The 48,664-nt window shown below is 71.5% G+C and carries 46 protein-coding genes (1 of these 46 cut by a window edge); 17 read left to right on the forward strand and 29 right to left on the reverse strand.

Annotation, left to right across the window (positions count from 1 at the left end; translation table 11 throughout):
• The 6 genes from ACW9TB_RS09370 to ACW9TB_RS09395 form a co-directional block, all read right to left on the reverse strand.
• A protein-coding gene (locus ACW9TB_RS09370; RefSeq protein WP_472747533.1) for a hypothetical protein crosses the window boundary here: on the reverse strand, positions 1 to 303 show its beginning. Its footprint begins 1,320 nt before the window's first position; 303 of the gene's 1,623 nt are visible here — the first part of the coding sequence; its start codon is at positions 301 to 303; the stop codon falls past the left edge of the window.
• Between the two features lie 305 nt (positions 304 to 608).
• Positions 609 to 1,310 (reverse strand): adenosylcobinamide amidohydrolase, encoded by a 702-nt coding sequence (locus ACW9TB_RS09375; protein WP_472747534.1) that lies wholly within the window; start codon positions 1,308 to 1,310, stop codon positions 609 to 611.
• The gene (locus tag ACW9TB_RS09380; RefSeq protein ID WP_472747535.1) at positions 1,307 to 2,104 is read right to left on the reverse strand and encodes an ABC transporter ATP-binding protein; all 798 of its coding nucleotides are present in this window, start codon (positions 2,102 to 2,104) and stop codon (positions 1,307 to 1,309) included. The genes ACW9TB_RS09375 and ACW9TB_RS09380 overlap by 4 nt, the downstream gene beginning before the upstream one ends.
• 43 nt (positions 2,105 to 2,147) lie before the next feature.
• A complete protein-coding gene (locus ACW9TB_RS09385) occupies positions 2,148 to 3,161 on the reverse strand; it encodes a FecCD family ABC transporter permease (protein ID WP_472747596.1) in 1,014 nt (337 codons plus the stop codon).
• Between the two features lie 74 nt (positions 3,162 to 3,235).
• A complete protein-coding gene (locus tag ACW9TB_RS09390; RefSeq protein ID WP_472747536.1) occupies positions 3,236 to 4,177 on the reverse strand; it encodes an ABC transporter substrate-binding protein in 942 nt (313 codons plus the stop codon).
• Between the two features lie 318 nt (positions 4,178 to 4,495).
• A complete protein-coding gene (locus ACW9TB_RS09395) occupies positions 4,496 to 5,350 on the reverse strand; it encodes a Gfo/Idh/MocA family protein (protein WP_472747537.1) in 855 nt (284 codons plus the stop codon).
• Positions 5,351 to 5,467: 117 nt separating this feature from the next.
• Here ACW9TB_RS09395 and ACW9TB_RS09400 point away from each other — a divergent pair, with 117 nt between their 5' ends.
• Complete coding sequence (locus tag ACW9TB_RS09400; RefSeq protein WP_472747597.1) at positions 5,468 to 6,049, forward strand: histidine phosphatase family protein; 582 nt, start codon at positions 5,468 to 5,470, stop codon at positions 6,047 to 6,049.
• Between the two features lie 156 nt (positions 6,050 to 6,205).
• Here ACW9TB_RS09400 and ACW9TB_RS09405 read toward each other — a convergent pair whose 3' ends face one another.
• From ACW9TB_RS09405 to ACW9TB_RS09415, 3 genes are all read right to left on the reverse strand, one after another.
• Positions 6,206 to 6,448: a hypothetical protein gene (locus tag ACW9TB_RS09405; RefSeq protein ID WP_472747538.1), complete on the reverse strand. Its 243-nt coding sequence runs from the start codon at positions 6,446 to 6,448 to the stop codon at positions 6,206 to 6,208.
• Between the two features lie 138 nt (positions 6,449 to 6,586).
• Positions 6,587 to 6,823 (reverse strand): DUF397 domain-containing protein, encoded by a 237-nt coding sequence (locus ACW9TB_RS09410; RefSeq protein WP_329092568.1) that lies wholly within the window; start codon positions 6,821 to 6,823, stop codon positions 6,587 to 6,589.
• Positions 6,824 to 7,684, reverse strand: a complete 861-nt coding sequence (locus ACW9TB_RS09415; RefSeq protein WP_472747598.1) for a helix-turn-helix domain-containing protein — start codon at positions 7,682 to 7,684, stop codon at positions 6,824 to 6,826.
• A gap of 317 nt (positions 7,685 to 8,001) precedes the next feature.
• On the opposite strand from ACW9TB_RS09415, the gene ACW9TB_RS09420 reads away from it, so the two are divergent.
• The 3 genes from ACW9TB_RS09420 (at position 8,002) to ACW9TB_RS09430 (ending at position 12,306) form a co-directional block, all read left to right on the forward strand.
• Positions 8,002 to 8,433: an ATP-binding protein gene (locus ACW9TB_RS09420; RefSeq protein ID WP_472747539.1), complete on the forward strand. Its 432-nt coding sequence runs from the start codon at positions 8,002 to 8,004 to the stop codon at positions 8,431 to 8,433.
• Between the two features lie 315 nt (positions 8,434 to 8,748).
• Positions 8,749 to 11,145, forward strand: coding sequence for a helicase-associated domain-containing protein (locus tag ACW9TB_RS09425; RefSeq protein ID WP_472747540.1), 2,397 nt, complete (start codon positions 8,749 to 8,751; stop codon positions 11,143 to 11,145).
• A gap of 366 nt (positions 11,146 to 11,511) precedes the next feature.
• Positions 11,512 to 12,306: an ABC transporter ATP-binding protein gene (locus ACW9TB_RS09430; protein WP_472747541.1), complete on the forward strand. Its 795-nt coding sequence runs from the start codon at positions 11,512 to 11,514 to the stop codon at positions 12,304 to 12,306.
• Between the two features lie 127 nt (positions 12,307 to 12,433).
• Here ACW9TB_RS09430 and ACW9TB_RS09435 read toward each other — a convergent pair whose 3' ends face one another.
• Entirely contained in the window at positions 12,434 to 14,050 is a 1,617-nt protein-coding gene (locus ACW9TB_RS09435; RefSeq protein ID WP_472747542.1) for a DUF885 domain-containing protein, read from the reverse strand.
• A gap of 162 nt (positions 14,051 to 14,212) precedes the next feature.
• On the opposite strand from ACW9TB_RS09435, the gene ACW9TB_RS09440 reads away from it, so the two are divergent.
• Complete coding sequence (locus ACW9TB_RS09440) at positions 14,213 to 14,533, forward strand: GroES family chaperonin (RefSeq protein ID WP_329092552.1); 321 nt, start codon at positions 14,213 to 14,215, stop codon at positions 14,531 to 14,533.
• 58 nt (positions 14,534 to 14,591) lie between these two features.
• On the opposite strand, the gene ACW9TB_RS09445 is transcribed toward ACW9TB_RS09440, so the two are convergent.
• Positions 14,592 to 15,569, reverse strand: coding sequence for a hypothetical protein (locus tag ACW9TB_RS09445; protein ID WP_472747543.1), 978 nt, complete (start codon positions 15,567 to 15,569; stop codon positions 14,592 to 14,594).
• Positions 15,570 to 16,107: 538 nt separating this feature from the next.
• Here ACW9TB_RS09445 and ACW9TB_RS09450 point away from each other — a divergent pair.
• Positions 16,108 to 17,841 (forward strand): phosphatidylglycerol lysyltransferase domain-containing protein, encoded by a 1,734-nt coding sequence (locus tag ACW9TB_RS09450; RefSeq protein WP_472747544.1) that lies wholly within the window; start codon positions 16,108 to 16,110, stop codon positions 17,839 to 17,841.
• Here ACW9TB_RS09450 and ACW9TB_RS09455 read toward each other — a convergent pair.
• From ACW9TB_RS09455 to ACW9TB_RS09465, 3 genes are all read right to left on the reverse strand, one after another.
• Positions 17,795 to 18,067 (reverse strand): hypothetical protein, encoded by a 273-nt coding sequence (locus ACW9TB_RS09455; RefSeq protein ID WP_472747545.1) that lies wholly within the window; start codon positions 18,065 to 18,067, stop codon positions 17,795 to 17,797. The genes ACW9TB_RS09450 and ACW9TB_RS09455 overlap by 47 nt on opposite strands.
• Positions 18,068 to 18,209: 142 nt before the next feature.
• Positions 18,210 to 19,040 (reverse strand): ABC transporter permease, encoded by an 831-nt coding sequence (locus ACW9TB_RS09460; protein ID WP_472747546.1) that lies wholly within the window; start codon positions 19,038 to 19,040, stop codon positions 18,210 to 18,212.
• A gap of 58 nt (positions 19,041 to 19,098) precedes the next feature.
• Positions 19,099 to 20,109, reverse strand: a complete 1,011-nt coding sequence (locus ACW9TB_RS09465; protein WP_472747547.1) for an ATP-binding cassette domain-containing protein — start codon at positions 20,107 to 20,109, stop codon at positions 19,099 to 19,101.
• A gap of 137 nt (positions 20,110 to 20,246) precedes the next feature.
• On the opposite strand from ACW9TB_RS09465, the gene ACW9TB_RS09470 reads away from it, so the two are divergent.
• The gene (locus ACW9TB_RS09470; protein ID WP_472747548.1) at positions 20,247 to 21,017 is read left to right on the forward strand and encodes a TetR/AcrR family transcriptional regulator; all 771 of its coding nucleotides are present in this window, start codon (positions 20,247 to 20,249) and stop codon (positions 21,015 to 21,017) included.
• Positions 21,018 to 21,125: 108 nt separating this feature from the next.
• On the opposite strand, the gene ACW9TB_RS09475 is transcribed toward ACW9TB_RS09470, so the two are convergent.
• The 4 genes from ACW9TB_RS09475 to soxR all read right to left on the reverse strand — a co-directional run bounded on the left by ACW9TB_RS09475 (position 21,126) and on the right by soxR (position 26,201).
• A complete protein-coding gene (locus tag ACW9TB_RS09475; protein ID WP_472747549.1) occupies positions 21,126 to 21,500 on the reverse strand; it encodes a hypothetical protein in 375 nt (124 codons plus the stop codon).
• A 254-nt stretch (positions 21,501 to 21,754) separates the two neighbouring features.
• On the reverse strand, positions 21,755 to 22,339 hold the full coding sequence (locus tag ACW9TB_RS09480) for a TIGR02611 family protein (protein WP_472747550.1): 585 nt from the start codon (positions 22,337 to 22,339) through the stop codon (positions 21,755 to 21,757).
• A gap of 252 nt (positions 22,340 to 22,591) precedes the next feature.
• Positions 22,592 to 25,543 (reverse strand): cellulose binding domain-containing protein, encoded by a 2,952-nt coding sequence (locus ACW9TB_RS09485; protein WP_472747551.1) that lies wholly within the window; start codon positions 25,541 to 25,543, stop codon positions 22,592 to 22,594.
• A gap of 187 nt (positions 25,544 to 25,730) precedes the next feature.
• Positions 25,731 to 26,201 carry a redox-sensitive transcriptional activator SoxR gene (soxR, locus tag ACW9TB_RS09490; RefSeq protein WP_472747552.1) on the reverse strand — a complete coding sequence of 157 codons (471 nt, stop codon included), beginning with the start codon at positions 26,199 to 26,201 and terminating at the stop codon, positions 25,731 to 25,733.
• 50 nt (positions 26,202 to 26,251) lie between these two features.
• Here soxR and ACW9TB_RS09495 point away from each other — a divergent pair, with 50 nt between their 5' ends.
• The 3 genes from ACW9TB_RS09495 (at position 26,252) to ACW9TB_RS09505 (ending at position 28,338) form a co-directional block, all read left to right on the forward strand.
• Entirely contained in the window at positions 26,252 to 26,650 is a 399-nt protein-coding gene (locus ACW9TB_RS09495; RefSeq protein ID WP_472747553.1) for a PPOX class F420-dependent oxidoreductase, read from the forward strand.
• 61 nt (positions 26,651 to 26,711) lie between these two features.
• Positions 26,712 to 27,542, forward strand: a complete 831-nt coding sequence (locus ACW9TB_RS09500; RefSeq protein WP_472747554.1) for a patatin-like phospholipase family protein — start codon at positions 26,712 to 26,714, stop codon at positions 27,540 to 27,542.
• A 7-nt stretch (positions 27,543 to 27,549) separates the two neighbouring features.
• Positions 27,550 to 28,338, forward strand: coding sequence for a P-loop nucleotide/nucleoside kinase family protein (locus ACW9TB_RS09505; protein ID WP_472747555.1), 789 nt, complete (start codon positions 27,550 to 27,552; stop codon positions 28,336 to 28,338).
• A 130-nt stretch (positions 28,339 to 28,468) separates the two neighbouring features.
• Here ACW9TB_RS09505 and ACW9TB_RS09510 read toward each other — a convergent pair whose 3' ends face one another.
• Positions 28,469 to 29,251 (reverse strand): putative hydro-lyase, encoded by a 783-nt coding sequence (locus ACW9TB_RS09510; RefSeq protein ID WP_472747556.1) that lies wholly within the window; start codon positions 29,249 to 29,251, stop codon positions 28,469 to 28,471.
• A gap of 327 nt (positions 29,252 to 29,578) precedes the next feature.
• On the opposite strand from ACW9TB_RS09510, the gene ACW9TB_RS09515 reads away from it, so the two are divergent.
• From ACW9TB_RS09515 to ACW9TB_RS09525, 3 genes are all read left to right on the forward strand, one after another.
• Positions 29,579 to 30,538, forward strand: coding sequence for a LysR family transcriptional regulator (locus ACW9TB_RS09515; RefSeq protein WP_329092526.1), 960 nt, complete (start codon positions 29,579 to 29,581; stop codon positions 30,536 to 30,538).
• 86 nt (positions 30,539 to 30,624) lie between these two features.
• Positions 30,625 to 32,118 (forward strand): S1 family peptidase, encoded by a 1,494-nt coding sequence (locus ACW9TB_RS09520; protein ID WP_472747557.1) that lies wholly within the window; start codon positions 30,625 to 30,627, stop codon positions 32,116 to 32,118.
• A 229-nt stretch (positions 32,119 to 32,347) separates the two neighbouring features.
• Entirely contained in the window at positions 32,348 to 33,829 is a 1,482-nt protein-coding gene (locus ACW9TB_RS09525; protein WP_472747558.1) for a hypothetical protein, read from the forward strand.
• Positions 33,830 to 33,897: 68 nt separating this feature from the next.
• Here the strand turns inward: ACW9TB_RS09525 and ACW9TB_RS09530 are convergent, their stop codons facing one another.
• From ACW9TB_RS09530 to ACW9TB_RS09550, 5 genes are all read right to left on the reverse strand, one after another.
• A complete protein-coding gene (locus ACW9TB_RS09530) occupies positions 33,898 to 34,737 on the reverse strand; it encodes a sugar phosphate isomerase/epimerase family protein (RefSeq protein ID WP_472747559.1) in 840 nt (279 codons plus the stop codon).
• 70 nt (positions 34,738 to 34,807) lie between these two features.
• Positions 34,808 to 36,004, reverse strand: a complete 1,197-nt coding sequence (locus ACW9TB_RS09535; protein WP_472747560.1) for a substrate-binding domain-containing protein — start codon at positions 36,002 to 36,004, stop codon at positions 34,808 to 34,810.
• Positions 36,005 to 36,036: 32 nt separating this feature from the next.
• The gene (locus tag ACW9TB_RS09540) at positions 36,037 to 36,975 is read right to left on the reverse strand and encodes an ABC transporter permease (RefSeq protein ID WP_472747561.1); all 939 of its coding nucleotides are present in this window, start codon (positions 36,973 to 36,975) and stop codon (positions 36,037 to 36,039) included.
• A 64-nt stretch (positions 36,976 to 37,039) separates the two neighbouring features.
• A complete protein-coding gene (locus tag ACW9TB_RS09545) occupies positions 37,040 to 38,077 on the reverse strand; it encodes an ABC transporter permease (protein WP_472747562.1) in 1,038 nt (345 codons plus the stop codon).
• The gene (locus ACW9TB_RS09550) at positions 38,074 to 39,546 is read right to left on the reverse strand and encodes a sugar ABC transporter ATP-binding protein (protein WP_472747563.1); all 1,473 of its coding nucleotides are present in this window, start codon (positions 39,544 to 39,546) and stop codon (positions 38,074 to 38,076) included. The genes ACW9TB_RS09545 and ACW9TB_RS09550 overlap by 4 nt, the downstream gene beginning before the upstream one ends.
• 277 nt (positions 39,547 to 39,823) lie before the next feature.
• Between ACW9TB_RS09550 and ACW9TB_RS09555 the strand changes: the two genes are divergently transcribed.
• The 3 genes from ACW9TB_RS09555 to ACW9TB_RS09565 all read left to right on the forward strand — a co-directional run bounded on the left by ACW9TB_RS09555 (position 39,824) and on the right by ACW9TB_RS09565 (position 42,854).
• Positions 39,824 to 41,011, forward strand: coding sequence for an ROK family protein (locus tag ACW9TB_RS09555; RefSeq protein ID WP_472747564.1), 1,188 nt, complete (start codon positions 39,824 to 39,826; stop codon positions 41,009 to 41,011).
• Between the two features lie 285 nt (positions 41,012 to 41,296).
• A complete protein-coding gene (locus tag ACW9TB_RS09560) occupies positions 41,297 to 41,842 on the forward strand; it encodes a GNAT family N-acetyltransferase (protein WP_472747565.1) in 546 nt (181 codons plus the stop codon).
• Between the two features lie 271 nt (positions 41,843 to 42,113).
• Positions 42,114 to 42,854 (forward strand): hypothetical protein, encoded by a 741-nt coding sequence (locus ACW9TB_RS09565; protein ID WP_472747566.1) that lies wholly within the window; start codon positions 42,114 to 42,116, stop codon positions 42,852 to 42,854.
• Positions 42,855 to 42,903: 49 nt separating this feature from the next.
• On the opposite strand, the gene ACW9TB_RS09570 is transcribed toward ACW9TB_RS09565, so the two are convergent.
• From ACW9TB_RS09570 to ACW9TB_RS09590, 5 genes are all read right to left on the reverse strand, one after another.
• Entirely contained in the window at positions 42,904 to 43,869 is a 966-nt protein-coding gene (locus tag ACW9TB_RS09570) for a UDP-glucuronic acid decarboxylase family protein (RefSeq protein ID WP_472747567.1), read from the reverse strand.
• Entirely contained in the window at positions 43,866 to 44,888 is a 1,023-nt protein-coding gene (locus tag ACW9TB_RS09575) for a glycosyltransferase family 9 protein (RefSeq protein ID WP_472747568.1), read from the reverse strand. The genes ACW9TB_RS09570 and ACW9TB_RS09575 overlap by 4 nt, the downstream gene beginning before the upstream one ends.
• A gap of 34 nt (positions 44,889 to 44,922) precedes the next feature.
• Positions 44,923 to 46,146, reverse strand: a complete 1,224-nt coding sequence (locus ACW9TB_RS09580; RefSeq protein WP_472747569.1) for a glycosyltransferase family 9 protein — start codon at positions 46,144 to 46,146, stop codon at positions 44,923 to 44,925.
• A 320-nt stretch (positions 46,147 to 46,466) separates the two neighbouring features.
• Entirely contained in the window at positions 46,467 to 46,910 is a 444-nt protein-coding gene (locus ACW9TB_RS09585) for a cytidine/deoxycytidylate deaminase family protein (protein WP_472747570.1), read from the reverse strand.
• 25 nt (positions 46,911 to 46,935) lie between these two features.
• Complete coding sequence (locus ACW9TB_RS09590; RefSeq protein ID WP_472747571.1) at positions 46,936 to 47,628, reverse strand: RibD family protein; 693 nt, start codon at positions 47,626 to 47,628, stop codon at positions 46,936 to 46,938.
• 224 nt (positions 47,629 to 47,852) lie between these two features.
• On the opposite strand from ACW9TB_RS09590, the gene ACW9TB_RS09595 reads away from it, so the two are divergent.
• Entirely contained in the window at positions 47,853 to 48,518 is a 666-nt protein-coding gene (locus tag ACW9TB_RS09595) for an AIM24 family protein (protein WP_472747572.1), read from the forward strand.
• Positions 48,519 to 48,664 lie beyond the last annotated feature (146 nt).

The raw sequence follows: 48,664 nt of genomic DNA on the forward strand, positions 1-48,664 counted from the left end.
GACCCGGACGTCGCGGTCGGTCTTGACCACCCGGGTGAGGGTGACCATCCCGCCGTCGGGGTTGACCACGGTGCCGGTGCCGCTGCCGATCGGCACCTCGTAGGAACGCTCCACATGCACCAGCTCGCCGATGTGGTCGAGCAAGGTGATGTCGACCCGCGCCGTGGCCTCGATCCTGACCACCGCGGGGGTCACCAGGTCGGTGATCCCACTGGGGTGCTCGTGGGCCAGGGCGGGAGCCACCCCGGCGATCGCTAAAGAGAGCCCGCCTAACACCGCCAGCGCCGAACCGAACCGCCGCATCGCCACTCCCTACCGGGGATAGGACCAGGGTCGCAAACAAGGGTGAACACGTGAACCGTCCAAACCCGCAGGCTTGACTTTCTTCTCGTCGTCACCCGTGAAAGGCCATGGGCGGGGCATCGCCACCCCGCTTCGACCATCCCGTTTTACGGCCTATCGTCACGCCCACGCCCCGTCGCGGACAGTTACGCAAAGTCTAATCCTGACCGGCCCTCCGGCGCGACAACGTATACCGCCCGAGACGGCCCACCTCTGCCCACACGCCATTTCCCGCGCCTTTTATCCCTAAATAGCCATAAATAGCATTAAATAGGCGATATATCACGGTTTGCCCATCGGTGGGCGCCCTGATGGACGGCGGCGCGCACCGCGCGGGCGATGCGGGCACCCCAGGTCGAGCGGGGGCCGCCGAAGAGTTCCCCGGGGTCTCCGGGGGCGGACTCGGGAGCGGCCACGCAGACGGCGTCGGAGGCGGTGCCGGTGCAGGGGAAACCGGCCTCCAGCAGCGCCTGGGTCTTGGCCTCGGTCACCGTCATGACCGCGTTGACGAGGGCGGCGTCGCTCATGGCGACCGGTACGGCGACGGCGATGTTGATCGTTCCCGGCAGGAGCATGGGGGCCAGCTCGGGGTCGGCGGCGCCCTCCGGGGCGGCGGCCCAGGTGGGGACGCGCAGGCCGACGGTCGCCACGGCCTCCGCTCCCCCGTCGTGGGCCCGGGTGAAGTGGTCGACCGACGCCGCGGTGAGCATGCCGACCCCGGGGCCCGGCGGGGCCATCTCCAGCAGGTGGTCCACCGGATCCATCCGCGAGTATCCGGCGACCACCTGCGCGTTGAGTATCCAGGCGGCCGGGCCGATGCCACCGCCGACCATGGCCGAGGAGATCGCCCGCCACCCGGGCCCGAACTCCCACAGCAACGAGGCCAGCCGCGCGCCGTCCTCGTCGCGATGGCTCAACCTCAGCGCGGCCCCGTGTGTGCCCCGGGCCGGACCCGGGGACCCGCTCACGAACGCTCCAAAGGACGCTCCACGGGACGTTCCAGGTGGACCTCCGGCCTGCCGCCGGGACCGGTCGCGACCCGGACGCGGGCGTCGAAGTGCTCGCCGATCAGCTCCCCCGTCAGCACCTCGGCCGGACTGCCCGAGGCGGCCACCCGGCCGCCCGAGAGCAGCATCATCGAGTCGGCGTACTGACCCGCGAGGCTCAGGTCGTGCAGGGTCGTGACGACGGTCAGCCCGTCGGCCAGGCGGAGCCGGTCCACGAGCTCCAGCACCTGCTGCTGGTGTCCCAGGTCGAGGGCCGTGGTGGGCTCGTCCAGCAGGAGCACCGGGGCCTGCTGGGCCAGCGCCCTGGCGAGCACGACGCGCTGGCGCTCGCCGCCGGACAGGCGGGCGAGCGGGCGGGCGGCGAGTGGCGACAGGTCCAGCCGCTCCAGCACCGACGCGGTCACCTCCCGGTCGTGACGGCTCTCGCGGCCCAGGTAGGGGATGTACGGGGTGCGGCCGAGCAGGGCGTAGTCGAACACGGTCATGTCGGCCGGCAGCGCCGGGGACTGCGGGGCGCAGGCCAGCAGCCTGGCCCGTTCCCTGGCGCCGAGCCGCCTGAGCGGCGTGTCGTCGACGAGCACCTCTCCCCCGAAGGGCAGCACCCCGGCCAGGGCCCGCAGCAGCGTGGACTTGCCCGCGCCGTTGGCGCCGATGACGGCCAGCCAGTCGCCGTCCCGTACGTCGAGCTCGACGCCGGACAGCACCGTGCGCCGGTCCAGCACGACCGACAGGTCCCTCACCACGAGGTGACTCACCGCTCTCCCCTCCGCCTCTCCCGCCTGTACGGGCCCCCGCGGCTCACGTCTCCACCCGGCGGGTCACGCGCAGCACGGCCACGAAGAACGGCGCCCCGACGAAGGCGGTGACTACCCCGATGGGCAGCTCGGCGGGGGCGAGCACGGTCCTGGCGATCAGGTCTGCGAGGACCAGGAAGGCGGCCCCGCCGATCAGCGAGATCGGCAGCACGATCCGGTACGACGCCCCGGCCAGGCGGCGGACCACGTGCGGCACGACGATGCCGACGAAGCCGATCAGCCCGCTGACCGCGACGGCCGCCGCGGTGGCCAGGGAGGCGGCGAGCAGCACGACGAGGCGGACGCGGGCGGCGTTCAGGCCGAGGGTGACCGCCTCGTCGTCGCCGACCGAGAGCACGTCGAGGAGCCTGCCGTGAAGCAGCATGACCGTCACCGAGACGACGGCGTACGGGGCGACGAGCGTGACCTGGCCCCAGCCGCCGCCGACGTCGCCGAGGATCCAGGCGTAGATGCGCTGGAGCTCCTCCACCCGCAGCTGCTGCAGGAACGTCTGGATGGCGGTGAGGAAGGACGTGACCGCGACGCCCGCGAGAACCAGCGTGGCGGTGCCGCCGCCCCGGCCCGCCACGCTGCCCAGCGCGTAGGCGAGCAGCACGCCGCCGACGGCCCCGGCGAAGGCCGCGGCGGGGATGCCGATCGCCTCGACGTCGCCACCGGTGAAGACGATCGCCGCCGTGGTCGTCAGACCGGCGCCCGCGGCGGCTCCCAGCAGGTAGGGGTCGGCGAGCGGGTTGCGGAAGACGCCCTGGTAACCGGCTCCGGCGACGGCCAGCAGGCCGCCGACGATCGCGGCGAGCAGGACCCGGGGCAGCCGCAGCTCGGTCAGCAGGCCCAGCTCGACCGGGGCCAGCCCCGAGTCCGCCGAGACGAACGGCAGCCAGTCGAGCAGCTGGAGCATCACGCCGCGCGGCGCGATGCCCGCCGCGCCGGCCAGCAGCCCGGCGAGCATGCTCGCCAGGAGCACCCCCACGGCCGAGAGCGTCACCAGCGGGCTCAGCCTGGCCGCCCGCCTCCCCCGGGCACCGGCCTCCCGGGCCTCGGCGGGATCTTTCACGCCGACGCCGGTGCCGGTCAGCGCGCCGCCTTCTGGACGGCGTCGCCGACCTGCCTGGCGAGGTCGACGACGCGCGGCCCCCAGCGGGAGGCGACGTCGTCGTCGAGGGGGACGACCCGGTCGTTCTTGACGGCGGAGAGCTTGGACCAGCCGGGACGCTTGGCGAGGGTGTCCCTGGACTGGCCGCAGCACTTGGTGTCGGCCAGGAAGACGAGGTCGGGGTCGGCCTGGGCGACGAACTCGGCGGACAGCTTGGGGTAGCCACCGGCCGCGTCGGGCGCCTTGTCGGCGATGTTGGTCATGCCGAACAGCCCGTAGATCTGGCCGATGAAGGTGGTGGAGGTGGCCGAGTAGGGGGTGGTGTCCAGCTCGTGGTAGTAGGTGAGCTTCGCGTCCTTCGGCGCGGCGGCGGTGATCTCGTCGAGCTGCTTTCTCATCCCGGCGACGAGCTCGGCGGCCCCGTCGCCGTTGCCGGTGGCGGCGCCGAGGTCGGTGATCTGGTCGTAGGCCTCGTCGAGTTTGGTCGCGGCGGGCTCCAGCAGCACGGGGACGCCGACCTTGCCCAGCGCGGCCACGACGCTGTCGGCGTCGTTGGCGACCACGACCAGGTCGGGCTTCCTGGCGATGATCGCCTCCACGTTCGGCTTGAAGCCGGACAGGTCGCTCTTCGGCGCCTCGGCGGGATGGTTGGACTGGTCGTCCACCGCCACGACCTGCGGTCCGGCGCCGATCGCGAACAGGCTCTCGGTGGCGCTGGGCGACAGCGAGACGATCCGCTCGGGCTTCTTGGCGACGGCGACGGGGCCGTTGCCCGCCTCGACGGTGACGGGGAACCCCGCCGCCGAGGGCGTGGCCGCCGTGGTCGCGGAGGCGGAAGTGGAGGGGGAACTCTGGCCGCACCCGGCCAGGGTGAGGGCGGCGAGCAGGGCACCGGCGAGGGCGCTGTGTACGGGCCTCACTCGAGGTCCTTTCAGTTGCCGGAACCGAGGGACCCAGCGAAGACGGGTCACCCTTTTCCACGAGGGTCGGCGTCGACACGGCGGAGGCGACCTGGCTCGGCCCTCGGGGGCCATGACAGTTGCGGGACAGCGCCGGGCTCACACCGGACTTCGCTCACGCCGTGCGTCAGAGGAACGGTATCAACCTCCCCGGGCGTCCCCCCAGGGTCCCCGGAGTCATCGATGTCCCCGGTGTCCCCGGTTTCCCGCCGCCGGGGCGCCCGGCGCTCTCCGGCGAAGCCGCTCCCTGGCTGAGCCGCCCCTCAACCGAGCCGCTCCTCAGCCGAGCTGCTCCTCGGCGGCGGCGATGATCTCCTGGAGGCGCAGGCCGTGCGCGGCGTCCAGGGGGTGGCCGCCGCCGCGCCGTACGGTCAGCGCGAACTCGGTGAGCATGAGGGAGAAGACGTTGGAGCCCAGCCGGGTGCCGTCGAGGGACTCCCTGCCGAGACGCCCGTAGATCTCGACGTCGGAGGGCGGGTTCTCGCCCGGCACGCTCATGCACAGCGACGCCTCGCTGACCGCGCCGGTCTCGTGTTCGAGCAGCAGGCCGACCCAGCCCAGCGGGTTGCCGTGCGCCCGGACCCCGACGACCCTGCCGAGCGCCGCGTCCAGCATGTCGATCATGTGCGGGCCGACGTCGAGGACCGCGCCGCGCTCCAGCCGCCAGGAGGTGGCGAAGGCCCCGCCGAGCATCGCCCCGGAGATGTTGGCCGCCCGCCCGCCGAACGGCTCGATGGCCGACACCCTGGCCAGGAAGGCGCGGGTGGCGGGCGAGTAACGCCAGGTGAGGACCATCTGCGAGGCCACCCCCGCCTCGGCGACGGCCTCGGCCAGCCGCCGGGCCCCGTCCAGGTCCGCGGCGAGCGGTTTCTCCAGCAGCAGCGCCTTGCCCGCCTTGGCGGCGCGCACCCCCAGCTCGGCCTGTACGGCGGGCGGCACCGAGAACGCGACCGCCTCGCAGTGGTCGAAGAGCTCTTCGATCCGCTCGAAGACCGGGGCGCCGAACCTGGCCGCGGCCTCGGGGCGGCGGGCCCACACGCCCGCCAGACGCGTGTTCGGACCAGCCGCCAGCATCGGCGCGTGCACCATCTCGGCCCACGGTCCGGCGCCTACCAGACCCACAGATAACGTCACCGATCCAGTTTCGCACGCTCCCCCACCGTGATCGCGTGCTCCGGGCGGTGTGCCATGCCCGCCGCCTATGAGCCGCCGACGACCGGCGACCTCCGTACCGGCATGATGGTGAACACCATGAACCAGATGACTCTGCTGCGGCACGGCGAGACCGAATGGAGCCGGGACGGCCGGCACACCGGGCTCACCGACCTGCCGCTCACCGCCAAGGGCGAGGACCAGGCGCGGGCGCTGGCCCCGCTGGTCGCGGGCCGGACGTTCGACCTGGCCCTGGTGAGCCCGGCCGGTCGCGCGAGGGAGACCGCCGAGCTGGCCGGGATCGGGGACTACGAGACCGAGCCCGACCTGTGGGAGTGGGACTACGGCGGCTACGAGGGCGTCACCACCGCCACGATCCGCGAGAGCCGCCCCGGCTGGTACCTGTGGCGCGACGGCGTCGTCCCCGGCGACGCCGGTCATCCCGGTGAGAGCGCGGAGCAGGTCGGCGCCCGCGCCGACCGGGTGATCGCCCGCGCCGGAGCCGTGGAGGGCGACGTGCTCCTGGTCGCCCACGGTCACTTCCTGCGGGTGCTGTGCGCCCGCTGGCTCGGGCTGTCCCCTCGGGACGGGCGTCTCTTCCGCCTGGACACCGGGACCTACTCCCGGCTCGGCTTCGAGCACGGCGAGCCGGTGGTCCTCGCCTGGAACGCCCCCGTCTGACCCCTGGGGGCTCAGGCCGGAGGGGGACGGGAACCGGAGGGCCTCGCGCCCCGGCCGGGCGTGGTCACGCCGTACGGCGCGAAGGTCTTGCTCAAGCGGAGGTCTCGCTCAAGCGGAGGTCTTACTCAGGAGGTCTTCCTCAAGCGGCGGCCTTGCTCAGGCGGCGGCCGCGGCGGGCTGGGGGCCGCGGCCGGTCAGCCATTCGAGGACCTTGCGATGACCGTGGCAGGCGTCCTCGAAGTGCCCCCAGCGCCAGTAGCGCGGCTGGTCGCGCACTCCGGTGACCCATGTGCGGTAGGACACCGGAGTGGGCGTACCCTCCCCTGTCGCCACCGAGGCGACGCCGTAAGTGCGAATCACGACGCGCCCGCCCGGTGCGAACAGTACGTCGTCGGCCACCGGGTACAAGGTCATCTGGTCGAGCACGGTTTGAGCCCCCAATCACTGTGATCTCAAACTCTTCCGTGCCGATCCACTCCCCCGGTTACATCACCGGCGCGCCACGGTTAACCCGGCGGCCCCGATGTAAAAACGGTGTTACACCGTCAGGCCGTCGAACTCCCCATCCTTCACCCCGAGCACCAGGGCGCGAATCTCGTCCCGGGTGTAGATCAGGGCAGGCCCCTCGGGGAAACGCGAGTTGCGGACCGCGATACTGCCATCCGACAGTTCGGCCAGTTCGACGCAGTTACCCGTTGAGTTGCTGTGGCGGCTCTTGCGCCAGCTGGCCCCGGCAAGGTCAGTGGCTGGCATGCCGTTGTAGGTCTGCTTCATTTACATCTCTCTGAGAAGGTCGCCGAGGATCTCGGCGGTGCCCCCGGGCGTGGTGCTTTCCACGCACAACTGCTCCATGGCCGTGAGGTACGGATCGATATCCTCACGTTTGTCCAGGTAGAGGGCACCCCAGAGCTGCTCGACATAGACGACGTCCGACAGATCGGACTCGGGAAACCGCAAGATGCTGAACGCACCACCCTCGGCCGCGTGCATGCCGAATCGGAAGGGCATCACCTGAAGGGTGATGTTGGGAAGCGTGGACACTTCCAGCAGGTGCTGGAGCTGCTCACGCATGATCTCCTTGCCTCCGATGGGACGCCTCAGGGCCGCCTCGTCGATGACCGCCCACAACCGGGGGCCGTCCTTCTTCGTCAGGCGATCCTGCCGCTGCATGCGCATATGCACACGACGCTCGATCTCCGCCTCCGGCACGTCCGGGTAGCCCAACCGGATCACGGTTCGCGCGTAGGCGGACGTCTGCAGCAGGCCGGGAATGAACTGCACCTCGTAGGTGCGGATCATGTTCGTCGCCTCCTCCAGCCCCACGTAGGTGGTGAACCAGTGCGGCAACAGGTCGCCGTACTTGTGCCACCAGCCCGGGGTGTTCGCCTCGCGGACCATCTCCAGCAGGCCGCGCCGTTCTGCGTCGTCGAGCACGCCGTACAGGGTGAGCAGGTCTTCCACGTCACGCGTCTTGAAGCCGACGCGGCCGAGTTCCATGCGGCTGATCTTGGACTCCGAGGCGCGGATGTGAAATCCCGCCACCTCACGGGCAAGTCCCTTCTCCTCACGCAGCCGGCGCAGACTCGCGCCGAGCATGATTCGCCGAACGGTGGAACCGGTACCGGGCGGATCCATGGACACGTGGTGCTCCTCGCTCGCTTTCCTGATCGACAGTCTGTCACTTCATGGCCTAAGAATCCTTGGCCACGACCAAGATCCCCTTTCGTCCGGAAATCACCCAATCAGGGGTAACGGTAGCGGTTGCACAGGCCTTATGCACGTGCATTCGCTCTTGCACCTGCACGGGAGTTTGCAGCATGATGACGGCTGTGCAGTCCGCCCAAACCGCGCCCCCCCGAGCGTCAACGTCATGGACGGCGCTCGACTGGTGGCCCCCCGCCGGCTGGTGGCCCGATTCCGCGCGCGATCTTCTTCCTGGATCCCCGGCGACCATGGCCAGCGCCACCTTCGTCCTCCCGCCGCACGCCGAGTCCGTCCACTCCGCCCGCAGCTTCGCGACGGGCACCCTCACCGGCTGGAACCTCGGTGAGCTGGGCGAGAACATGGAGCTGGTGGTCTCGGAGCTGGCGACCAACGCCTTCAGGCACGGCCTGAGACTCGCCGAGTCCCGGGCCAGGGAGCCGATCAGGCTCTCCCTGCTCCGGCGGGGCGGGCTCGTCGCCTGCACACTCAACGACCCGGGTGCCGGCTTCCCCGCGCTCCGCGATCCCTGCCCCCTCGACATCGGCGGCCTCGGGCTGCACATCGTCGAGTCGCTGAGCCTCCGCTGGGGCTGGGCACCGCTGGCCCCGTACGGCAAGATCGTGTGGGCCGTCCTCAGGACCGGCCTCCGCGAGGAGCCCGACCCCCTCGACCACCCCTAGTCCCCTCCCGGGGCGGACCTCCGAGCGCCCCGGGATCCCGAGGTTTTCCAGGACTCCGACGACCTTCTCCGTTTTCCAGGGCCTCTACCGAACCTCTCCCGAACGGCGCCACCCCTTCCCTTGAGAGGCGCCGACCGGTCCCGGGGCCGCCACCCCTTCCGCCTCGCGGCCCCGGGACCGGCCAGAACCGGACGGAGAGCTTTATAACGCATCGCATTCTGCGCGGTGGACACCGTCAGAGATGCCCTCTGCATTACCGTGGATGTTTATGGCTCACGGAGAGTCCCCGCGCGAGATTCCTGAGAGAGCTGCGAGATGGACGATCACCTGCTCGGCTGGTTGAAAACCCTCGACGAAGAACGGCTCGCCCGAGTTCTGGCCAACCGGCTGGACGCCATCGCCCCACCGTGGCCGCGCCGCCTGGACACCCTGGCGCAGCGGCTGGGCAACGGGTTCGCGGTGATGGAGGTCATGCGTGTCCTGCCGCTGCCCTCCCTGGAGGTGGCGCAGGCGTCACTGGCCCTCGGCGAGCGGGCAGGACCGGAGACGGTGGCCCGGTTCATGGGCGTGCCCGAGACCGAGGTGGCACCCTGGTTCGACCTGCTGTACGACCACGCGCTGGCGTGGCCGGACGGCGAGGGCCACATCCGCGTGGCCGAGGGGGTCGCCCGGTGGTGGACGGCGCCCTGCGGGCTCGGTGAGCCGCTCCCGCACTACCTGAACTCCTGGACGGTCAGCGCCGACGCGCTGCGCGGGCTGGCCAGGACCCTCGGCCTGCCGCACGGTCCCAAGCGGCGTACGGTCACCAGGGTCACCGAGATCCTCTCCGACCCGGGGCGGGTGACCGCGCTGCTGGAGAAGGCCCCGGAGGGCGCGAGGCGGCTGCTGGAGGAGTTCGCCTGGGACGGCCCGGTCCGCGACGTGGACGGCGGCAGGTTCGTGGTGCCCGGCGCCCCCGAGAAGTGGGCGGCCGACCACGGGCTGCTCTTCCGTCCGAGCTGGAACGTGGCCGAGATGCCCCGCGAGGTGGCGCTCGCGCTGCGCGGCCCCGACTACCACCCTCCCTTCACCCCCTTCCCGCCCGACCTCGCCACCCTCCCCGTCGACCCCGAGGCCGTCGACCACCTGATGACGCTGGCCGCCCCGCACGTGGTGGAGCGCTGCGCCGCTATGCTGGAGAACACCGCGAAGTTCCCGCTGCCGCTGCTCAAGGCGGGCGGGGTCGGGGTACGCGAGGTCCGGCGGGTGGCCAAGGACACCGGCTGCGACGAGGACGAGACCCGGCTGCTGCTCGAGGTGAGCGCGGTGGCCAGGCTGCTGGCCTGGGACGAGTCGGCCGGCGGGCTGGTGCCCACGGAGAAGTTCGACCGCTGGCGGCTCGACGACGCCGCCGCCAGGCTCAGGGTGCTGCTGTCGGCGTGGTGGCGGATGGAGCGCTCGTCGCTGCGGAAGGTCGACGGCAAGTACGGCACGGTGCTCGGCGACGACCCGGCCGGAGCCATGGTCGCCCGCGCCCGGAGGGCGGTGCTCGCCGTGCTGGCCCGCCTGCCCGCCAGCACGGCGTGCACCGACCGGGCGGGGCTGGTCAGGTCCGCGCACTGGCACGCCCCGCTGCTGGACCAGTCGCTGCTGGCCGAGTGCGCCCCCGCCGTACTGGAGGAGGCCCGCATGCTCGGGCTGGTCGCCCTCGACACGATCACCGACCTCGGCCGGGCGATGGCCGGGCTGGACGCCTTCCCCGGTGACGAGATCGACGACTCGGCGCCCATCGTGGAGAACGACCCCGTGCTGGTCGAGTGCTCCACCAGGGCGCTGGCCAGCGTGCGGCGGAGCGCGCTCTTCGGCGCCGATCTCACCGCCGTGGTGACCGGCCCGCCCGCCGGTGAGCTCGCCGAGCTGCTCGACCGGGCCGCCGAACGCGAGTCGCGGGGCGCGGCCTCGGTGTGGCGGTTCACCCCGGCCAGCGTGCGCCGGGCCATGGACTCCGGCTACACCGCCGAGGGCCTGCTCGCGGACCTCGCGGAGGTGGGCACGGTGCCGCAGCCCCTCGACTACCTGATACACGACGTGGCCAGGCGGCACGGCGAGGTCACGGTGACCACGGTCGCCTGCATCGTGCAGGCCTCCGACCCGGCGCTGCTGGCCGAGATCGCCGGGCACCGGCGGCTGGGCAGGCTGGGCCTGCGGCTGCTCGCCCCGACCGTGCTGGCCAGCTCGATGCCGGCCGACAAGACCCTGGCGGCGCTGAGGGAGAACGGCTACGCGCCGGTGCCGATCGAGGACACCGGTGAGATCACCATCCGCAGGGCCCGCGTCGAGGAGCCGCAGAACGGGCGGCTGATCCTGCTTCCCGGCGGCCGGGTGGCCGAGTTCGAGCAGCCTTCGTACCCGCTGGTGGAGCCACCTCCCGATCCGCGCGAGCACGCCCAGCGCCTGCTCGTCGCCGAGGGCGAGGCCTCCCAGACCACCGGCAGGACGTGGGCGGTCATCGGCCGCATGGCCTCCCGCCTGCCGACCGCCCAGCAGTCGCTGCTCGGCTTCGTCGTCGACCGTGGCGTACGGGCGGCGATCACGCTGACCGACGGCCTGACCGCCACCATCAGCCACGGCGAGCTGCGCAGCGGCGTGCTCGACGCGTGGTGCGAGGAGGCGGGCGACTACCTGGAGTTCCCGCTGGCCGACATCGTCGAGGTTCGCGGCACCTACGCCTGACCCGCCCGTACGACGCCCGGATCCGCGGTGGCCGGGTCAGAGCTTCCCGGCCTTGGCGAGGCCGGTGTGGAGCCGCTCCGGCACGTCGGCGTAGCCCTGGTAGCCGTAGCGCTCCTCGGCGTGCCACGGGTAGACGTCTCCGTTCCGCTCCCGCACACGGCCACGAACCCTCGCCGGGGCAGGGCAGGTAGGGACATTTCCCACTCTAAAGGATAGGCTTACCTAACCAATACGGCGAAGAGGGATACCTGGTGAGCGGGGCCGGTGTGGCCACGGCCGCGTCCGAGACAGCCGGAGCGGCGCCCGGTGGCACCGGCGGCCGGGCCGCCGGCCGTACCCGGTGTCTCCACTCCGGAGGGAACGACGTTGAGACTGTACGGCACCGGACTGACGCTCTCCTACGACAAGCGCGTGGTGGCCAGTGACCTGGACGTCACGATCCCCGACGGATCGTTCACCGTGATCATCGGCCCCAACGCGTGCGGCAAGTCCACCATGCTGCGCGCCCTGGCCCGCATGCTCAAACCCCGCGCCGGGACGGTCCTCCTCGACGGGGCCGTGATCACCTCGCTGCCGTCCAAGGAGGTGGCGCGCAGGCTGGGCCTGTTGCCGCAGAGCTCGATCGTGCCCGACGGCATCACGGTCGCCGACCTGGTGGGCCGGGGCCGCTACCCGCACCAGCGGCTGATGCGGCAGTGGTCCCGCGAGGACGAGGTCGCGGTGGCGGCGGCCATGGAGTCCACCGACGTGACCGGGCTGGCGGACCGCTGCGTGGACGAGCTGTCCGGCGGCCAGCGCCAGCGGGTCTGGCTGGCCATGGCGCTGGCCCAGGAGACCCCGATCCTGCTGCTCGACGAGCCGACGACCTTCCTGGACATCGCCCACCAGATCGAGGTGCTCGACCTCTGCGCCGACCTGCACGAGCAGGGCAGGACCCTGGTCGCCGTACTGCACGACCTGAACCAGGCCTGCCGCTACGCCACCCACCTGATCGTGATGCGTGACGGCCGGATCGTCGCCGAGGGCGACCCCTCCTCGATCGTCACGGCCGCGCTGGTGGAGGAGGTCTTCGAGCTGCGCTGCGAGATCATCGAGGACCCGCAGAGCGGTACCCCGCTGATCGTCCCCGAGACCCGCCGCCGCGCCCCGGCGCGCGCGTAGTCCCCGCGTCCCCGCGCGCACGCGTGGTCCCCACCCGTACGTGGCTCCCGCGCGCACGTGGCTTCCACCCGCGCGTGGCTCCCGCGCGTGCGTGGCTCCCGCGCGTGCGCGGGGGTGGCCGCGTGGGTCAGCTCTCCAGCGCGACCCGGCGGGCCAGGCCCAGGGGCAGTCCGCCGGAACCGGCCAGCGTGTCGTGGAAGGCGCGCAGGTCGCCGCGGCCCGAGGCCAGGTAGTCGTCGCGGATGCGGTCGATCTCCAGGGCGCCGGTCAGGTAGGAGGGAGCCTGGGTGGGCCACGCGCAGTAGCGGTCGACCTCGCCCTTGGCCGTGCCGGGGGTGAGCGACGACTTCGTGGTCATGTACTCCTCGGCCTGCTCGATCGTCATGTCGCCGCAGTGCAGCGAGGTGTCGACGACGATGCGGGCCGCCCGGAAGAGCCTGAAGTCGAGGTGGGCGAGCTCCTGGGCCGGGGTGGTGAAGTAGCCCTGCTCGTGCATGAGCTTCTCGACGTACAGGCCCCAGCCCTCGGCGAAGTACGGGGTGCGGAACAGCCTGCGGGCCCGCCGGGGGTTGTCCGCCATCCACGACAGGTGCCAGTGGTGGCCGGGGTAGGCCTCGTGGACGGCGATGGAGGGCATCTGCGCCCTGGCGTTGGTACGCAGCCGCTGGCGGATCTGCTCCTCGGTGAAGGAGGACGGGGTGAACGGGACGAAGAAGTGCCCGATCCTGGAGGTCGACAGGGGCGGGGGCGACATGTAGGAGGCGACGGCGACGATCGGCCGCTGGAACTCCGGCGACGGGACGACCCGGCACTCCTCGCCCGCCGCGAAGGTCACCAGGCCGCGCTCGCGGACGAACTTCCTGGCCCGCTCCGTCTCGGCCTCGTACTCGGCCCGCATGTCCTCCAGCGTCGGCGCGTGGTCGTCCTGGAGTTCGGTGACGGCCGCGTGCCAGTCGCCGGAACCGCCGTCCAGCCTGGCGGCGACCTCGCGCATCCGCGCGTCCAGCTCGTCGTAGGCGGCCTGCCCCCGCCTGAGCAGCTCCCCGGCGCCGTAGCCGAGCATCTCCCGTTCGCGCAGCAGGGTGGAGTAGAGCTCCTCCCCCATCCGCCAGGTTCCGGTCGCCCGGAACCCCTCAAGGAACTCCACCAGCTCGTCGAAGGCCGCCGCCGCGGGTTCGGCCGCCTCGGTCAGCCGGGCGCGCAGGGCCTCGTCGGCGACCTGGCCGGGGACCGTCTCGGTGAGGAAGCGCCGGGCGGTCCGCGACTGGCCCAGCCCTCGCTGCACCAGCAGCGGAGCCGCCAGGGCGGGGTCGAGGTTGGCCCGGCAGGCGGCGATGACGTCCGGCACCTCGGCGAGCCGCGCGACGGCCGCGTCCACCAGCTCGTCCTCGGCGTGCAACCGCTGCAGGAACGGCCCGAACATCGAGGAGAAGATCGGTCCCACGTAGGCGGACGGGTCACGCCGCCAGACGGGCCAGGTCTCGTACGCGATCCCGCCGCGCAGCGTGGACATGACCAGCTCCCGGTCGATCTCGTCCTCGAAGCTCTCGGGACCACCGGTGGCCTGGACCTCCTGGAGCCGCTCCAGCCAGCGGCGCGCCTCCCGTTCCCTGGCGAGGATGCCGGACTCGGTGAAGTCACCGAGGGTTCTGTCGTACCCCTGCGCGCCCGAGAGGGCGGCGTAGACGGGATTCGCCGCCAGATACCAGTCGAGGAAGCCGCTCACGAGCTCAGGAGACGTCATAACGCCGGATCCTACTCGGCGGATGATCTCATCACCGGTGTCGTCGGCCGCCGATCTCCTGCCCGCGGGCCCTCCGGACCCGAACCCCGGGGCGGGCCCGGTGAGTACAACCGAGTCGGCGGACAAGGGGGCACGGCTCCGTGCTTCCCATAAACTCGTGTTGTGGGTGACCCGAAGTTCGAGATCCAGATGCTCCACGACCGCGTGATGGTCAAGATCGAGCAGGAGTCCGAGGAACGGCGCAGCACGGCGGGCATCGTCATCCCGGCGACGGTGAAGATGGCCAACCGCCTCGTCTGGGGTGAGGTCTGCGGCGCGGGCCAGAACGCCCGCGCGGTCAAGGTCGGCGACAAGGTCCTGTTCAACCCCGAGGAGCAGTACGAGGTCGAGGTCCACGGCCAGCTCTACCTGGTCATGCGCGAGCGCGATCTGCACGCCATCGCCACCCCGCAGACCGACAACGGCACCGGCCTCTACCTCTGACGGGCACCCGCGCACCTTTGTGACGGCCACGTCCCGCGCCCGCCGCGCGGGAGCCCGGTCACTTCCGGGTGTAGCCGAGGTAGAGCTTGTTGGACCAGTCGGCGGCGGAGAAGGCGGCCAGGACCCGCGTGGTCTTGCCCTTCAGGGTGGACAGGACCACCTGGTAGTGGCCGGAGGCGGGGATGACGGCGATGAAGTGCTTCTCGTCCCACCACCCCCACAGGGCCTTCGGCTTGATGCCGGGCACCTTGGCCGCGAGCTTGCCCGAGGCGCGGTCCCAGACGCAGACGTGCTCGGTGTAGCTGGACGGGCACCAGGTCATCAGGCCCCGGCCCGAGGGGGTGAAGGCGTCCTCCCCACCGGCGGGCCTGCCGGTCTTGACCAGGGTGCGGCGGATCGCGCCGTCCTGCCCGTAGAAGCGGGCGCCTCCCGCGTACTCGGCCACGACGTCAACGCCGTCGGAACTCCAGCGGAACCTCGCGGCCTTGTCGACGTTGGCCACGGTCACCGTCTTGGCGGTCTTCGCGCCCGCGTCGACGATCACGAACCCGGAGGTCACCCAGGCGGACCCGCTCTTCCTCTCGACGGTCAGCACCGCCTTGCCGCCGTCGCGGCTCCAGTGGACGTAGTGCGCGACGAGTGGTTTCTTCACCGTACGGATCCTGGTGCCCCTGTTGGACGCCAGATCGAGCAGGACGACCGAGTCGTAGCCGCTCTGGTAGGAGGTGGGCACCGCGAGCGCCTTGCCTCCCTTCGGCGCGACCGTGATCTCCTGGTAGGCGGCCTGCCGGGTGAATCCGGCGCCCCTGCGCAGGTAGGTCATCTTGCCGAAGGAGTAGGAGGTCACCCTGAGCGCGTCCTTGTCGTCCTCCCTGACGGTGACCCGGGTGCCGGGCAGCACGATGTCGACGGACGCGGCGGCGGCGGGTTCGGCGGCTGCCTGCTCGGCGTGCGCGGCCGACGGCATCGGCACGATCACCGAGACCAGGACGGCGAGGCAACCGAGCAACCGGTAAATCCCAGGAGTCACGGACACGGCGGAATCCTAAGCCGGAAAGCCCTCAAGATCTTGATCTAGAACGAATCGGTTAGAAAAGGTGTGAGAGAGGGCTACCGGGGTGAAGAGACACCGGAAGCGGGCGTGACGGGAAACCGTGGAACGCGAGGACACGAGACCCCGCACGGACAAACGCGATCGCCAAGGGCGCGAGACGCTCAAAGACAAGCGGGGCCATCAAAAGCGCGAGGTGCGCGGAGCCGTTGAGGGCGCGAGACGCGTGAAACAAGCGGAGCCGTCAAAAGCGCGGGACGCTCAAAGACAAGCGAAGCCGTCAGAAGCGTGGAGCCGTCGAGGGCGACGCGGCGGGCAGACCGAAAACGAACGGTGATTTTACGGCGGCGGACTCCCCGTCGTCCTCCGCCGTTCTCGCGGCGGGTCCGCGACGCGCAACGCAAAGTCACCCGGGCCGGGCGGGGGTGGATTCGACCTCGGTGGGCCCTGTCATGAAGTTGTGGGCTGTATCACCGATTAATGTCCTCCCATGAGGGATCGGTCATGTGTACCCCGTTCCTGGGTGTCCACCGCGGCCGGTTACGCGGCGATGGCGATCGGCATCCTGGACATCGTCCGGGCCGTGCTGCCCGCGTTCAGGAGGGGCCGGGTCGGTGAGCTCGCCGGTTTTCTGCCCGGAACGTTCACCGCTCTCGCCCAGGCGGTCTCGCTCGTCCTGGGCATCCTGATCGTCATGCTCGCCCACGGCCTCCGGCGCAGGAAGAAACGGGCCTGGCGGGCGGTGATGGTGCTCCTGCCGCTGAGCGCCCTCACGGAGTTCATGCACTCGCACCACCCCTTCACCGCCATCCTCAGCACGCTGGTCGTCGCCCTGCTCGTGATCAGGCAGCGCGAGTTCTACGCCCTCTCCGACCCCCGGACCCGCTGGCGGGCGCTGTGGAACCTGCTCGTCCTGGGCGTCCTGGACATCGTCATCGGCTGGGTCGTGGTCAACGCCCACCCCCAGACCATCGTCGGCGACCCCGGCGCCTGGGAGCGGCTCCAGCACGTGCTGCTCGGCCTCGTCGGGATGGAGGGCCCGGTCGGCTACTCCTCGGAGCGAACCGCCGACCTGGTCTACTACTCCCTGCTCGGGCTCGGCGCGCTCACCGCGGTGACGACCCTCTACCTCGTCCTGCGGCCGGAGAGGCCCGTCGCCGAGCTGGATCCCGGGCAGGAGGAGACGGTCCGCGAGCTGCTCGCCCGGCACGGCGCCCGCGACTCGCTGGGCTACTTCGCGCTGCGCCGCGACAAGAGCGTCGTGTTCTCCCCGACGGGCAAGGCGGTGATCGCCTACCGCGTGGTCTCGGGGGTCATGCTCGCCAGCGGCGATCCCATCGGGGACGTCGAGGCGTGGCCGGGCGCGATCAGGCGGTTCATGGAGGAGGCCGAGCGGCACGCCTGGGTGCCCGCCGTGATCGGCTGCAGTGAGACGGGCGGCGAGATCTGGACCAGGGAGGGACGCCTGTCCGCCCTGGAGATCGGTGACGAGGCCGTCATCGACGTCGCCGCCTTCACCCTGGAGGGCAGGACGATGCGCAACGTCCGGCAGATGGTGAACCGGGTGGAGCGCGCGGGCTACACCTGTCTCGTACGGCGGGTCGGGGACCTCAGCGAGGCGGAGAAGGACGGGATCCGAAACGCCGCCGTCTCCTGGCGCGGCACGGACACCGAGCGGGGTTTCTCCATGGCACTCGGCCGTTTCGGCGACCCCGCCGACGCCGAATGCGTCGTCGTCACGGCGCACGGGCCCGCCGGTACCACGACCGGTGAAGAGGGCAGGGACATCCGCGCCGTCCTGCACTTCGTCCCCTGGGGGAAGGACGGCATCTCCCTCGACCTGATGCGCCGCGACCACGACGCCGACCCGGGCCTCAACGACCTGCTGATCGTCAAGGCCCTGCAGGCGGCCCCGGCCCTCGGCGTGAGCGTGGTCTCGCTCAACTTCGCCATGTTCCGCGCCGCGCTCGCCAGGGGTGAGCGGCTGGGCGCGGGCCCGATCCTCCGCGCCTGGTACGGCGTCCTGGTCTTCCTGTCCAGGTGGTTCCAGATCGAGTCGCTGTACCGGTTCAACGCGAAGTTCCAGCCGCTGTGGAAACCCCGCTTCCTGGTCTATCCCGCGGTGCGGGACCTTCCGCGGATCGGTGTGTCGGCGCTCCAGGCGGAGGCCTTCATCTCCCTCGGCCTTCCCGGGATCGCCTCCCGCCGCGTCAGGGTCCCGCGCCCGGCGTCTCCCCGCACCTCACGCACTCCATGACCGCGGGGACGTGGTGGCGCCGGTGTTCGTAGAACCGGTGACCGAGCGCCGTCACGACGAGCACCCCGCCGAGCAGCAGAAGCATGAACGGCCCGTACCTCTCGTGTCCTATCAGGCCCATGACGAGATGGGCTATCCCCGCGGCGACGATGATCGCGCCGACGTTGAGCAGTTCCCTGTTGAGCGTCCACCCCGAGGCGGATCGTTCCCGTTCCGTCTCACTCATGCGTCCAGGCTCGCTACCGCCAGTTACAGTCCCCGGCGGATCCCGTCACCACGATGTAAAACACAGGCGTCCTCCCGCGGTGTCGAACATTGTGAACCATGTGATCCATCGGTGACCCGCCGGAAAAGAACACCCCCGCCCGTCAGCCGCCGAGCCTGCGGAACGTACGCGTCGACAGGGGCAGGAAGACGGCGATCAGCAGCAGCGGCCAGACGACCGCCATGAGCGTGGCGTTCTCCGCGACCCAGGACTCGCCTCCCCAGCCGGGGTTGCCGAAGAGCCGCCTGGCCGCCGTGGCGGTGGCCGAGAGCGGGTTCCACTCCGCGATCGCCCCGAGCCAGCCGGGCATGGTGGCGGGGTCGACGAACACGCTGGACAGGAAGCCGACGGGCCAGACCAGGATCTGCACGGACGTCACCACCTCCGGCCCTCCCGCGACGAGACCGATGAAGATTCCCACCCAGAGCAGGGCGAAGCGCAGCAGCAGGAGCAGGCCCACGGCGGTCAGCGCCGCGGGCAGCCCTCCCCCGGCCCGCCATCCCAGCAGCAGCCCGGTCACGATCATGACGGCGAGCCCGACGACCGAGTTGAGCATGTCGGCGATCCCCCGGCCCATGACGACCGCCGAGGCGCTCATCGGCATGGAGCGGAACCGGTCGGTCACCCCCTTGGCCGCGTCGGTGGTGACCGCCATCATCGTGCTCTCCAGGCCGAAGAGCATCGTCATGGCGAACATGCCGGGGATGAGGAAGTCGAAGTAGTCCCCGCCGCCGGGGACGCCGATGGCGCCGCCGAACAGCCCGCCGAACATCAGCACCATCATGATCGGGAAGAACCAGCCGAGGACGACCGGGCCCGGCCGGCGGACCCAGTGGTTCAGGTCGCGCAGGGTGATGGTCCAGGAGTCGGCCACCGCCCAGCCGAGCCGGGACAGCGGGGACGTGACGGGCGGGGTCGAGGTCGTCGTGCTCACGGGGACACCTCCGTACCGGGGATCGGGGTCGTCGTACTCGCGCGGGAGAGGGTGGCGCTCACCGGGACACCTCCGTACGGAGGGCTGGGAGTCGTCGGGCTTCTTCCCCGCCGCCCGTCAGGTGCAGGAACACCTCGTCGAGCGTGGGGCGGCGCAGCGTGACGTCGAGCGGCTCGATCCCGGCGTCGCCGAGCGCGGTGGCCATCGTGACGAGCGCCCGGGTGCGCTCGGCGACCGGGACGCTGACCCGGCGCGCCCCGGCGTCCACGTGGACCTCGCCGGACGAGACCCGCGCCGCGAGGGCCTCCGTCGCGGCCACGTCCGCCGGGTCGGCGAGGACGAGGTCGAGCCAGTCGCCGCCGATGGCGGACTTCAGCTCCTCGGGGGTCCCCTCGGTGACGACCCGGCCCGCGCCGAGCATCGTGATCCGGTCGGCCAGCCGGTCGGCCTCCTCCAGGTACTGGGTGGTGAGCAGCACGGTCGTGCCGGAGCCGACCAGGTCGCGGATGGCCGCCCACACCTCCTGGCGGGCGGCCGGGTCGAGGCCGGTCGTGGGCTCGTCCACGAAGAGCACCGGGGGTGCCACGATGAGGCTCGCCGCCAGGTCGAGCCGCCTGCGCATGCCTCCGGAGTACTTGCCGACCGGCCTGCCTCCGGTGTCGGCCAGCGAGAAGCGCTCCAGCAGTTCGTCGGCCCGTCTCCGCGCCCCCGCGGCGGAGAAGTGGTTCAGCCTGCCGAACATCACCAGGTTCTGCCGCCCGCTGAGGATCTCGTCGACCGCGGCGTACTGGCCGACCAGCCCGATCCGCTCGCGTACCTGCCGGGCCTGCGCCTGGACGTCGAAGCCCGCGACGCTCGCCTGACCCGAGTCGGGGCGCAGGAGCGTGGACAGGATTCGGATCGCCGTCGTCTTTCCCGCCCCGTTGGGACCGAGCAGGCCGCAGACCGTTCCGGCCGCCACCCGCAGGTCGAACCCGTTGAGGCCGGTCCCCTCCGTGCCCGCGTAGTTCTTGCGCAGGCCGTGCGCGGCGATCGCCACCGCGTCCGGCCCGGCCGTCTTGACTTCCACCCGTCTCACCCTTCTTTCCGTCCGGCGTACCTGGGCAATTCACCCGACATCGACACGTCCATGAAACGTAGAGCGTACCGTACACCGTACGACTCGGCTACGGTGGTCCCAACGCCGAGAATCTGGAGACTGTTCCCGTGAGTGCTAAGAAAGCTTCCGACGCCGACCTGGCACGCAGCCTGGCGCTCCTGTGGGGATCACACAGCAAGCCGGGACGCTCCGGGCTGACGGTGCGCGCGATCGTCCTGGCGGCCATCGAGCTGGCCAACGCCGAGGGGCTCGACGCGGTCTCCATGCGGCACGTCGCCGAGCGGCTGGAGGTGGGGACCATGTCCCTCTACACCCACGTGCCGGGCAAGGGCGAGCTGGTCGACCTCATGGTCGACACCGCGTACGGGGAGCTCTACGGCGACGTGGACGCCCCGTCGCGGCAGCCCGGCGGGTGGCGGGGGGCGCTGGAGTTCGTCGCCGCCCGCAACTGGGACCTCTACCAGCGCAACCCGTGGATGCTGCAGATCGTCGACGTCCGCTCCACGCTGGGGCCGAACGCGTCACTCAAGTACGAGGCCGAGCTGCGCCCGCTGGACGGCACCGGCCTGTCGGACGTCGAGATGGACTCCGTCCTGGCCCTGGTCCTCAGCCACGTGGAGAGCACCGCCAGGGCCAAGGCCAACAAGGCCCGGATCCAGGAGGAGAGCGGGATCACCGACGTCGAGTGGTGGCTGTCCAACGCCCCGCTCCTCGACAAGATCATGGACGCCACCCGGTTCCCCCTCGCCTCCCGCGTCGGCCAGGCGGCCGGGGAGGCGTACCAGTCCATCTCCGACCCCGCCCACGCCCTCACCTTCGGGCTGGAACGCATCCTGGACGGGGTCGCCGACCTGATCGCGGGCCGGGACCGCCCGTAGCACCGAGGGTCACCGGGGGCGCGGTGACCGGAAACAAAAAAACCGGGGTGCGCGGGATGGGAACGCCCTCGGTAGCCGTCCCCGTCCCGCACACCCCGGCGGGCCGGTTTAGTAGTAACCGGTGCCCGTGATGGCCGCCGGCTGGTTGCCCATGTTCTTCACCCGGTAGCGGATGCACTGGGCGGGCGGGGAGGTGCTGGCGGCGACGTACGCGGCGTGGTCGTTGGCGGCGATCGGCACCGACCCGATGTACTTGCCTCGGCAGTTACCGATCTTGACCCTGACGGGCACGCTGTTGTCGTCGAGCTTGACCAGCACGTTTCCGTTGTACTGGGGCCCGGGGACGAGCTCGGGGGTGAGGAACACCTCCTCGCCGGGCTGGACCCTCGCGGCCAGGTTGACGTCGTCGGCGTGGGCGGGGGTGCCGGTCAGTGCGACGGCTCCGGCGGCCGCCAGGACCAACATCGAGGACAGGGCGCGCATCGAACGTCACTCTCCTTATTCGTCTCTGCCGACCCGTCCCTGCGGATCGGACGTGGAGACACTACGGAGAGTCACATCCGGGAAAGATAACGAGGTGGGCGGGCCTGGGTAAAACTCCGGGGAGCGCGCTCCCACGTCCCGGACACCGGGCGTCATAGGCGGTCAGAGTGCCATCGGTGGCATCGCCGTCGGGAGTCGCCGCGCACCGAGCAGGCGCATGGAAGCCTTGCGGGACGACGCGGGACAGGGCCGGGTTATCGGGTGAGGAGTTTCCGGGCCTCGACGATCAGGTCGATGTGCAGGCTGAGCTTGAGGCCGTAGTAGACGATGACGGTGGCGGTCGCCGCGGCGACGAGGACGACCAGGATCTTGACGGTCCAGCCCTGCCGTCCCAGCCAGTTCGTCCAGGCCGACAGGGTCCGTTTGCCGAACTCCAGCAGCCGGTGGGCCCAGTGGAACTCGGTGGCCAGCACCGCCAGCCCCGCGAAGACGACCAGCCAGCCGGGACCGGGGAAGGGCACCATGATCAGCCCGCCGACGACCAGCACGGCGCCGATGGCACCGATGGCGATCTTCAGGGTGAGGCGGCCCGCGCGGGTGGACCTGACGCCGTCGAGCCAGCCGTGGAGGCCGGACCGCTCGGCCGCCGCGTCCTTCGCCGCGTCTTTCAGCGCGTCGGCGTCGCCCGTCTCGCTCCGACCGGCCTCCCGTACGCCGCCGAGGTCGTTCTCCCCCTGGACGCCGCCGACGCCACTCTCGTCCCGTACGCCGCCGGTGCCGCTCTCAGACGGCTGCCCGGGTGCGCCGTGAGGCTCGCGCACCCCATCTGAGATCGTCATGTTCTCCCCAGCACTGTCGGTTTCTTCCACAATAGGCTCTGCTGGGTGACCCGGCCCCGCCGACGCCCCCGGATCATCCTCAAGGCGGAGGGCCGAGGGTCCTCCGGGTGGAGTCACGAGATCATCGGGGTCATACCGCGACCGGGTGAGCCCGGGGTGCCCCGCGGTTCTCGCGGGACACCCCGGATCACCGGTCCGGACCTCCCGGCCCTGACGGCGTACCGCACCGGGGCGAGGGGCCGGGAGGCGCCGTCAGGAAGTGGTGCAGGTGACGGTGGACGGGACGCCGTTGGTACCGGTCCAGGAGGCGCCGAAGCCGAACGCCGTGGAGGCACCGGCGGCCAGTGCGCCGTTCCAGCTCGTGTTCCGTACGGTGACGTCGGCACCGGTCTGGGTGTGGGTGCCGCTCCAGAGCTGGGTGATCGTCTGGCCGTTCGGGAACGACCATCTGACCGTCCAGCCGGTGATCGCCGAGGTTCCGGCGTTCCGCACCGTCACCTCGCCCTGGAAGCCGCCCGGCCAGGAGCCGGTCACCCGGTAGGCCGCGGTGCAGCCACCGCCGGGCGACGGCCCCGTGAGGGTCCTGAAGGTCACCGGGACGGAGGCGGTCGAGCTGTTCCCCGCGCCGTCGCGGGCGACGACGTAGAAGGTGTACGAGGTGTCCGGGGTCAGCCCGGTGAGCGCGAACGACGCCGAGGTGGGCGAGCCGACCCTGACGTCCGTCGCCCCCGCCTCGCGGTAGACGTCGTAGCCGCTGACCCCGACGGCGTCCGTCGAGGCCGTCCAGGCCAGCGTCGCCCCCGACGAGGTGATCGCCGAGGCGGCCGGGGTGCCCGGCCTGGTCGGCGGGACGGTGTCGGGGGGCGGGACGGTCCCGCCGTTGTCGGCGTACAGGATGCCCCGGCCGTTGGTGCCGAGGTAGACGCGGCCGTAGACGCGCGGGTCGCCGGTGATCGCCTCGCCCGCGTTGCCGTACTGGTGCCTGTCGTCGTTGATCCTGACCCAGCTCGCGCCGGTGTCGTCGGAGCGGAAGACGCCGGTGACGCCGCCGATCGTGGCGACGGTGTACAGCGCCTGGTAGCCCCCGGCGGTGGCGGGCTTGCCGAAGCCGACGTTGACGGCGCTCGTGACGCCGGACAGCTTGGTGAACGACGCGCCGCCGTTGGTGGAGCGCCACAGGCCCGAGGAGGCGCCCGTGTCACTGGGAGGCCCGGCCAGCCAGATGTCGCCCTCGCGGCCGGGTACGGCCTTGAACTTGACGTTGCCCTCGGCGGGCAGCCCGGTCGCGGCGGTGGCCGTGAAGGAGGCGCCGCCGTTGGTGCTGGCGTAGAACCTCCCGCCGCTGAAGCCGTAGAACCTGCTCGGGTTCACCCGGTCGGACTCGACCACGGCGCCCGCCGGGAGTCCGGTGGAGGCGGTCCAGGAGGTGCCGTAGCCGACCGAGTGATGCACGCCCACGCCCTTGGGCGCCCAGACGAACCGGGAGCCGTCGGCCGCCGCGGCGATCGTGCCGCCCTCGTTGATCCCGCCGGGTTCCGTGCCCTGGAACCAGTTGGCGCCGCCGTCGGTAGAGAACGCGGCGTGGCTGTCGGCGGGCCGGTCGGCGTCGGTGAAGTTGCCCGCGCGGACCATGACGGCCGGGTTGGTCTCGGCGTAGTCGAGGCTGGTCGTCGAGGTGAAGTTCGGCGAGGTGAACATCATGGGCGGCACGGCGTCGAGGCTGGTGTGCCGGAAGCCGCCGATGTCGCCCAGGCCGCTGACCAGCGGGGCGCCCGACGGCGGGCTGACCAGGTCGAGGACGGCGGTCTCCTCAAGCCCCCTGACCATGGGCCTGATGGTGAGCTGCCCGCCGGTGTCCCACTTCTTGAGATCCTCGGTGCCGTAGAGCGTGGCGCCGGTGCCGTACATCATCCGGTTGCCGTCGAAGGGGTCGATCTCCAGCGACTCCGTCATCCAGCCGAGCTTGGGCGTCGTCTCCGGCGGCTGCGGGTTGGCCCCGAAGGTGAGCCACGGCGAGGAGGAGACGTCCATCGTGTAGCGGAAGCTGCGGTTCGGGTAGGAGGTGAAGTCCCAGATGCGGGTCCAGGTCGCGCCGGAGTCGGTGGACCTGAAGAAGATCACGTCCGGCCACCAGGAGATCTGGGTGGCGACCATGATCGTGCTGGGGTTCTGCCGGTCGATCGTGAGGCCGCTGTAGCCGAAGTAGTCGTCGGCCGAGCTGGACGGGACCGGGCTGATCCGGGTCCAGGCCCCGGTGGTGGTGTCGAGCTTCCACACGTCGCCCTTGGCTCCGTCGTACGGGCCGCCGGTGTCGCTGGTGGCGATGTAGAGCGTGTGGTTGACGTGGTCGAGCACGCCCTTGTGCGCGATGTAGCCGGTGGGCTGCCCGGCGACCCTGCTCCAGGTGGTCCCGCCGTTCGAGGAGCTGTAGACGGTGTTCTCCTTGTCGGCGACGCCCACGTAGATCTTCTGCGTCGTGTTCCCCGCGGTCGCCGAGGTCGGGTCGAAGGTCACCCAGACCACGCCGGGGCGGTGGCTGAGGTAGCCGCTGGGGTCGGAGGGGTCCTGCGCGTAGTTTCCCGGGTTGGGGAAGCTCGCGACCTTGGCCCAGGTCACGCCCTTGTCGGTGCTGCGCCACAGGCCGTTGCCGTCGGGCGCGCCGAGGTAGACGACGCTGTTCCTGTTGGGGTCGACGGCGAGCCGCTCGCCCATCCCCCGGCCCGGCATGTTGCCGCCGAGCTTGAACGGCAGCGGCGTGGCCTGCCAGGTCGCGCCCCTGTCGGCGGAGCGCAGGATGGCCCCGTTGCCGGGGTCCCAGCTGTTGGTGTACATCCCGGCGGCGACGTAGACGCGGTTGGTCTCCACCGGGTCGGTGGCCAGGCTGACCACGCCGTTGTATCCCCATCTGTCCCAGCCCACCCAGTCGAGCAGCGGGGTCCAGCTCCTGCTCGCCTGCTCCCAGCGGTACGCGCCGCCGATGTCGGTGCGGGCGTAGACCAGGTTTCTCTCGGTCTGGTTGAAGACGATCCCCGGCACGAACCCGCCGCCGTCGATCCTGACGTTCTTCCACTCGTACGACTCCGCGGCGGCCTGGGACCCGGTCCCGGACGCGGACGCCTGGGCGCTCCCGCCCCCGACGGCCGCGCCGACCGACGCGCACGCCACCGCCACGGCGGCGAGCATGCTGAACAGCCTTCTTCGCATGTACGGCTTCCCTTCGCAATGCAACGGACAAACCGCCATGCACGATCAGGTGACGGGACCCTGACCTTCGACCGCCCATGATGCGCGTGCATGAACGCCCAGAGGTTCACATGCCGAACCCCGGGCCGTCAATAGTTTGAATAGACAACTAACAAACCTGCGGGGAATCGCCGGACTTCCCGTGGTCTCACACCTCGCAGGGGGCGCAGCTCTGCCGGGGAGGGATCATCAGGCGCGAGCCGGGTCCCCGCGCCGCGGCCACGTCGTCGGGGTTGGCCAGCGCGCAGCGGTCCAGCGAGAGGCAGCCGCAGGCGATGCAGTCGGTCAGGCCGTGCCGGAGCCGTTCGAGCTGCCTGATGCGGTCGTCGAGCTCGTACTGCCACATCGTCGAGAGCTTCGCCCAGTCCTCCCTGGTGGGGGTGCGCTCGTCGGGGAGGGCCGACAGCGCCTCCTGAATCGTCCTGAGCGGGATCCCGACCCGCTGGGAGACCCTGATGAAGGCGATCCTGCGGAGCGTGTCGCGAGGGAAACGACGCTGGTTGCCCGCGGTGCGGCGACTGCGGATCAGCCCCTTGGCCTCGTAGAAGTGCAGGGCGGAGACCGCGACCCCGCTGCGCGAGGAGAGCTGGCCGACGGTCATCTCCGGATTGTTGGGCATGCGCCAGTCTAACTTGACCTCAATCAATATTGAGGTTACAGAGTGGGAGCATGACTTTCACGGAGGCGGAGCTCGCCTACCTCGCGGAACAGCGCCTGGGCCGCCTGGCCACGACGGGACCCGGCGGCTCCCTGCAGAACAGCCCGACCGGTTTCCGCGTCGACACCGAGACCGGCGTCATCGACATCTACGGCCGCGCGATGGGCACCACCAGGAAGTTCCACAACGTCCGGACGAATCCGCAGGTGGCCTTCGTGGTGGACGACGTCGCCTCCACCGACCCCTGGCGGGTCAGGGGCGTGGAGATCCGGGGCGAGGCCGAGGCCGTCGAGGACCACGAGCCGCCCTCCCCGTACCTGAGCCGCCAGATCATCCGCATCCACCCCCGGCGGATCATCTCCTGGGGCGTCGACCCCGCCCAGGAGGGCATGAAGGGCCGCGACGTCTGAACTCCGTACCCCCGAAGGGGCACCCCTCCTGCCGGGAGGACCTATCGGGTAAGAATGGCGCATGACGAGAACACTGGTGCTGGGTGGCGGAGGCGTGGCGGGCATCGCCTGGGAGGCGGGGATCATCACCGGTCTGCGCCGGGCGGGCGTGGACCTGGGAGAGGCGGACCTGGTCGTCGGCACCTCCGCCGGGTCGGTGGTCGGGACGCTCGTCGCCACCGAGGCCGACCTGGAGAGCTCGGTCGGCGTCCAGGCGAAGACCGAGGCCGCGACCGCCGCGACCGTCTCCGCCGTCGACATGGAGGCGGTCATGGCCGCCTTCAGCCTGCTGTACGACCCGTCCCTGGAACCCCAGGAGGCCCGGCGCCGGGTCGGCCAGCTGGCCCTGGGGGTGAAGGACGGCGGCGCCAGGATCGAGACGATCGGCAACCGGCTGCCCGTCAAGGAGTGGCCGGAGCGCCGCCTGCTGATCACCGCCGTCGACGCGGGGACCGGCGAGTTCGTGGTCTGGGAGCGTGACTCGGGGGCGCCGCTGGTGTCGGCGGTCGCCTCCAGCTGCGCGGTCCCGTGCGTGTTCCCGCCGGTGGAGATCAACGGGCGCCGCTACATGGACGGCGGGGTCCGCTCGCCGACGAACGCCGACCTGGCGGCGGGCAGTTCCGTCGTGGTCCTCCTGGAGCCGCTGGCGCACACCTCGCCGAGGACCCGTCTCGACGGCGAGCTCGCCGAACTGGGGGACGCCACGATCGCCCACGTCGTTCCCGACGAGGCGTCGATCGCGGTGTTCGGCGCCAACGTCCTCGACCCGGCCCTGTGGCGCCCCGCCTTCCAGGCCGGTCTCGCCCAGGCGCCCGCCGTCGTGGAGAGCGTGGCCAAGGCCTGGAAGGACTGAGACCGGCATGGACGGGAGGCGGTCCCGCGACGGACTTCCCGGCGGAGTCCCCGGTGGGGTCTCCGGCGGGGCTCCCGACGAGGTTCCTGACGAGGTTCGCGGTGAGGTTCCCGACGGGCTCCGCGACGGGATCTCCGGCAGGGGTCCCGACGAGGTTCCCGACGGGCTCCGCGGTGCGGTTCCCGGCCGGGCCTCCGGTGGAGAGGGTGGCGGCCGGGTGGCGCCGCTGTGGGTGGTGAGCGGGCCGCCGGGCGCGGGGAAGTCGACCGTGGCGGCGGCGCTGCTGGCGCTGCTCGACCCGGTTCCCGCGCTGCTCGACAAGGACACCGTCTACGGCGGCTTCGTCGCGGCCACCCTCCATGCCCACGGCCGCGACGACGGGGAACGTGAGGGGCCCTGGTACGACCGGCACGTCAAGCGGTACGAGTACGAGGGGCTCACCGAGGTCGCCCGGCAGATCCGCCGCCACGGCTGCCCGGTGATGCTGGAGGGCCCCTTCACCACGCAGGTGCACGACGCGGCGGTGTGGGAACGCTGGGTCGGGCGGCTGGGCGGGCCGCCCGTGCGCCTGCTCTGGGTCCGCTCGGACGGCCCGGCGCTGCGGTCCCGGCTGGAGGGCAGGGGGCTCGCGAGGGACGCGGGCAAGCTCGGCCGGTTCGAGGACTACCTGCGGGCCATCAGGGTGGACGAACCGCCCGTCGTGCCCCACGACGAGATCGACAACCGCCCCGGCGCCCCCTCGCTCACGTCACAGCTGGAAAGGCTCACCGCTCCCCGGGGCACCGCCCGCGCCTAGCCCCCGCCCGCGTGACTTCGCACGCGGTCCCCGCAAGACGGCTCCGCGTACGGTCGCCACGGGGGCTCACCAGGTCACACCACGGGACTTCCCCGGTCACACCACGGGCTCACCCGGTCCCGCCAAAAGCTCAGGGCACCTGGAAGCGGTCGTCCCTGGCGTCGGTGATCGCCATGTGGCCGGGAAGGTGGCCGATGGCGAAGGACACCCCGCTCGCCATGACGGCCGCCTGCGGCGTCACCCCGCAGGCCCAGAAGACCGGGGTCTCCCCCGCGCGTACCTCGACGGGGTCGCCGAAGTCGGGTACGCCCAGGTCGGCGATCCCGAGCTCGCCGGGGTCGCCGACGTGGATCGGCGCCCCGTGCACGGCCGGGTATCTCGCGGTCACCCGTACGGCGGCCGAGACCAGGGAGGCCGGGACCGGGCGCATCGAGACGACCAGCGGGCCGCTCAGCGATCCCGCGGGACGGCAGGGGATCGAGGTGAGGTACATGGGCACGTTCGTCCCCGCCTCGATGTGCCGCACCGGGACCCCGGCCCTCAGCAGCGCGTCCTCGAAGGTGAAGCTGCAGCCCAGCAGGAAGGCGACCAGGTCGTCCCGCCACAGGTCGCGGACGTCGCCGACGTCGGCCACGGCCCTGCCGTCCTCGTACACGCGGTAGGCGGGCAGGTCGCTGCGGAGGTCGCCGCCGAACAGGACGGTGCTCACCGCGCCGGGGTCGCCGACGTCCAGGACGGGACAGGCGACGGGGTTGCGCTGGGCGAACAGGAGCAGGTCGTAGGCGAGCTCGCGGGGCACGGCGAGCAGGTTGGCCTGGGTCCAGCCCCGGCACCACCCGGCGGTGGGCGTCCGCAGCCCCTCCCTGAAGTGGCTCCGGGCCAGCGCGGGGGTGAGAGCGGCGACGTCCTCCATCGGCGGATCATAACCTCGGGCCCGTCTCCCGCCCAGCGCTCCTCGCCCGTACGGGGATATACGGGCGCTGGATATGGGTGACTCCGGCGGCCGAAACATCGGCGCAACGCGAGTCCCGGGAGTCTCGGATGTCGGACACCGCTGCCAGGCCCCGCCCAGGGGAGTTGGGGACTCTCTAGATGAGACGACGGACGAGGTATTAACGGTCATCCGTAACAGCAATATTTAAAGAACCTAAATTCTTTTTGGAACGATTCGACAAAATTGAGTCATATTTCATGACATGTTTGCATTGCGGGTATAACGTCCCGGCCTTACGTTCCCGGTATGGATCTCGAGCTCCGACACCTCAAGATCGTGCGCGCGGTGGCACAGGCCGGCAGCGTCACCAAGGCCGCCACCCACCTCGGACTGGCCCAACCCGCGCTGACGGCGCAGCTCAAACGGATAGAGCGGGTTCTCGGGGGAGCTCTTTTCGAACGCGACCACAACGGCGCCAGGCCCACGCCCCTGGGGCAGCTGGTCCTGTCACGTGCGCTGGTGCTGCTGCCCGCGGCCCGCGAACTCCAGGAGGAGGCACTTCGATTCGCCAACGCGAACGCCGACATCCCCAGCTACCGGCTGGGCGCCACGAACGGGCCGATACTCGGCGGTCTGATGGACCGTCTCGCCACCGCCTGGCCGTCCACCCCGGTGAGCACCCACACCTCCTGGTCCGCGAGGGAGCTCACCGCGATGGTGATGCTGGGCCGGATCGACTTCGCGTTCATCGGCGCCTGCGGGGAGAGCCCGCCACCGGTGGAGGGTCCCGTGGTGTGGTCGACCGTGGGGACCGACCCGGTCTTCGTCCTGCTCAACGAGGACCATCCGCTGGTGGACAGGAAGGAGGTGGAACTCGCGGAGCTGGCCGACGAGCAGTGGACGGTCACCCCCGGCGACAGCTGCTTCGGCGACTGCTTCGCCACGGCCTGCGCCCGCGCGGGCTTCACCCCCAAGACCATCTACGAGACCGACGTGGCCACCTGCATGCATCTGGCCAAGGTCGGCCGCGCCGCCGCGCTGTGCCAGGCGACCTTCCAGCCCGCAGAGGGGCTGAAGCTGGTACCGCTCGCGGGGGCTCCGCTGCGCTGGCGGCAGCTGCTCGGCTGGCATCCGGAGGCGTCCAGCGCCGCGGTCGCGACGTCGATCTTCGAGCACGCGAAGGCCGCGCACTCCGACGCGGTCGGGCGGAGCAGACGGTACGCCGCGTGGCTGGCCGAGAACCCCGGGCTGGGCACCTCTCCATAACGTGACGGTAGGGGACATTCGATAGAGGCGCGTCTCATGTGCACGCCGTTACGTTGACGGCACCCCCCACATGAGGAGAGAACCACATGCTCCGCAGAAGTGCCGTGACGGCGGGCTTCGCGCTCGCCGTCGCGCTGGTGGCCACCCCCGCCACCGCCCACCAGGGACCCGGCGAGACCGCCGCCCCCTACACCCTCTCCGAGGCCCGGACCCTGGTGCAGGCCACCGCCAAGCCGTCCCCCGGCCTGGTCGACGCCATCCGGCGCGACCTCGGCGGTACCGCCGAGCAGGCGTCGGCCCGTTTGATCAACGAGGCCGCCGCCGCCAAGGTCGAGCCCGCCCTCCGGGGACAGCTCGGCGCCGCCTTCGCCGGGTCCTGGGTGACCGGTCCCACCTCCAACCTGGTGATCGCCACCAGCGACTCCACGAAGGTCGCCTCGCTCGCCAAGTCCGGCGCCGAGGTCAAACTCGTCAAGAACTCCCTGGGCGCGCTCGACACGGCCAAGGAGCGGCTCGACCAGCTCGTGTCCTCCGCGCCGAAGTCGATCCCGTCCTGGTACGTCGACGTGCGGAGCAACAGCGTCGTCGTGCTGGCCGGTGACGTCGCCGAGGCGCAGGCGTTCGTGGACGGCAGCGGCGTGGACGGCGCGCTGGTCCGCGTCGAGGCCTCGCAGGAGAAGCCCAGGCCCCTCTACGACGTCCGCGGCGGCGACGCCTTCTACATGGGCGGACGCTGCTCGGTCGGCTTCTCGGTCACCCGCGGCAGCCAGGGCGGCTTCGCCACCGCCGGTCACTGCGGCACGCCCGGCACCGCCACCCAGGGCTACAACCAGGTCGCCCAGGGCACCTTCCAGGGCTCGTCCTTCCCCGGCAACGACTACGCGTGGGTCGCGGTCAACGCCAACTGGACCCCGACCGGCGTGGTGAACGGCTACAGCGCGGGCATCCTCCCGGTGACCGGCTCCACCCAGCAGGTCGTGGGCAGCTCCATCTGCCGCTCCGGCTCCACCACCCAGTACCGCTGCGGCACCATCAGCCAGCACAACACGAGCGTCACCTACCCCGAGGGCACCATCACCGGCCTGACCCGCACCACCGTGTGCGCCGAGCCCGGCGACTCCGGCGGCTCCTACATCTCCGGCAGCCAGGCCCAGGGCGTCACCTCCGGCGGCTCGGGCAACTGCACCTCCGGCGGCACGACCTACCACCAGCCGATCAACGAGATCCTCTCGGTGTACGGGCTCACCCTGGTGACCGGCAGCGCGCCCGCCGGCTGCAGCGGCTACCAGAACTCCTACACCGGCTCGCTGACGTCCAACGCCAACGCCTACCAGCCCGGCACCGCGGGCTACAGCGCCGCCGCCGGTGTCCACCGCGTCTGCCTGGACGGTCCCAGCGGCACCGACTACGACGCCTACCTGCAGAAGCTGAGCGGCTCCACCTGGACGAACGTGGCCAGCGGAACCTCCGCCAACCCGGACGAGGCCTTCACCTACAGCGGCACCGCGGGCACCTACCGCGTGCGGGTGCACGCCTACAGCGGTTCCGGCTCCTACACCCTCGGCCTGACCAGGCCGTAAGGCTCCTCCCGGCCGGGCACCTGACCGGGGACGGACGCACCTCGCGGACGTCCCCGGAAAGCCGGGAAGGTCGCGCCTCGCGGGCGGCCCCGGGAAAGGCCCCCGAGACCAGGCCGGTCCGCCGCCCCCGCGGACCGGCCACCCCCGCCGCCCCCCCTCCACGAGCTTGTGCGAGCTCCTGGAGGGGCGGGCGGCCTCGTCATGCCCGGACGTCGAGAACAATGGAGGGATGAGCGACCTTCTGACGCTGAGCGAGGGCGCGGTGCTGACGCATCTCGCCACCCGGGCCGAGCTGGCGAGCGGGGTGCTGCCCGCCTCCGACGACCTGCGGCTGTGGGCGCGGCTGGCCGACGGCGAGGGGGTGCCGCTGGCGGGCGGCGGCCGGGTGCGGACCTCGCTCGACACCGGTGAGCCCGTCCTGACCGGGCCAGACGGCTGGCTCGCCGGGGTGGAGCCCGAGCAGGTGGTCGCGCTGCGCCTGCGCGGCGGCACCCTGGAGCTGTCGGTCACCGAGCTGGACGACGTCCCCGCCGAACGGGTGATGCGAGTCGTCCAGGAGTTCGGGGAGCAGGCGCTCGACGCGCTGCGCGCCTTCGCCGAGGGGCTGGAGCCCAGTCCCGGGGTGCCGGTCGACGTCGTGGTCCTGGAGCTGCTGATGAAGGCCCCGGAGACCTTCGCCGACCCGCTGCCACCGCTGTCCCCGCTGCTGCTCAACGCCTCGCTTGAACTTCGCGACGGCCGGGTGGGCATCGTGGGCGCCCCGTGGGACACGGCGTCGGTCGCCGACCTGGCGCCGCTGGACATCATCAGGCTGGCCCTGGTGCGCAGCGCACTGCGGACGTACGGGGAGGGCGCCGACCTCTCCAAGGCCGTCACCTACCTGTCGCGTTCGGAGGCGGTGCTCGCGAGGATCGCCGACGAGGTGGAGCGCGAGCCGCTCGGCCCGGCGGTGGCCGGGGCCCTGCCCCGCACCGAACCGGCCGCGTTGCTGCTGGTCGCGAGGTCGGCCGAGGGCGAGGGCCGCTCGTTCGAGGCGTCCGGGCTGATCTCCGAGGTGCTCTCCCTCTCCCCCGGTCTGGCACCGGCCGTGCGCGACGCGGCCGAGTACGCCGCGTGCCGCACCGACCCCGGCGCCCCGCTGCCCGAACGGGCCGCGCATCTGTTCCGGCAGCTGCTCACGTACGCCTACCGCCCGGCGCGCCGGAGGCTGATCGAGGATCTGATCGCGCTGAGCGTCCGGGTGGCCGAGCCCGCCCTGGCGGACCTGGCGCTGTTCGAGAACGACGTCGTCGGCGAGTTCCTGGACGCGCGGGCCGAGTGGCTGCGCGACGACGAGGTGGAGCTGCTGGAGTCCTGGCGGCGGACGCCGCCGCGGCTGTGGGAGGTCCTCGGCGTCTCAGGGGATGAGATCACCGTGGCCGCCGCCGGGGACGTGGACGGGGGCGCGGCCGGGGAGCGGGTGACGCTGGCCGACGAGCTGCTCGCCGGGCAGGCGCTGCCCGGCGACCTGATGCTGACCAGGGTGCTGAGCGACGGGACGGGGCCGCACGTGTTCGGCCACCCGTTCAAGGTCGATCCTGAGCGGAGGGAGGAGATGCTCGCCCTGCTCTCCGACCCCGTCGACCCCTACGCGGTGGCCGCCTTCTTCAGGCGTCCCCGGCGGGCACCCGGCGGCGCGGCGGGCGCGGCCGACGGGGACCCCGGCCGCTGAACGGCTCCGGCCTGGGAGCCGGGGCCGTCGTAGGGTACGCGGGCGACCGGTGGCGACAGCGACGCACGTCAGAGAGTACGCAGGAAGGCGAGGCCCGCGGTGGCGAGGGCGTCCTGGCTGTCGGCGAGGGGACGCCAGATCGAGGCGGCCGTGGCGATCGTCCGGTTGTGCGCGGTGAACGACTCGATGCAGAGCGGCCCCCGGTAGTCCACGGCGCGCAGGGCGTCGGCGAGGGCGGGCCAGTCCAGGTGGTCGGCCCCCGGCGCGCCCCGGTCGTTGGCGCAGACCTGCACGTGCGCGACCAGGTCCCCGGCCCGCCGTACGGCCGCCGCCGGGTCCCGTTCCTCGATGTTCATGTGGTAGACGTCCAGCGCGAGGCCGACGCCCGGGATCCCGCCGACCGCCTCGACGGCCTGCTCGACGGTGTTGAGCAGGCTGGTCTCGTAGCGGTTGAGCGGTTCGACGGCGACCGTCACCCCGCGTTCCGCCGCGTACTCGCCGACCGGGGCCAGGTTCTCCCGCAGCTCGGCGTAGCGGGCCTTGCGCTCCTCGTCCGACATCCGCCAGGTCCGCCCCACCGAGGCGTAGGCGGGTCCGCCGATCACCGGGCTGCCCACCGCCTCGGCGGCGTCCACGCACCGCCGCAGGTAGTCCTGGGTGGCGGCGACCGTCCCCGCGTCGGTGCCGACCAGTTCCCTGCCCGGCGGCATGACGAGGACGACCGAGGCCCTCAGCCCGAGCTTTCCCAGCAGTTCGGCCGCCCAGGCGGGGTCCCAGTCACCGGGCCGCTCCACCGGCAGCTCGATCACGTCGAACCCCCAGGCGGCCACCTTCGGCGCCAGCCGGGCGAGATCCTCGTCCGTCAGCGGCGAGACCCATACCCACGTGTTGACCCCGATGGGGAACATCGGCAATCCCTTTCCCGAGCGTGAACGTACCGGTGGGCTCCGGGCGCCGCCCGGAGCCCGGTGGGTCGGCCTACTTGCCGCCCCAGTTGGCGGGGAAGTCCGGCAGCTTCTCGCAGCCGCACAGCGCGTAGTGCAGTGGCGGCATGTTGGGCTGCAGGTAGGTGTCCAGGTTCTCGGAAGTGATCTTGGGCTGGGGCAGCTTCCAGGTCTTGGGCACCTCCTCGCCCTTGAGGATCCTCAGGGCGGCGATGATCGGGGTGCGCCACTGGTAGGTGGGGTAGGTCGGCGCGATGGCCGTGAGGCCGCCGCTCTTCCACTTCTGCAGGAAGTCCTGCTGGTCCTCGCCGACGATCGCCGGAACCGGGACCCCGGCGTCCTCGAACGCCTCGACGGCCGCCACGGCGGTCGCGCCCGCGTCCATCCACACGCCGTCGATCTTGCCGTGCCGCTGGATGTAGTCGCTCACGATGCTCTTGGTCTTGGCGGCGTCCCCGTCGGTGAACTCCACCCCGACCACGTCGAGCTGGCTCTTGTCGAAGGTGACCTTCGCCGCCGACCAGCGGGTCTCCAGTACGTCGACGCCCGGCAGGATCCGCAGTGCGAGGACCTTGCCTCCGGCGGGCACCTTCTCCACCAGGAACTCGGCGCCGTCGGCGCCGAAGGCGTAGCCGCCGATGGGGTTGATGAACGTCACCGGGCAGTCGGTCTCCACGCCGCGGTCGAAGACGATCACCGGGACCTCGGGGCAGGCGCCCGTCACGGCGGGGGTGAGCGTCGCGGTGGTGTTGGGCGAGACGATCAGCGCGTCACAGCCCTTGCCGACCAGTTCGGCGATGTCGGAGATCTGCTTGTCGTCCTTGCCCTCCGCATCGAGGGCGGTGAACTGCTTGATCTCCTTGTGCAGCGCCACCTCGGCCTGCATGGTCTTCCAGCCCACCTGCCGCCACGGGTTGTTCACGGCGGCGTTGGAGAAGCACAGGTTGTAGGGGCCGTCCTTCTTGTACTTGGCCGTGTCCACCATCTCCGGGGCGATGGCCTGCTCCCACGGCATGTCCGCGGGCCCCTCCGCGCTCTGGGTCCGCATGGCCAGCTGGGCGTCGTAGTCGGCCTGGACGAAGAACTTCGACTGCTCCCCGGTGTTGGGGGACGCGGCGGCCGAGGACGTCTCGGGGGCGGCGCTGGAGGTCACCGGTTTGTCACTGGCACATCCCGCGGCGAGCAACATCGCGGAGACACCCGCGACGAGCGCCGTGATCGACCTGTTCAATGAAGGTCTCCTTACTTTTCTGGGGGGTGCGTTCAGACGCGTGCCGCGCGCCTGAACGGAAGCCGTACGGCACTCGCCGCGACGGCGGCGATGATGATCACGCCCTGGACCGCGAACTCCAGGGCCCCCGAGATCCCGTACAGGTTGAGCAGGGTGAACAGCGCTTCGAGGGTGAAGGCCCCGGCCATCGCGGCGACCACGGAGCCGCGCCCGCCGCCGAGCGCCACGCCGCCGAGGACGACGGCCGTGATGGCCTGGAACTCCAGGCCCTGCCCGACCTGGGCCGAGACCCCCGCGAAGCCGCCGAGCAGGATGCCCGCGACGGCCGCGGCCAGGCCGGAGAGGACGAAGGCGGCGATCCGGGTCCGGTCGACCCGGACCCCGGACAGTCCGGCCGCGCGCTCGTTGTCGCCGGTGGCGATGAGCCGCTTGCCGAAGTCGGAACGCATGAGGAGGATCGCCGCGGCGCCCGCGGCCAGGAGGATGAGCACCGACCAGGGCACCGGGCCGAGGTTCGTGCGGCCGAACATCCTGAACGTCTCCGACAGCGCGCCGCGCGGGGCGCCGCCGGTCCACAGGAACACCGCGCCGGACAGTACGAGCATCATGCCGAGCGTGGTGATGAACGACGGCACCCGGAGCCCGGTGGTGATGACCCCGTTGGCGAGCCCGACGAGCAGCCCGATCACGATCAGCAGGGCCAGCACCGGCCAGGTCGCCTGCTCCTGCCCGTCGATCAGCCGGGCGGCCACCACGACCTGCACGGTGACCAGCGACCCGACCGACAGGTCGAACTCCCCGGAGACGATCACGAAGTACTGCCCGGCCGCCAGGATGACCAGCGGCGCGGCCCGCTTGAGGAAGGCGAGGAACCCGGCGGGCTCCAGGAAGAACGGGTTGGCCATGGCGATCAGGACCAGCAGCACCGCCAGCACGGCCAGGATCGGCCCCATGGATTTGAGGGCCCTCATCGAGATCGCCTCCGGACGGTACGGCGCGACGATCGCCTGCGGGCGGTACGAAGAACGTGGACGGTCACCGGGATCGCCTCCGGGTGGTGCGGCGGGCGTAGACGGCCACGGCGGCGACGATGACCACGCCGCGGACCACGTCCTTGAAGAACGCGTTGACCTCCAGCTGGTTGAAGACGCTGTCGAGCACGGCGAGCAGCAGCACCCCGCCGACCGTTCCCGCGACCCCGCCCCGGCCTCCGGCCAGGGCCGTGCCACCGAGGACCACCGCGGCGATCGACTCCAGGTCGTAGCCGCCGTCGGTGCCGACCGTGGGCGCGCCCGCGCCGAGCCTGCTCGCCAGCAGCAGCCCGGCGACGCCCGCGCAGACCGAGCACAGGACGTGCGCGGCGACGACGACCCTGCCGGTCCGCACGCCGGACAGCCGGGCCACCTCCTCGTCGCCGCCGACCGCGTAGATCCGGTACCCGAGCCTCGTACGGCGCAGCAGGAACCAGGCGGCGACCGCGACGGCGGCCCAGAGCAGCGCCGAGACCGGGACCGGCCCGATCCTGTCGTAGCCGAGCCGCTGGAAGGACTCGGGCACGCTGCCCGCGGGCCCGTCGTAGAGGTGGTCCACGACCCCCTTGACGATCAGCGCCGTGCCGAGGGTCGCGATGAAGGCGTGGACGTGCAACCGGGTGATGACCAGGCCGTTGACCAGGCCGATCAGCGCGCTCACCGCGAGCACCGCCGCGACGCCGGGGACGATCCCGCCGTCCTGCCCGGCCATGATCTCGGCCGCGACGAGCGAGGTGAGGCTGATCAGGTACGCCACCGACAGGTCCAGCGAACCGACCAGGATCGCCAGCGTCTGCCCCACCGCGACGATGCCCAGCGCGGCCGAGCGCTGCTGGATGCCGACGACGGTCTCCAGCGTGAGGAAGTCGCCCCCGTCGAAGGCCACCAGCACCCATCCGGCGAGCATGACCCCGGCCAGGGCCAGGTAGATGACCTGGGTCGAGCCGATGCGGCCCGCCAGGGCGCGACGTCCCCCGCCCCCCTGCGGGACGGGCGCGGCGGGCGCGGCGGGCGCCTCCGCGGGCCGGATCCGGCCGGTCACGACGACGCCTCACCGGCGGCCAGGCGCATGACGGCCTCCTCGGAGGACCCCCCGGGAAGCGCCCCGGCGACGCGGCCGTCGCGCATCACGACGACGCGGTCGCTCATGCCGATCAGCTCGGGAAGCTCGGACGAGATCATCATGATCGCCATTCCGTCCTCCGCAAGGCCGCGCATCAGGTCGTGGATGGCGGCCTTGGCCCCCACGTCGACCCCGCGCGTGGGCTCGTCGAAGATCAGGACCTTCGGCGCCACGGTCATCCACTTGGCCAGCACGACCTTCTGCTGGTTGCCGCCGGACAGGTAGCGGACCTCCTGGTCGGGGCGGGGCGGGTGGAGCCGTACCGCCTCCAGGAGTTCGAGGACACCGGTCCCGCCGGTCCCGCCGATCCGGCCGCCGTTGCCGATCCTGCGCACCGAGCGGGAGACGAGCAGGGCGTTGTCGCGTACGGACTGGCGCAGCGCGAGCCCCTCGGCCTTGCGGTCCTCGTTCACCAGGCCGATCCCGGCGGCCACGGCCTGCCGTACCGACACCGGCCGCAGCGGGCTCATCGTGCCCCGGGTGAACGGCTCGGCGCCGAAGAGGGCCTTGGCCAGCTCGGTACGACCCGACCCCTGGAGTCCGGCCACCCCGAGGATCTCGCGTTCGCGCAGTTCGAGGTCGATCCCGTCGAGCACGGCGTTGCCGCCGCCGCGCACGCTGAGCCGTACCTCCCCCGGCTCCGCGCTCCTGGCGGGGAAGTAGGTGCCGAGGTCGCGTCCGACCATCAGCCTGACCAGCTCGTCGGAGGTGATCCCGGCGGTGTCGGTGGTCCTCACCAGCGCGCCGTCCTTCAGTACCGTCACCCGGGTGGACAGGTCGAAGACCTCTTTCAGTCGGTGCGAGATGTAGAGGACGGCGATCTCCCGCTCCCGCAGGCGGGCCACCAGCCGGTAGAGCAGTTCCACCTCGTGTTCGGCCAGCGCCGCCGTGGGCTCGTCCATCACGATGATCCGGGCGTCCTGGGAGAGCGCCTTGACGATCTCCACGACCTGCTGCTGGGCGATGGAGAGGTGGCGGACCAGGTCGCGGGAGGTGAAGGAGGTCTCGCCGAGCTCCTGGAGCAGCCGGGTGGTGGCGGTCTCCATCGCCTCCCTGTCGACCAGTCCCCGCCGGACGGGCTCGCGGCCGAGGAAGACGTTCTCGGCGACGCTGCGCTCGGGCAGCAGGTTGAACTCCTGGTAGATGATCGCGACCCCGGCGCGCTGGGCCTCGACCGGGTGGGCGAAGGAGACCCCGGCGCCGTCTATCTCGACGGTGCCCTCGTCCGGGGCGTGCACCCCGGCGAGGACCTTCATCAGCGTGGACTTTCCGGCGCCGTTCTCTCCGACGACCGCGTGTACCTCTCCGGCGGCGACGTCCAGATCGACCCCGCTCAGTACGCGAACCCCGAGAAAGCTCTTGGCGATGCCACGCATCCTCAGGATCATGGGGTTACCGTCCCGGGGTGGGGTCCGGTGGCGGGAAAGCTCGGCGGGGACGTCAAGGGTGTCGGGGACAGGGTGAACACATCCGAAAATCCGGTTCCGACGACACCGTATGGCCATTGATTCGTCGGTAACCGCCCGATTTCCTCCATGTTTCCGGATGCTAAAGCGCCCTTATGGCGACGGTCAAGCAAAAGGATGTCACCATTTGGCATAATGGAGCTGACAGGAAGCCTAAGTCGCTTTGACTCAGTGGAAACAAGGAGTGTTGACTGTGCGCATGCTTAGCGAAGCGAACGGTTCGATCGCCGGAGCGGGGGCGCTTCTCAACATCCTGCGCGACGGTCAGGCCAGAACAAGGGCCGAGTTGGTCCAGCTCACCGGGCTGGCCAGGTCCACCCTGGCCCAGCGTCTCGACGCGCTGCTGAGCCAGCAGTGGATCATCCCGACGGAGGAGGCCATCTCCTCGGGGGGCCGTCCCGCCATCGCCTTCACGTTCAACCGCACCGCCCGCGTCGTCCTCGCCGCCGACCTCGGCGCCACCCACGCCCGGGTGGCGGTCACCGACCTCGGCACCACGGTCCTCGCCGAGCGCGCGGCCGAGGTGTCGATAGACCGTGGCCCCGAGGAGACGCTCGGCTGGCTCCAGCGCACCTTCGAGGAGATGCTCGCCGAGACCGGCCACCGCCCCGACGAGATCTGCGGCATCGGCGTCGGTCTCCCGGGGCCGGTCGAGCACAGCTCGGGACGCCCGGTCAATCCGCCGATAATGCCCGGCTGGGACGGCTTCCCCGTCCCCGACTGGCTCGGCTCGCGCCTCGGCGCCCCCGTCCTCGTCGACAACGACGTGAACATCATGGCGCTGGGCGAGCACTGGGCCGCCCGCCCCGAGGCCGACCACCTCATCTTCGTCAAGATCGGCACCGGCATCGGCTGCGGCATCATCAGCGACCGCCGCCTGCACCGGGGCGCCCAGGGCGCGGCCGGTGACATCGGGCACATCCGGGTGGCCTCGGCCCTGGGCACCGTCTGCCGCTGCGGCAACGTCGGCTGCCTGGAGGCCGTCGCCAGTGGCGCCGCCATGGCCGCCAAGCTGTCCGCCGACGGGGTGGAGGCCGAGGACAGCCGCGACGTGGTCCGTCTCGTACGCGGCGGCAACACCCACGCCGTGCAGCTCATCCGGCAGGCGGGCCGCGAGGTCGGCGACGTGCTCGCCTCGATCGTCAACTTCTTCAACCCCTCGGTGATAGTGGTCGGCGGCGACATCTCCGAGGCCGGGGAGCAGGTGCTCGCCGGTCTCCGCGAGGTCATCTACAGCCGGTCGCTGCCCCTCGCCACCCAGCACCTGACGATCACCGCCAGCGAGCTGGGCGACCGCGCGGGGGTGATCGGCGCCGCCGTCATGGTCATCGAGCACGTGCTGGCCCCGGGCAGCGTCGACCGCTCCGTGTCCGTCCCCGGCGTCTGACCGTCCTCGCCACCCGGCCGATCCGCGTTCACCCGGTCCGTGTTCACCCCCCAATCCGTGTTCACCACCTGGTCCGTATTCACCACCTGATCTGTGTTCACCACCTGATACGCGTTCACCCACCACCACCTGACAGATCCGTCTCCCACCACCGCCTGACCGGCCCGTGTCTCTCACCCCCCTGACCGGCCCGTGCTCGTCGCCATCGTCCGGCCGCGCCGGAGGGCGATCGCGATCGGCGGACGACCGGCGGACGACCGGCGCTCGTGGGACACTCGTTCGACCATGGACGCCGAACCCGTAAGAACCGCCCGGCTCACGTTGGAACCGCTGGCGGTGCACCACGCGGCCGAGATGGCCGAGGTGCTCGGCGATCCGGCCCTGCACACCTTCATCGGCGGTTCGCCCGAGACCCCCCAGCAGCTCCGCGACCGCTATGCCCGCCTGGTCACCACCCCGCCGCCCGGCCGGGACGAGTCGTGGCTCAACTGGGTGATCCGCCTCGACGACCCGGACGGCGACTCGGACCCGCTGGTCGGCTACGTCCAGGCGACCGTCACCCGTGACCGCGCGGTCGTGGCCTGGGTCGTGGGGACCCCCTGGCAGGGCCGTGGCATCGCCGGGGAGGCGGCGGTCGCGCTCGTCGCCTGGCTCAGGGAGCACGGCACGGCCGTCGTCATCGCCACCATCCATCCCGACCACGCCGCCTCGTCGGCCGTGGCCCGCCGCGCGGGCCTTTCACCGACCGAGGGCAGGGTGGACGGCGAGGTCGTCTGGAGATCCGGCCAGGCCCGTCCGGAACGGCATTCCCCACCGACCACGGACACGTGACAGGCGAGAGCCCCGGACGCTTGGACCGTGGACATGTGACAAGCGGGAGCCACAGGCACATGACGAGCGAAAACCCCGGACGCCCGGACCGTGGACGCGTAACCGACGAAAACCACGGACACGTCACAAGCGGGAGCCACGGAACGCGCAGGCCGTAGAACGCCCGGCCCCCGGGACGCCTGGAACCGGGGTGGATCTGAGTAGGAGTGCTCAGGGACGGCTGAGTGCGCGTGCCCTCCCCGGATTTCACGATCTCCGAAATGCTCGGATCATGAAATGGTGGATTTTCCTGGTCGCGCTCGTCACCACGGTGGTCGCGGCGTGGCTGCTCGTGTACGCCGACGTCCCGCTCTCCACGCTCCTGTCGCTCGGGCTCGGCGCGATCAGCCTCGTCTGGCTCGTCGTGCTCCTCACCCTGCCGTGGAACCTCTACTTCGGGGCACGTCAGGTCGTCCACGAGATCCACGTCTCCAGGGAGCGCGGCATCGCGGTGCCCGAGGGGCACGAGACCGAGGCCCTGGAGATCGCCCGGCGGATGCGCCGGTTCGCCATCGGCGGGCACATCGTCTCGGCGGCGATCCTGGCGGTCATCACCTACTTCTCCGGCGCCTCGGTGGGCTACTACTTCGCCGGGTTCTACCTGCTGAGCACCGGCTTCCGCCCGGCGGGGGCCTACCTGTCCCATCTCCGTGAGCGGGTCACCACGCTGATGAGCGAGGCCCGCCACCCCCGCGAGGACATCGTCTCCCTCGTCGCCAGGGTGGACGGCCTGGCCACCGAGCTGACCGCGCTGACCAGGTCGGCCGAGCGGCTCCGGGACGACGTCGAGACGCTCGGCGCCGACCTGCGGAACGGCGACGAGGCCCTGGAGCGCCGGATCACCGGTCTCGCCCGGCGTTTCGAGGACACGGTGGACGGCCTCACCGACAACCACGAGGTCATCACCGGCCTCAAGGCCTTCCTGCGCCTGGTCCGCGCCGACGCCCACGGTCACAACCACGGCCACGCCTGACCCGCGTCGCGCGCACGGAGGAAGCGTACGGAGGAAAGAGAGGGGGCTCTCAGCGGGGGATCAGTTCCTGTGACTCGCTGAGCTCCCGCGTGAACCAGGCGATGGTGCGGCGCAGTCCCTCGATGACGTCGATCCTCGGTCGCCATCCCAGGGTCGCGACGGCGAGGGAGATGTCGGGGCGGCGGATCTCCGGGTCGTCGGCGGGACGGTCGACGAAGCGGATCGGGGACTCGGAGCCGGTCAGGTGGCGGACCGTCTCGGCCAGGGCCAGCACGGTCAGCTCGGTGGGATTCCCGATGTTGACCGGGCCGGTGAGCCCGGCGCGGGCCAGGGCCACGATCCCCTCGACGGTGTCGTCGACGTAGCACACCGACCGGGTCTGCCCGCCGTCCCCGGCCACCGTGATCGGCTCGCCGCACAGCGCCTGGCGTACGAAGGTGGGGATGGCCCGGCCGTCGTAGGGCCGCATCCGGGGCCCGTAGGTGTTGAAGATCCGCACGATCGCGGTGTCGGTGCCCTGGCAGGTCCGGTACGCCGTCGTCAGCGCCTCGGCGAACCGCTTGGCCTCGTCGTAGACACTGCGCGGTCCCACCGGGTTGACGTTGCCCCAGTAGGTCTCGCGCTGCGGGTGCTCCAGCGGGTCGCCGTAGACCTCGCTGGTGGAGGCCAGCACCAGCCGGGCGTCCTTCTCTTTGGCCAGTCCCAGCGCGTGCAACGTACCCAGGCTGCCCGCCTTGAGCGTCTCGATCGGATGGCGCAGGTAGTCCAGCGGCGAGGCCGGGGAGGCGAGGTGCAGCACCAGGTCCACCGCGCCGGGCACGTGCACGAAACCGGTGACGTCGCACTCCACCAGCCGGAAGGCGGGCAGCCCGACCAGGTGACCGACGTTGCGCGGCGAACCGGTCAGGAAGTTGTCCAGGCAGACCACCTCCGCCCCCTCGGCCAGCAGCCGCTCGCACAGGTGCGACCCCACGAACCCGGCACCGCCGGTCACCACCACCCGCTGCCCGTTCACCGCACCCCCACCCCCATCAGCCGCGCCGCCGCGTCCAGGACGTCCCAGACGCCGATCTCCAGCAGGCCGGGATCGGGCTGGTACGCGTAGGGGTCGCCGAGACTCCCCGCCCACAGGACGGTGTGCGGCCCCGTCTCCGGTGGCCCCCACCGGGCGGGGGCCACCGGGCCGAACAGCACCACGGACGGCGTGACGAACGCGGCCGCCAGGTGGGCCACACCGGTGTCGCCGCAGATCACCAGCCTGGCCCTCGCCACCAGCGCGGCCAGTTCGAGCGGCCCGGTGCGCCCGGCGAGCACGGAGGTGGACGGCAGCCCGGCGAGCAGCGCCACCCGTTCCGCGAGGTCGCGCTCCTTCTCGCTCCCGGTGACCACGACCTCGTGCCCGTTGTCCCGCAGCTCCGCGGCCACGAGCGCGAACCGCTCCGGCGGCCAGCGTCTGGCCGGATACGCGGCCCCCGGGTGGATGACGACCGGCCGCGACCCCTCGTCGCCGGGGCGGGGGCGCTCCAGCTCCAGGTCGGCGGGATCGGCCTCGATGCCGTACCAGCCGAGCAGGTCGCACCAGCGCCGCACCTCGTGCACACCGTCCGGCCAGTCCGGTCCGTACGCGTCGGGGAAGGCGGGGTGCCCGTGGGTGAGCAGCCGCGCGGGGCCGGTGCGGTGGAGGGCGGCGATGCTGTGCGGGCCGCCGCCGTGCAGGTTGACGGCGACGTCGACGCAGCGGCCGAGCGGCGGTACGTGGCCGGGGCCCGACACGTCGCACACCTCGTCCACCCCGCCGATCAGCGGTACCAGGGGCGACAGCGCGGCGGGCGCGGCCAGCACGATCCGGTGGCCGGGGTGGGAACGCCGCAGGCCGCGCAGGGCGGGGACCACGGTGAGCAGGTCCCCCAGCCCCAGGCCGCGCAGTACCACCATGACCGGCCGGTCCTCCGGCGGTCCCGCGACATCGGCGCCCCGCCCTCCGGCGACGGTCTCAAGGGGGGTCGCGTGGTCCGGTACCGGAGGGACTCTCATCTGACTGCCTCTTTCGCGAACGTCGGGGCGATCCTCATGTGACGGCCTCTTTCACGCACGTCAGGTGGTCGACCGCCTCGACGACCCGCGCGCTCGACACCGACGACAGGCACGGGTGACCGGTGACCGGGCAGTTCTCGGCCCGCGTCCCCCGGCAGGGAGCCCCCTGGTCGCCGAGGACCACGGTCGGCACCCCGTACGGCGCCCAGCGCCCGGCGGGGACCACGGGGGCGAACAGGCTGACGACCGGTGTGCCGACCGCCGCCGCGAGGTGGGCTGGACCGGTGTCGGCGGCGACCACCGCGCATGCTCCTTCGAGCACCGCGGCGAGCTCGGGGAAGGTCGTCCTGCCGCCCAGGTCGACGACGGACCTCCCCGGCGGCCCGCCGCGCGGGGCCGAGGAGCCGTCCGAGCCCTGGCCGCCCGTCGCGACGGACTCCCCGCCGACCCAGCCCTCGGTAAAGGCGGGTTCGTCCACCTCCCAGCCGCGCAGGCGGACGGGACCGCCGCCCATCCAGCCGCCCGCGAAGAGCGGACCCGGCGACAGGCCGTGCTGCCCGGCGCCGGAGGCGATCCGCGTGGTGAGTCCCCGCTCGTCCTGGCCGCCGGTCACGACGACCCGGCGGCCCGAGCGGACCAGGTCGTGGAGCACGCGTGCCCAGTTCTCCTCCGGCCACGCCCTGGCCGGGGCCGACACGCCGGGGTGCAGGACCACGTAGCCCGGCGGCCCGGTGAGGTGCGCGGTGTCGGGCAGCGGGCGTCGCACGGCGAGGCCGCCCCGGTCTCCCCTCGGGAGCCCGAACCCCGCCGCGCCGACCAGTCCGAGCATGCGTTCGGGCTCCGGCACGTCCACGTCCTCGTCGACGACGTGCCGTACGTCGAGCAGCGAGCCGGGGTAGTCGGCGGAGATCGCGCTGATCCTCGCCGCGCCCGCCAGCCTGAGCAGCAGGGCCAGCGGCAGCGGGGACTGGTGGAGCGAGGTGAGGATCAGCGCCTGCTCGGGGGCCACGTCGCGGACGATGCGCAGCAGCCTCAGGACGTGCGGGCCGGTCAGGGGCGGCGCGGCGGGGTCGATCCACGGTGTGCGCCACTCCACCACCCGCGACACCCCGGGCAGCAGTTCGGCGGCGGCCCGGCCGTACGGCCCGGTCAGCAGCACGACCTCCCGCGCGCTCGCGGCCACCGCGCGGATCGCGGGACCCGCCAGCAGGACGTCGCCCGCCCTGTCCATGCGGGCGACGAGAACGGTGCCGGTCACCATCGCTCCCCGGGCCGCGTCACGGCGACGGCGATCTCCCCGTTGACCGTGCGAACGGCCGACGGATCATGAAATATCGCGTTATTACCGAGAAATCTCATGGTGCTCGGCCTCCCGTTCGATATCTAATGACTACCGAGAGGAGCTGCCACACAAACCGAAAAATCGCATATAAGCGCAGTTGAGAGGATTATGCGATTACTTTTATCACTATAAGTAATCGTTCTCGTGATTATCTGCCCCAGTGGCCGGGTAGCGAAGCCGCGCGCTGAGACGGTTCGCTTCGTACGGGACGGAGCACCCGAGGATCCGGGGCGAGGTCAGCCGGGAACGAGGTGGGCGTTGGGCTCGCGGGCACGGCCCGCCAGTTCGGGAAGCTCCAGCACGACCACCCCGGCCGCCGCGAGCTCCTCGGCCCCGTGGCAGTCGACGAAGACCAGCGGCTCGCGCCACGCCATCACCACGCGCCGGACGCCGCTGTCCAGGATGAGGCGGGTGCAGGTCCTGGGACGCGACCTGCGCGCGCTGCACGGCTCCAGGCTGCTGTAGATCGTGGCACCGGCCAGCCGGGGGTCGTCCGGGGAGATCTTGCCGAGCGCCGACTCCTCCGCGTGGACCCGGGGGTCGTCCTCCCGCGAGTATCCCCGGGAGATCTCCTCGCCGTCGGCGGAGACGACCACGGCACCGACCGAGAAGGCCGTCTCCGAGGGCGGGCACGACCTCGCCAGGTCGCACGCCAGCTCCAGCCAGTCGTGGTCGCTCATCCGGACCTCCCCCGTGGACGACATGTCAGGCCAGCAGGTAGCGCAGGAGGGTGACGTCGCCCATCCGGCGAACCTCCGCCAGGTCCATTCTGCGACGGCGGTCGCGGGGGAAGTCCCCGCCCAGGACGAAACGTGGGGCGGCGGGGTCGCCGACGAAGAACGGCGCGACGACGAGGTGGATCTCGTCCACGAGGTCCTCCCGCAGGAAGCGCGTGTGGACGGAGGTACCGCCCTCGACCATCAGGCGGCGCACCCCCCGCCCGTACAGGTCCGAGAGGACGCGGCCGAGCCCGACCGTGTCACCCGCGTCACCCGGGGCGCCCGCGTCGACCACCTCGGCGGCCCCGCCGAGACGGTCGGCGAGCTTCGCCACGGCCGACGGCGCTGCGTACACGATCTTCACCGCGTCACCGGCGGTGAAGAAGGCGGCACCCGGGTCGAGGTCTCCGGTGGCGGTCAGCGTCACCTTCGCGGGAGACGGCGGCAGGCCGCGCGCGGCCCGCTCCCGCCCGCGCTCCGCCGACCTGACCAGGAGCCGGGGATCGTCGCGGCGGATGGTACCCGCCCCGACCAGGATCGCGTCGCAGGTGGCACGGACCGCGTCGACCCGGTCGAAGTCCTCGTCGTTGGAGAGCAGGAGCCGGTGCGGCGTGCCGTCGTCGATGTATCCGTCGACGGACATCGCGCAGCTCAGCAGCACGTACGGGCGCTCGCCCACCCTCCACCTCCCCGGTCGGGCACCGGCCGATCGTAACAACCTCCACCCCACCCGCTCACGGCGAGGCCCGCCCCTCCCGTGCCGCGCGGGTCTTTCGTGATCTCCCTCGGGGGGGTTGGACGAGGTCGGCGGAACGGGGGGCGGGAACTCCTTCGCGGCCGGGTTCGTCATTCACCATGCGGCCGTCCGTCGTGTGACGTCCCTGACGCTGAGAGGCAGCACCCGTGCGTAGCTCATTCTTCGGCAACCTCGACCAGGACCGGCTCCCCGGCCATTTCGCCCTGCAGAACTCCAAGATGCTGCGGGTGCGGCTGGGCGGGGAGGTGCTGGCCCGGCAGGGGGCGATGGTCGCCTTCCAGGGGCAGATGGACTTCGACTACGAGGGCGCCGGGAGCGTCGGCCGCTTCCTGAAGAAGATGGTCTCCGGGGAGGGCGCCCCGCTGATGCGCGTCCGCGGGCAGGGCGTGATCTTCTTCGCCGCCAACGCCGACGACGTGCACCTGTTCTACCTGGAGGACGAGGCGCTCACCGTCAACGGCACCAACCTGCTGGCCTTCGACCCCCAGCTCACCTGGGACATCCAGCGGGTCCAAGGCGCGGGCGTCGCCACCGGCGGCCTGTTCAACACCACGCTCAAGGGCACGGGCTGGGTGGCGGTCACCGCGCACGGCGCCCCCGTGCTCCTCGACACCTCCCAGGCGCCGACCTTCGCCGACAGCCAGTCCGCGGTGTGCTGGAGCGCGGGGCTGCACGTGGGCGTCAACCGCACGATGAAGGCGGGGGCGCTGATCGGGCGAGGCAGCGGCGAGGCCGCGCAGCTCGCGTTCAAGGGAGAGGGCTTCGTCCTCGTCCAGGCGAGCGAGGGCCCGATCGTCCCCCAGTCCGGCTGACCACCGGCCCGGGGAACGCCGGACCGGGAACCACCGGACCGGAGACCATCGGACCGGGGAACGCCGAACCAGGAGGCCATCAGACCGGGGAACGGCGAACCAGGGAACGGCGAACCGGGGACCACCGGGCCGGGAACGAGCCGCCG

The organism is Streptosporangium sp. H13245 (genome assembly GCF_055690525.1).

Bases quoted from the DNA above. Each gene is read 5' to 3' on its own strand.
- ACW9TB_RS09435 (WP_472747542.1), bottom strand. From the start codon at position 14,050: ATGACGTCTCCTGAGCTCGTGAGCGGCTTCCTCGACTGGTATCTGGCG.
- ACW9TB_RS09505 (WP_472747555.1), top strand. From the start codon at position 27,550: ATGGACGGGAGGCGGTCCCGCGACGGACTTCCCGGCGGAGTCCCCGGT.
- ACW9TB_RS09525 (WP_472747558.1), top strand. From the start codon at position 32,348: ATGAGCGACCTTCTGACGCTGAGCGAGGGCGCGGTGCTGACGCATCTC.
- ACW9TB_RS09455 (WP_472747545.1), bottom strand. From the start codon at position 18,067: ATGAGTGAGACGGAACGGGAACGATCCGCCTCGGGGTGGACGCTCAAC.
- ACW9TB_RS09480 (WP_472747550.1), bottom strand. From the start codon at position 22,339: ATGACGATCTCAGATGGGGTGCGCGAGCCTCACGGCGCACCCGGGCAG.
- ACW9TB_RS09420 (WP_472747539.1), top strand. From the start codon at position 8,002: ATGGCCAGCGCCACCTTCGTCCTCCCGCCGCACGCCGAGTCCGTCCAC.
- soxR (WP_472747552.1), bottom strand. From the start codon at position 26,201: ATGCCCAACAATCCGGAGATGACCGTCGGCCAGCTCTCCTCGCGCAGC.
- ACW9TB_RS09400 (WP_472747597.1), top strand. From the start codon at position 5,468: ATGAACCAGATGACTCTGCTGCGGCACGGCGAGACCGAATGGAGCCGG.
- ACW9TB_RS09510 (WP_472747556.1), bottom strand. From the start codon at position 29,251: ATGGAGGACGTCGCCGCTCTCACCCCCGCGCTGGCCCGGAGCCACTTC.
- ACW9TB_RS09485 (WP_472747551.1), bottom strand. From the start codon at position 25,543: ATGCGAAGAAGGCTGTTCAGCATGCTCGCCGCCGTGGCGGTGGCGTGC.
- ACW9TB_RS09415 (WP_472747598.1), bottom strand. From the start codon at position 7,684: ATGGATCCGCCCGGTACCGGTTCCACCGTTCGGCGAATCATGCTCGGC.
- ACW9TB_RS09565 (WP_472747566.1), top strand. From the start codon at position 42,114: ATGAAATGGTGGATTTTCCTGGTCGCGCTCGTCACCACGGTGGTCGCG.
- ACW9TB_RS09555 (WP_472747564.1), top strand. From the start codon at position 39,824: ATGCTTAGCGAAGCGAACGGTTCGATCGCCGGAGCGGGGGCGCTTCTC.
- ACW9TB_RS09520 (WP_472747557.1), top strand. From the start codon at position 30,625: ATGCTCCGCAGAAGTGCCGTGACGGCGGGCTTCGCGCTCGCCGTCGCG.
- ACW9TB_RS09410 (WP_329092568.1), bottom strand. From the start codon at position 6,823: ATGAAGCAGACCTACAACGGCATGCCAGCCACTGACCTTGCCGGGGCC.
- ACW9TB_RS09585 (WP_472747570.1), bottom strand. From the start codon at position 46,910: ATGAGCGACCACGACTGGCTGGAGCTGGCGTGCGACCTGGCGAGGTCG.
- ACW9TB_RS09560 (WP_472747565.1), top strand. From the start codon at position 41,297: ATGGACGCCGAACCCGTAAGAACCGCCCGGCTCACGTTGGAACCGCTG.
- ACW9TB_RS09515 (WP_329092526.1), top strand. From the start codon at position 29,579: ATGGATCTCGAGCTCCGACACCTCAAGATCGTGCGCGCGGTGGCACAG.
- ACW9TB_RS09575 (WP_472747568.1), bottom strand. From the start codon at position 44,888: ATGAGAGTCCCTCCGGTACCGGACCACGCGACCCCCCTTGAGACCGTC.
- ACW9TB_RS09425 (WP_472747540.1), top strand. From the start codon at position 8,749: ATGGACGATCACCTGCTCGGCTGGTTGAAAACCCTCGACGAAGAACGG.
- ACW9TB_RS09500 (WP_472747554.1), top strand. From the start codon at position 26,712: ATGACGAGAACACTGGTGCTGGGTGGCGGAGGCGTGGCGGGCATCGCC.
- ACW9TB_RS09495 (WP_472747553.1), top strand. From the start codon at position 26,252: ATGACTTTCACGGAGGCGGAGCTCGCCTACCTCGCGGAACAGCGCCTG.
- ACW9TB_RS09550 (WP_472747563.1), bottom strand. From the start codon at position 39,546: ATGATCCTGAGGATGCGTGGCATCGCCAAGAGCTTTCTCGGGGTTCGC.
- ACW9TB_RS09475 (WP_472747549.1), bottom strand. From the start codon at position 21,500: ATGCGCGCCCTGTCCTCGATGTTGGTCCTGGCGGCCGCCGGAGCCGTC.
- ACW9TB_RS09530 (WP_472747559.1), bottom strand. From the start codon at position 34,737: ATGTTCCCCATCGGGGTCAACACGTGGGTATGGGTCTCGCCGCTGACG.
- ACW9TB_RS09540 (WP_472747561.1), bottom strand. From the start codon at position 36,975: ATGAGGGCCCTCAAATCCATGGGGCCGATCCTGGCCGTGCTGGCGGTG.